Source organism: Psychrobium sp. 1_MG-2023 (genome assembly GCF_030689115.1).
In the GTDB taxonomy this organism is placed as follows: Bacteria; Pseudomonadota; Gammaproteobacteria; order Enterobacterales; family Psychrobiaceae; genus Psychrobium.
Map to the genome: position 1 here is coordinate 173014 of NZ_JAUYVJ010000002.1, position 48301 is coordinate 221314.

The window sequence follows — 48301 nt, forward strand, 5'->3', positions numbered from 1 at the left end:
GATTATCATAATTTGTTGAACCGTCAGCATTAGTTTGTAATAGTCCTTGCCACTTTTCACCCCATGCATCAGCATAGTTACGGTTATCGTGGTTTCCTGCACCTGATACGGCGACCTTGAAGAAATCAGGGTAATTTAAGATAGCATTAGTTGATGCAAAACCACCACCTGAGTGCCCCCAAATACCAACACGGTCGATATCAATCCACGAATGCTTAGCAGCCAATTGTTTAATTGCAGCGATTTGATCTGGCACACCGCTATCGCCCATATTACCAAAATAAAACTCATGGAATGGTTTTGAACGCATTGGTGTCCCTAATGCATCAATCTCAATAAGGATAAAGCCTAATTCTGCCATGGCTTGCTTATCACCACGTGATGCAGAAAATGAGCGGCTACCAATACTGCCCGTTTGTGGGCCCGGATACAGGTAATTCACCACAGGGTAAGACTTACTTGGGTCAAAGTTAGACGGCTTATACATTAAACCATGGATATCGTAGTTACCGTTACGATCTTTAACCACAAAGGCTTCAGGTGCAACCCAATCGTTGGCAACTAGCTTACTGATATCTGCCTGCTCGAGTTTAACTAAAGTATTGCCTTGAACGTCACGGATCACCGATTGTTCTGGTTGACTCGGTGTTGAAAACAAATCAACAAACTGAGTCCCTTCAGCGTTAAACGTAATTTTATGGTTGGCGATCTCTGGGGTTAATAGCTTTAAGTTATCACCGTCAAAGTCAACACGGTATAAATACTGGAAGTAAGGATCATCACCATCACGCCCGGCACCAGTGAAATAAATCACGCGATTTTTTGTATCAACGTTTAATACTTGCAGCACATTCCAATCACCAGAAGTGATGCCATGCTTTAAACGACCAGTGGTTAAATCATATAGGTAAAGGTGGCCCCAGTCAGAGCGTTGAGAGAACCAAATCACTTCATTAGACTCAGGCAGATATTGCCAGTTGGCTTTATTCATCCCTGATTCAAAGAAGCTAGCAGCGCGCTCATCTAATACTGTTTTCACTTGACCCGTTGTTGGGTTAGCAAAGCGGAACGTGGCTTCTTTATGGTCACGGCTAACAGAAACAAACGCTAACGAATCACTGGTTTGATTCCATTGCACGTCTAACATCTTGCCACGGCTATAAACATGATCGGTCACCGTTGAACGCTGAGCGTCCGCTGGCATTTTTAAGCGTGTCGTTTTCTTTGTTGCAACATCAATAACGACACGTTCAAGCATAAAGATATGCTCATCACCTGGTAAAGGATACTTCCAGCTATCTAGAGTTGGGTGGCCAACATTAGTAGTCACTAAATGCATTTCTTTAACATTACGTCCGTCATGTTGAAAAGTTGCAATTTTAGTTGAATCTGGCGACCACAACATCACGGGTGTTTTCGAGCGAATCCAGCCAGCGTTGTTAGTGGCATAACCAAAGTCTTTTACCCCATCAGTGGTCAGTTGCGTTTCGGTGTTCGACGCAATATCACGCACCCATAGGTTATAATCACGGATGAATGCCGCTTGCTTGCCGTCAGGGGAGATCACTTCGCCGCGCTGCTTCGCCGCTTTGTCAACCTCTTGACATTGCGATGTAGTAATCACACATTGATAGCCTTGCTTTTTAACTTTAAAGCTAAAGCTCGACTGCTCAGGATTAAATTTAATCGACTTAAACGGCAGCGCAACAGCGTTGGCTTCCAATGACAATGCAGATAGCGATTGAGCAATCGCCTGATGATCAAACGCGGCCTGTTTAGTGCCCGTTTTTGTATCAGCTAACACAAAGCGGTGCCCGCCAGCGATCGGAGTACGATAAACTAACTTATTTTCACCTAACCACTGTGAACCTTCTACCGTACCAAACACCAGAGTACTTGTAGTTGCACGAAGTTGCTTTTCAGCACGTTGATAATCAGCAACAGTAAGTTGCTCAGATGATGATCCGCTAGTTGTCGCACAACCACCGAGGGCTATCGCACAGCTAGCGACAACTGAACTAATAGCAAATTTATTTAATTTCATATAATTACACTTAATTTTTAATTATTTTTATACGAGAAGGCATGATTATACCTTAATTACTTCTGCAACTTTAGTCATAAATAAAATGAGAGGGCTATCTAGTCCTCTGTGCATTACTTAAAATTTAAACTTATCTAAACTTTCTCGAAGCACGGATGCTTCGCTCGCCATCGCACGACTATCATTAGCTAAAGAGACAGATGACTCTGTTACTCCTTGCGAAACACTACTGATTTCTCGAATGTTTGCACTAGCTTGTTCCGATACCGAATTTTGTTGCTCAGCAGAAGTAGCAATCCCCGCAACCATCTCATTTGTTTGCTCGAGTTTTTCGACAATTTTGGTCAACTCTTGACTGGTATTATCTGACGAACTAACACACTGTTCCATCTGAGTTTGTGACTCTTGCATCGCATCAGCAGCATTAACGGCATTCAGCTGAAGGTTATCGATAGTACTTTTAATTTCTTGAGTTGACTGCTGTGTCCGAGCAGCCAACGTTCGTACTTCATCTGCCACAACAGCAAAACCACGGCCTTGCTCTCCGGCACGAGCAGCCTCAATAGCAGCATTGAGCGCTAATAAGTTGGTTTGTTCTGATATTCCTCGAATCACTTCAGCAATATCACCAATTTGTAGTACCCCATCTTTGAGCTCTTGAACAATAACATCAGCACGTGAGATTTCACTAGCCGCTTGCTGAATATTATCCATCGTTAACGCCATTTGTTGCTGACCTGCGGCGGCTTCGAGTTGAGACTCTTGACTCATTTGAGCCATCAGTTCTGCATGCTGTGCAACCTCTTTGCTACTAAGCGCCATTTCATTCATTGACGCCGCTAAATCTTCAAGTTGAACTTGTTGGTGACTGATAACTTCACTACCGTCGATAGCTCGATCTGTCATAACAAGTGCTTGAGAACTTGTGTTTAGTACATTCTCTTGTACCGTTCGAAGTGTCTCACTAAAACTATTGAGCATGGCATTAAAGCTAATGGCAATATTAGAAATCTCATCTTGACCAGAGGTGTCAGCACTCGCCGAAAGGTTCGAGCTATCAGCAACGTATTTAAACTTTTTTTCTAAGTTATTTAACGGCTCAATGACACTACGCACAATTAAAAATAATGCTGTCACAATTAATAGCAACGCAAATATAGTAATAAACGTTAATGTGCTCTTTTGACTATCTACCGTTTGGAGAGCAATTTTTTCTTCCGCGTCACTAAGTTTCGAAATAATATCTGTCACTTTTTGCGCAGCACTCAGCATTGTCTGAGTATTCGCATTACTTGGTAAATGGCTATCACGAAATGCTAATTCAACGGCCTTATTATAAGCCTCAATACTACTAATCGCCCTTTTCATCTGGGTGATTGAGCTCTCAACGGCCATTTGTTGCTTGAGCTCTGAAGCTGTTTTAAGCGCTAGAGCAGCCTTCTCTCGATTAATCGTTAAAAAGCGCTTCTCTCCAGTAATAATATAATCAGCTTGACCAAGCCTAGCTTGATACATCAACTTGTTAACATCGACTAGTCGGTTATCAATCTCAATTTGCGTTAAGATAGCATTAATGGCTGATACTGCTAATGTTCCTAATAAAACCAGCACTAGCGTTACACTTAACCCAAGGCTAAACATTCTATTTTTTATTTTTATTTGTCTAAACATCTATTTTCCTAAGCGATACAACTAAATACGACGGTGTTGTATGTACTATCTAAAGTTTGTAATTAAAGAATTTATAGAACCTGTTTATCCTTAACAGCTCTTTTAATCTAACGATCCACTTACTTGGTGTGCTCGTTGGCATGAGCGTTCACGTGTCACACTACACGTGTTATTGAGTACAGCCTCCTCTAATTTGGATAAAATCTCGTTATTTTATTCGGCCCACTCAACTTCATCTAGGGCAGCTCGGGCTTGCGCTAAAGTACAGTCGGTTAAACCAATTAATTGATTGGTGGAAATGGCAGGGTTTCGTTTAACTAAGTTCACTAACTCATTGTGAGTTAATTGCATTCGCTGCTCTTTTAGTAGCTTTACTAGCCATTGCCAGCTCGGCTGCTGCGCTTGTTCAATTTGACTAACAATCGACTGCATTTGCTGTGCATCTGCAATTAAAATCCAATCTCTCGAACGTCCTTTGCGAGACAAGTGGGCACCGCTATCACGAATGATGGCTTTTAGTAGATAGGAATCAAAACACTTTCGTAAAAAAGCGCGCAGCAGTAACTGTTTTTTATCGGCCAAGATAAACTCGATAATAATTAAACTATTAGCCAATTTTAACAAAACTGGCTAATAATTCGAGAATTAAAATTAAGATATAGCTTAACTATTAAACCCTTAACAGTGGTGACTAATCGCTTGGTGTAATATCTCAGTTACCTGTTCTTGCTCAAAATCATTAATATCAACCCACAATTTTGATTCATCTCGCCCTAAGAGTTCTGAGAAAAAGCCGCCTAAACCACGCGCTTTACGATCCACTTCCACTAAAATTTCTAACTGTTCAGGATGGCTAACCATCAACATTTCTACCTCATCGACACGACCTCTGAACTCACCACCTTGTGGCTCAAATTCAAACTCTTGAACAAAAGGCTGGCCTAACTGCGAGCTTTTCTCACACTCAACTTCAGCGAGTACAAAGCCTAATTGACTCATCGCCGTTAGCACACTTGATTGACGAGGGGACGGTACAACATCTAAGTAGTCTTTATCTGATTTATCGAAGGCAAAATCGATATCTAAATCAGTATCAACCCACACCTGACAGCGTCCTAGGGACAAAGGCGTATAAAAAGGTAACTCAACAGAAAAGTCGAAACGTAACTCTTGCTCTGCTTGGGTAGTAAAGCTATCACTGACTTTAAACGAAGTTAGTTTCGCCACATGTTCAACGATTCTAGTGTGCTCAGTTTCTTCACCGTCTTCATCTGTTTCAGTGTAAGTTTCTTCAGAAAAGTAGTTACAACAGATAGCGACAGCGATGTGATTAATAGCTTGCTCGGTACTTCCGCCTTTGACCGCGACATAACCCACTAAGCTTTCGCCTGGGGCTAACTGAGGATTATCAATTATCGTATCAACAGTCGCACTGCCAATTCCAACAGACGATAATACTTTTTTAAAAAATGACATGAGAGTTCCTTGTTCGCTTAGCTTGAGTGTTTATTGGCACACGCTAACATAATCAACTAGATAAAAAAATGCCGCTGTTGTATTTCAGCGGCATTTTATGTCAAACGGTTAAATAGTGTAACTATGCGGTAGCTAACACATCTGCAATTTGCGCTAGCACTGTTTCATCCTCAATAGTTGCAGGCACTTTATAAGTGTCGCCGTTGGCTATTTTTTTCATCGTAGCCCGTAAAATTTTCCCCGAGCGGGTCTTGGGTAGTTTATCAACAACAACTACGTGTTTAAACGCAGCGACTGCACCAATGTGTTCTCGCACCAATGCGATCAATTCCTTGCTGACTTCATCCTGCGACAGCTCATTATCGCTACTTAATACGACTAGGCCCAATGGCAGCTCCCCTTTAAGCTCATCGTTAACCCCAATCACAGCGGCTTCAGCGATTGATGCATGCTCGCTGAGCACCTCTTCAATGCGACCCGTCGATAAACGATGTCCTGCAACATTAATCACATCATCAATACGGTTCATCACCCACAAATAATCATCGCTATCGATATAACCAGCATCACCAGTTAAATAGTAACCCTCAACTTGGCTTAAGTAAGCATCATAATAGCGCTGGTTATTTTGCCATAACGTTGGCAAAGTGCCCGGTGGGAGGGGGAGCTTAACAACAATCATTCCCGACTCACCTTTGACCACTGGCTCACCCGCGCTATCAACAATTTCAATATTAAATCCAGGAACTGCTCTCGCTGGTGAGCCTGCTTTTATCGGCACTGGACACGCGCCAATTAAGTTTGCCGCCATCGGCCAGCCTGTCTCTGTTTGCCACCAATGGTCTACCACCGGAATTTGTAACTGTTCTTGCGCCCAAGTAAGTGTTGCTGGGTCACAACGTTCCCCAGCCAAATATAATGCACTTAAACAGCTGATATCGTATTGTTTAATAAAATCACCATCAGGGTCACAACCACGAATAGCACGAAAAGCGGTAGGAGCGGTGAAGAAACTTTTCACCTGATATTCACTGATAATTCGCCAGAATGTCCCAGCATCGGGTGTACCTATTGGCTTACCTTCAAACACGATTGTGGTACAGCGATTAATCAGTGGACCGTAACAGATATAAGAGTGGCCAACGACCCAGCCGACATCAGAGGCAGCCCAAAACACATCACCGGGGTTAACGTTATATATATGCTTCATCGACCACGCAAGAGCCACGGCGTGCCCACCATTATCACGCACCACACCTTTAGGTTGCCCGGTCGTTCCAGAGGTATATAAAATGTAAAGTGGATCGGTAGCCTTTACGCTGACACAATCATGAGGCTGCGCTTGCTCACAAGCGGTTAACCAATCGAGGTCTCTTTCAACTTGTAGCTCAGCTTCCAGCTGCTGACGCTGATAGATAATAGTGTGATCGGGTTTATGTGTTGATAACTCAATAGCTTCATCAAGCAATGGTTTGTAGGGGATCAATCGATTAGGCTCAATACCACAAGAAGCCGATAATACTAGCTTGGGTTTGGCGTCATCAATTCGCGTTGCTAATTCAGGCGCAGCAAAGCCACCAAATACGACAGAGTGAATTGCACCGAGTCTGGCACAAGCTAACATGGCGACTAGTGTTTGTGGGATCATTGGCATATAAATCACCACGCGATCACCTTTTGTAACCCCCGCACTTGCCATTGCTCCAGCAAGTGACGCCACCTGCTGTTGCAGTTGTAAATAGGTGATTTTCTGTTTTGTTCCTGTGACGGGGGAGTCATAAATGATGGCATCTTGCTCGCCATAGCCATCAATAACATGGCGATCTACAGCATTAAAACACGTGTTGAGCTCTGCACCCGCAAACCAACGATAAAACGGCTTATCAGCATCATCAAGAATGGTATCAGCCTGACGATCCCAGCTAATAGCCTCAGCGGCATTCCTCCAATAATGTTCCGGTTCTTCAGTAGCTTGCGTTACCCACTGTTGGTAATTTGCCAATTCACTCATCTTTGCACCCCATTAGATTGTTATTATTAGTGCGTTTTTCATACTTCACCTGTACAAAAAACAGCTAATATATAACTAACACGTTAAAGTAACGTTGAAACATTAGACTTAGCGCTAAGAGCACTAGAAATTACGGTAAGACCACTTATAATGGGGGAAATTAACTTATTGAAAGCCTTATTTTTAGTGAGTAAAGTTGAGATGGAAAAATAAAATCTTTACCTTTACGTAAACTTCAAGTACGGTATAACAAACTTCAGGACTGTGTCTTATGTTAGAAACACAAAAAACATTTTCAATTAGCGATCTTTCAAAAGAGTTTGATGTAACCACTCGGAGCATCAGGTTTTATGAAGATCAAGGTTTAATTAAGCCGTTACGTCGAGGACAAACTCGCGTGTATAGCCCACAAGACCGTGTACGCCTGAAACTAATTTTACGCGGTAAACGCCTTGGTTTTTCCTTAGCAGAAACAAGACGTTTATTTGATTTATATGACGCTGACCGTTCAAGTGTCCAACAACTACATACCATGTTGACGTTGATAGATGAGAAAAAACAACACCTTCAACAGCAAATGGAAGATATCACTGTAGTTTTGATGGAGCTTAGTTCGGTAGAAACTCGCTGTCGCAGCGAATTAAAAGACCTAACTTAACCGCTAAGCGGTTTTTGGAGACCCCATGCAATCAACATTCAGTTCATTAAACTTTGGCCTTGGCGAAACAATTGACATGTTACGCGACACTGTTAACGCATTTGCCAGAGATGAAATTGCACCGCGTGCTGAGCAAATCGATTTAGATAACCAATTTCCAGCAGACTTATGGCGTAAATTTGGTGACATGGGATTATTAGGCATAACCGTTTCCGAAGAGTTTGGCGGCGTCGATATGGGCTACTTAGCGCATATGGTTGCAATGCAAGAGATCAGCCGCGCCAGCGCGTCAGTAGGGTTAAGCTACGGTGCACATTCAAACCTGTGTGTGAACCAAATTCACCGTAACGGTAATCAAGCACAAAAAGAAAAATATCTACCAAAGCTTGTTAGCGGAGAACACATCGGTGCCCTTGCGATGAGTGAACCCAATGCGGGGTCAGATGTCGTTTCAATGAAGCTGAACGCGCGTAAAGAAGGCGATCGCTTTATCTTAAACGGCAACAAAATGTGGATCACTAATGGTCCTGATGCACATACTTATGTTGTTTATGCAAAAACAGATACAGAGAAAGGCCCTCACGGCATTACCGCTTTCATCATCGAGCGTGGCTTTAAAGGCTTTAGTCAAGCACAGAAACTAGACAAATTAGGAATGCGCGGTTCAAATACTTGTGAGCTTGTCTTCCAAGACTGTGAAGTACCAGAAGAAAACATCTTAGGTAAGCTTAACGAAGGTGTTAAGGTCTTAATGAGCGGTCTTGATTATGAACGTGTTGTGTTAACAGGTGGCCCATTAGGTATCATGGATGCGTGTATGGATCTAGTGGTACCGTATATTCATGATCGTGTTCAGTTCGGTAAATCTATTGGTGAATTCCAGCTAGTTCAAGGCAAGATTGCCGATATGTATACACAAATGAACGCAGCAAAAAGCTATGCCTACAATGTTGCTCAATCATGTGGCCGCGGTGAAACAACGCGTAAAGACAGCGCAGGAGTCATCTTATACAGTGCTGAATTAGCAACTAAAATGGCACTGGATACAATCCAACTACTTGGCGGTAACGGTTACATTAATGAATTTGCCGCAGGTCGCCTACTACGTGATGCCAAGCTCTATGAAATTGGTGCCGGCACCTCTGAAATTCGCCGTATGTTAATTGGCCGTGAATTATTCTCAGAATCGAAATAACCCTATTGTGCGTCAAACGTTTCACTAGGGGTCAGTACTAATCAACATTACGAACGCAGCGTTAATGCGTTCGTAATATTCATATCAATAAACTCCCCTAGCCCAATGAAGCGTTCCCCTAATAATAACGAGGAGCTATCTAGTGGCTACAATCTCCAGTAAGATCAATACCCGCAGTCAAGAATTCATTGATAAAAGTACGGCTATGCAAGACTTAGTTGATGAACTAAACGCCAATATTGAAAAATTAAAGCAAGGTGGTGGCGAAGTCGCACAACAGCGTCATCAATCCCGTGGCAAAATGCTTGCTCGCGACCGGATTAATACCTTAATTGATCAAGGCTCACCTTTTTTAGAGATTAGTCAATTTGCGGCATGGCAATGCTACGAAGACTATGTCCCTTGTGCGGGTGTTGTCGCTGGTATTGGACGTGTTTCCGGTGTCGAATGTATGATTGTCGCCAATGACGCGACGGTAAAAGGGGGGACTTATTACCCACTGACCGTTAAGAAGCACCTACGCGCGCAAGATATCGCCGAGCGTTGTCACCTGCCGTGTATTTATTTAGTCGATTCAGGTGGTGCTTTCCTACCGCGTCAGGATGAAGTATTTCCAGATCGTGACCATTTTGGTCGTATCTTCTTTAACCAAGCCAATATGTCAGCGCAAGGCATTCCACAAATTGCTTCTGTAATGGGCTTATGTACCGCTGGTGGTGCTTATGTTCCAGCAATGGCAGATGAGTCAATCATCGTTAAAGAGCAAGGGACTATTTTCCTTGCCGGCCCACCCTTAGTAAAAGCAGCCACAGGTGAAGAAGTGAGCGCAGAAGACCTTGGCGGTGCAGACGTTCACTGTAAAGTCTCTGGGGTAAGTGATCATTACGCGCAAAATGATGAGCATGCATTACAGCTAGTGCGCCAAGCAATTAGCCGTATTAATCATGTCAAAAAGCCAAACTTAAGTCTGTTGCCAAGTGTTGAGCCATTATACGATGCCAAAGAGCTCTACGGGATCGTCGGTACCGACTTGAAAAAGCCGTTTGATGTTAAAGAAGTGATTGCTCGTGTCGTTGATGGGTCTGAGTTTGATGAATTCAAGCAATACTATGGTTCGACTTTAGTGTGTGGCTTTGCTCGTATTCACGGTTATCCGGTGGGTATTGTCGCTAATAACGGGATCTTATTTTCTGAATCTGCACAAAAAGGCGCACACTTTATTGAGCTGTGTTGTCAGCGCAAAATTCCATTAGTATTTTTACAAAACATCACCGGTTTTATGGTGGGTCAAAAATACGAAGCCGAAGGTATCGCTAAACATGGCGCGAAGATGGTAACAGCCGTGTCTTGTGCTAAAGTCCCTAAATTTACCGTATTAATCGGTGGCAGTTATGGTGCAGGTAACTATGGCATGTGTGGCCGTGCTTACGATCCAACCATGATGTGGATGTGGCCAAACTCACGTATCTCAGTAATGGGCGGCGAGCAAGCGGCTGGCGTGTTAACCCAAGTTCGTCAAGACGGTTTGGCACGTAAAGGCGAAAGCATGACCGAGCAACAACAAGATGAATTTAAAGCACCCATCATCGAACAATACGAAGCGCAAGGTAACCCTTATTATGCTAGTGCACGCTTATGGGACGATGGCATTATCGATCCCGCACAAACACGACAAGTCCTAGGCTTAGCGATTAGCGCCGCTTTAAATAAAGAAATCGAAGATACCAAATTCGGTATCTTTAGAATGTAGGAGTAACAGCACATGACTCAACCTCACCAGTATGTTGCAACTAATATTGATGACCGTGGTATCGCTACCATCACTATGTTACGCCAAGCAGTGCATAACGCCTTTGATGATGAAATGATTGCCCAGTTAATCAATGCATTCGAAACCTTAAGCGCAGAACCTAAAGCTCGCGTGCTGATTTTACGCTCGTTAGGTAAAAACTTTTCAGCAGGCGCAGACCTTAACTGGATGCGATCAATGGCCAAGAAAAATTATCAAGAAAACCTTGATGATGCAGGGGTGCTAGCCAGATTGATGCAAGTAATCGCTCAGTCGCCAAAGCCAACAATAGCTCTCGTTCAAGGGGCGGCGTTTGGCGGTGCCGTTGGCTTAGTGGCTTGTTGTGACATTGCTGTCGCGACTAACCGTGCCAGCTTCTGTTTAAGTGAAGTTAAAATAGGCTTAATTCCTGCTGTAATCAGCCCATACGTTGTTGCTGCGATAGGTCGACGTCAAGCTCAACGCTACTTCTTAACCGCGGAGCGATTTAGAGCAGAACAAGCCTTACAGTTTGGCTTAGTCCACCACATTTGTGACGAAGAAGGTGACGATGCGTTACTCAATAGTGCAATGCCTATCGTCGACGCCCTCTTAGCCAATAGTCCAGCAGCCATGACCCAAGCCAAAGAGCTGATTCACTTTGTTGCTGATAAAGAAATCAATGAAGCAACTATTCACGGTACCTCTGAGCGTATCGCCGCGATTAGAGTCTCAGAAGAAGGTCAAGAAGGCCTTAGTTCATTCTTAGAAAAACGTAGCCCTCGTTGGCTTAATAAGCAAGATTAAGGAATTAGCTCATGTTCGATAAAATTTTAATTGCCAATCGTGGTGAGATAGCCTGTCGTATTATTAAGACCTGTCACGAGTTAGGCATTCGCTGTGTTGCACTCTATTCTGACGCAGATAAAGATGCGTTACACGTTAAAATGGCCGATGAAGCGTTTCATATTGGCCCAGCGCCAGCCAAAGACTCGTATCTAAAAATGGATAATATCTTAGCCGCAGCCAAAGAATCAGGCGCACAAGCCATTCACCCGGGTTATGGCTTCATGTCTGAAAATGTCGAGTTTGCCCAAGCCTGCCTAGATAATGATATTACTTTTATCGGACCACCTGTTGCAGCAATCGATGCGATGGGCTCTAAAAGTGCCGCTAAAGAAATCATGACTAATGCGGGCGTACCATTAGTGCCAGGTTATCATGGTGAAGAACAAGATCCTGCTTTTTTAAAACAACAATCCGCTGAGATTGGCTACCCACAGCTCCTAAAAGCCGCTTATGGCGGTGGTGGTAAAGGTATGCGCGTTGTATGGAGCGAGGATGAATTTGACGCTGCACTCGCGTCAACCAAACGTGAAGCCATTGCTGGTTTTGGTAATGATAAGATGTTGATTGAACGTTACTTAACTAAGCCTCGTCACGTTGAGATTCAAGTTTTTGCCGACAGTCATGGTAACTGCATTTATCTATCTGAGCGTGACTGTTCAATTCAACGTCGTCATCAAAAAGTCATTGAGGAAGCTCCTGCCCCTAATTTAAGTCAAGAAACCCGTGTTGCTATGGGTGAAGCGGCTGTAGCCGCTGCCAAAGCGATTAATTATCAAGGCGCAGGTACGGTTGAATTCTTATTTGATGAAGACGGCTCTTTTTATTTCATGGAGATGAATACTCGCCTACAAGTTGAACACCCAGTAACAGAAATGATTACGGGGCTTGATTTAGTGAGTTGGCAGCTAAAAGCCGCTTATGGTGAACCCTTGCCACTTAACCAAGAACAAGTCACTATTGATGGCCACTCTATTGAAGTGCGTATTTACGCCGAAGACCCTGATAACGAGTTTCTACCGGCAACAGGTAGCTTAGATTATTTACGTCAGCCACCAGCGAGTAATCATGTTCGTGTTGATACTGGTGTGATACAAAACGATCAGGTCAGTAGTTTTTACGACCCAATGATTGCCAAGCTTATTGTTTGGGATGATACGCGTGAGCGCGCTATTGCCCGAATGTCACGAGCCTTAGAGGACTACCGCATTGGCGGCTTAAAAACCAATCTCGGTTTTCTAGCTAACTTAGTCGATGCCCAGCCTTTTAAAGACGCTGAACTTGATACGGGCTTTATTGAGAAGCATCAGGACTTATTATTTACGCCAAAAAACGAGACTTGCTACAGGGCTTTAATGCTTGCTTCACTCGCTATCTTAGAGCAGCAAAAGCATCAAGCAAGCCCAGCCGTACACTTACAAGATAACGACCCATTTTCACCATGGGGCGCGACCAATGCATGGCGCTTAAACGAGTCAGCTCTTCATACTATAGAGTTAACCGACAGTCATGAAAACTCGCATTTAATTAGTGTAGAGCAACTGAACGACAGCTATCGTTTCACCTTCGATGGTCAGGCATTTATTGCAACAGCGATACTCGATAATGATCACCTTGTTGCGACGATTAATGGCCACAAGACGAGCTTACTCACTGATATCTCTACTCAACAAGTTAGTTTATTCATAAAACAAGAAGTTCACCACTTTAGCCGTAAATACCATGATGGCAACAGCTTTGAGGTGGATGAAAGTGATGACAAATTAACCGCGCCAATGAATGGTACTATTGTTGATGTGCCAGTGAATGCAAATCAATTAGTCAAAGCAGGTGACGTGCTAGTGATTATGGAAGCGATGAAAATGGAATACAGCATCACTGCACCGCACGACGGCACGGTCAATGAGGTCTATTTTCACACTGGGGATATGGTTAAAGACGGTGAACTGTTAATCGATCTAACCGCGACGGAGGGTTAAGCTATGTCACTTCCTGAATTTGTAAAAATTGTTGAAGTCGGCCCGCGAGACGGCCTGCAAAATGAAAAGCCTGTTAGCCTAGATGATAAAGTTAATCTGATAAATTCGCTAAGCCAGGCCGGATTAAAATACATTGAAACAGGCAGCTTTGTTTCCCCCAAGTGGGTACCGCAGATGGCAGATAGTAGTGAGGTGTTTGCCAAAATTGAGCGTACCGACGGTATTACTTTTGCTGCGCTAACTCCTAACTTACAAGGCTTTAACGCTGCGATTGCAGCAGATGCCGATGAAGTCGCTATTTTTGGCGCGGCTTCTGAAAGCTTTAGTCAAAAGAATATTAACTGTTCCATTGATGAGTCAATTGAGCGTTTTACCCCAGTTATCGAACAAGCCAAAGCCCGTGGTATCAAAGTACGTGGTTATGTCTCTTGTGTTCTAGGTTGCCCGTATGAGGGAAAAATAGCCCCAACACAAGTTGCTAAAGTCGCTAAAAAGTTAATTGATATGGGCTGTTATGAAGTTAGCCTAGGTGATACTGTTGGTGTCGGTACCCCATTGGCAGTTAAGGCATTGATTGCAGAAGTCACTAAATTAGTACCAATTAATCAACTAGCAGTGCACTTCCACGACACTTATGGCCAAGCCCTAGCCAATATCTATAGTGCACTAGAGTGTGGTATTAGTGTTGTTGATAGTGCCGTAGCCGGATTAGGCGGCTGCCCATATGCAAAAGGTGCATCGGGAAATGTTGCCACTGAAGAATTAGTCTACATGCTAAATGGCTTAGGCATTGTTCATGGGGTTAATTTAGAAACTTTAGCTCAAGCTGGCTGGCAAATCAGTGAAGCCTTAGGCAGGCAACCAAATTCTAAAGTGTCTTTAGCCATAAAAGTATAACGATAGTGCCCTATAGTAGCATTTACACTACAGGCGATAATAAGCAAAATTAATTGATACAGCATCACAATCTATATCGTCCTTTAGCCGTATATTAGCTAATTTGTATAGACTATATCGAATAGAGTTTGTACAACAGGTTAATAATACTCAAGCAAAGGGTTTAATAAGGAGAGAGAAGTGGCAGGTTTTAATAAAGTAGTCACCAGTTATGACGAAGCATTAGCAGGTCTAACCGATGATATGACACTGATGGTCGGCGGTTTCGGCCTTTGTGGCATCCCAGAGAATTTAATTATTAAAATGCGTGATTTAGGCGTTAAAGGCCTAACATGTATTTCAAACAATGCCGGTGTTGATGACTTTGGCCTTGGTTTATTATTACAAAAGAAACAAATCAGTCGAATTTATGCTTCATACGTTGGTGAAAACGCCTTGTTTGAACAACAAATGCTAAGTGGTGAGTTGGATGTTATTTTAACGCCGCAAGGGACACTTGCTGAAAAAATTCGTGCCGGTGGTGCGGGTATTCCAGCATTTTTCACCGCAACAGGTTACGGTACGCCTGTGGCTGATGGTAAAGAAACACGTGAGATCGACGGTCGTCACTATGTTTTAGAGCCATCATTGACTGCTGACTTTGCGCTAATCAAAGCATGGAAAGCTGATACTATGGGCAATCTAATATTTCGCAACACTGCAATGAACTTTAACCCAATGATGGCTACAGCCGGAAAAATTACGGTTGTTGAAGTTGAAGAAATCGTTCCAGCGGGTGAACTAGATCCTAACTTTATCCATACACCAGGGATTTACGTCGATCGTGTTATCAAAGGTACCTTTGAAAAACGTATTGAACAACGCACAGTAAGGGAGGGTTAATTATGTCGTTAACTCGTGAACAAATCGCTGCTCGTATCGCACAAGAATTACAAGATGGCTTTTATGTCAACTTAGGTATTGGTATCCCAACCCTAGTGGCAAACTATGTCCCTGAGGGCATGGAAGTAATGCTGCAATCAGAAAATGGTTTATTGGGTATGGGACAATTCCCAACTGAAGAGGAAGTCGATGCCGACCTTATTAATGCGGGTAAACAAACGGTGACCATGGCAACCGGAGCCTCATTATTCTCTTCCGCTGAAAGCTTTGCCATGATCCGTGGTGGTCATGTAGATTTAACCGTACTAGGTGCTTTTGAAGTTGATGTTAGCGGTAACATCGCTTCTTGGATGATCCCAGGAAAGTTAATTAAAGGCATGGGCGGCGCAATGGATCTAGTCGCTGGCGCTGATAATATCATCGTGACCATGATGCATGCGGATAAAAAAGGCAATTCTAAACTGCTTGATAGCTGTACTCTGCCATTAACGGGCGCACAATGTATCAAGAAAGTGGTCACTGACCTCGCGGTACTAGAAATAAAAGATGGTGCATTTCACTTACTTGAACGAGCACCTGGTGTGAGTGTTGGTGAAATCATCGAGAAAACGGCAGGCAAACTTGTCGTGCCAGATGATGTACCTGAGATGAAGTGCTAGATTTAATGGGCCCTTCACATCATAAAAAGCTGTGTTAGAGATAACACAGCTTTTTCATTTCCGAGCTCATTAATTTAGCACTTGGTACAAACTTAAATTCATCAGTTTAATCACATGTGAAAAAGTATCAAACTCATGACTTACAAATCCTTTATTAGACTGTCGCCGATCAACAAATACGAAACCAATACACTTATTATTAGTGAGAAGCGGAGCAATAAAGAAGCCTTTATCGCTGGTCACAGCTTGGAGCTCTTTACTTAACAACCGCTTGTACTTTTCCCCTACTTGTTCTCTTACCCAAACAGGATCACACTCTTGGCCAATAGTAATGAAGAGATCATTTTGAGCGCGACATGAGAATTTAAACTGTTGTTGGGACGCTAAATCGCACGAAGGGTTTGCGAACCTTGATACGACTCTAGCCCCATCTCGCTCAAACATCAGCACTAAAGCGCGGTCCACATTTAATACAGACTCTAAGCCTTGTACAACTGTTTCTAAATACTGATTAAGCCCAATACCTTCACTGGCTAGGTGAGTTAACTGTTGCAAGAAGTTTAATTGCTGTTTTAATTGCTCACAAGAGTTATGATGGACACTTACACCCCCCCTCTCTGAAGGCTCATTCAAAGGAATGTAAATCACTGGCTGTGTTGGTAAAAACTGTTTAAGCACATCGATTCCCAATGCCTCTAACATTGAAATTGTCTGCTCATTACAACGATTCACTCGACGTACCACAGAAGGAACATCTAATTGCATATACTGACTGACTTTTTGTAAAAGTTTGTTTTTCACACTTGGTAATGATTGGCTTTCAAGTAAGCAATCACTTAAACGGTCAGCGATTTTTATGACCTGTAATTCAGGTGTTCTGCTATTTGGATTATCATGCGCTTTAACTAATACCTCACTTAAATTCCAAGCTTTCACTAGCCCTCTATTAATTGCTTCAAAGCTTGCACCTAAGTATTGTTCAGCTACTTTTTCTCTAGCTTCGGTATCTGTTGTGTGCCGTAATCGATGCTCTAACTGCTCAGTCACTTTTCCGCCAATACTCCAAAATGCACTTTCACCTAAGTGATACAATAAAGTCGCAATAAAGATTTCTTCTTGAGTGTCTTCGTCATAGGCTGACATCATCATTTTTGAAATCATCGCCGCATAAAACGATTTTGACATCAACTTAATTAATTGGAAGTAGACGGGCTTGGATAACTTTTTGCTTTTTAGCAAACCGCTTAATAACGTTGAGGTTAAGCAGACATTTCTTAAGCGCTTAAAACCTAAAACAACACAAGCTCGACTGACAGTCGTCACTTGAACATGACTCCGCCCCGGACGGTTGGCAACCCTTAAAATACAAGAAGTTAATGCGGAATCATGGGTAACTGAGCGACCTATATCAGACAAAGAGGTTAGGTCGTCTTCAGAAAGTAAGGCGAGATTCTTTACCGTAGAGGCCAATGCTGGTAACTCTTGTTGGCTTAGTTTGTTGACCCAAAAATCCGTATCGATAGACACACCTTATTGAAATTAAGATTTAAAAGCAGTGTCCTAATGTCGTTAACTTAGCATTAGGACAGCGCATGCTTTCACCGCTACTGCGTATGGTTTTCTCTTTATTATCCTCGGAAGGTTCGTCAATACCTTCACCTTCAGTCTCACCCACTTTTTTTTCCAAGGCATTAACAATTTTCACCACATTCGATTCTAGCGCAAGTAAACGCTGAATTTCTTTATCGCGTTGTTGCGTCTTCATTTGTTGCGCACGTTCATCACTAGAAACAATAGAACAGCCACTGGCAAAAAACAAACAAATAAACATACCCATAAATAATTTCATAAAAAGCTCTACTTTTAATTAATCACTAAAGTGACTCGACCACGTACTTTGGAATGATGGTAGTCGCAGACGATACAATGACTTGTGTTGTGGAGTCTAGAATTCTCGCATTCACTTCATAGCCTCGCTCATTTTCTACTAGCACACCATATAATATATATTTTGCTTTGTCTGTTAATTCATCTTTACTATTGGTATACCCAACTACAACAGGGATTTGATACTTTTGAATTTGACCAACAAGACTTTCACTCACTAATAACCCTAATTGCACGTCACTGTATGACTCACCTTGTAACGCATTGAACTTAGTAATAACGAGTGGTGAGTCCCACTCTGCGCCACGATAATCTGAAACTAAGTCATGAGCGAGCCGATCGGTATAATCACTAACCAGTTGGTGGGTGTGGAAGGTAAAAACCTTAACTAAAGGTTTACCATGACTATTTAATACTTCAACTTCATCTTCTGTATAGCTAGTACTGCAACCTGCAGCCCCGACCAGCAGTGTTGCACTCGACAAAGTTGTAATCATACGTTTTATTAGGGTCATAGTCTTACTCTTGTGTATCAGCTTCAGTGATTGCAATACGATTAGGAGCAGGTAGAGGCGGTGCCTCAGGTTCGCCCTCTCCCGTTGTTGGGTTAACTGCTTGTGGCACATGCCCTTCTAATAGCACCGAATCGACAACGTCATGAGGAACAAAAATCTGAGCCGAACTAACCAATGCATTACTTTCAACATCTACCACCCGAGCATTTAAAATGTAGCCCCCTCTGTGTCTAGTCATAGTCCCATTTGCAATATAGGTTGCGGCGATGTCATCAGACAGCTCATCAGGAACTTCAGTCTGAAAGAATAAATCCCCTTGCTCATTAAGCTTAAGCGAACTGCTCGACTTGATATCGATAACCGAGTAACCAGCACGATTGATTTGGTGCATTATTGCCTCAGTTAATTGGCGACCAAAGTGATTGGTTGTTCGCAAACCTGAATCGAGTAACGCAAAATCAGCAACGGCAAAAACAGCTCTATTATCAGGCATGTCAAAGTCCGTTAATAAGTCTTGTACTACCCATTTAGAGTAATGATTAACGTTCTTAATTAATGGGGCATCATAGTAGCTCACTGAATGTTCAGCACGTTCAGCTTGCTTTTTTTCAATCATCTGCTGACTATCTTTTCCTGCCACTTCTTGAAACGGGCTATTGATTACGCTACAGCCGCCAAGAAAAAGGGTTAATAAGAGACTATATTTTTTCATCTTTTTACCTACCTGTTGCGTCCAATTTACCTAAAAATATAACCGTTCTTCATTTTAGTGGCTTGTCCCTGCTCTATTAGCTGCTCGATCGAGAAGTATTTATCTGTGGCACTAACAATTTGCTGGTTATCTAAGTCAATCACTTCAATATTAAACACAATTCCCTGCTCCATTTGACTCATAGTTCCAGAAATAACATATTGAGCCTGGATGTCACCATTCAGTTTTTTAACGTCTCGACTTAAAAAGTACGATGCATTTTTAGAAACTGCCACCGAAGTCCCCGCAAGGTGCTCAGCCACTATAGCACCACGTTCAACAAGTTTAGTTGTCAAGCCTTGTGCCACTTGATGGCCCAATAGCTCTAAACCATGGTACGGCATTTTTTTAAAGCGTAATGAGTCTAATCGGACAAAAGTCGTCACAATCGACGCCTTTTCACGATATTGATAAGTATCCATCGCAATCAAGTTATCGGCTATCTTCGTCACTTGGGCGTCAAAATATGCCGCCCGTTGATCTTGCTTAACTGCCTGATGTGTCTGTGGGTCAAAAGATTGACAACCAAATACAAAAAAACAGCCTAAGACTAAGATAAAATGGTTAACCCTCATTGAAATCTCACTTAAGTTATCATTAATGGAAAATATAAAGCATTATTTATGCCATAAAGGCTTTTACAGCTTATATGCTTAGTCCATCACCGCAATTAACTTTGGTCTAACTAACAACAAAAACTACTAACGTTTTAGCAATAGATAAGGTAGTCTCATCTTTCAACTGTATTAAAGTTAATAGGAAGATTGGAAACAATGAAAAAAGTAGGTCTTGTTGGTTGGCGTGGCATGGTAGGCTCAGTGCTTATGGAACGCATGCAAAATGAAAATGATTTTAACCACATTGAGCCAGTGTTTTTTAGCACCTCTCAAACAGGTCAAGCGGGTCCAGATATTGGTAAACCGGTAACCACTTTACAAGATGCTTTTGATATTACCACCCTTTCTAAACAAGACATTATTATTAGCTGTCAAGGTGGCGATTACACCAAAGACGTTTACCCTAAGTTACGTGAAGCGGGTTGGGCTGGTTACTGGATCGATGCTGCCTCATCATTACGTATGGAAGATGACAGTATTATCGTATTAGACCCAGTTAATCGTGACGTGATCGATCAAGGCATCAAAGATGGCGTTAAAACGTTTGTTGGTGGCAACTGTACTGTTTCATTGATGCTATTAGCATTAGGTGGTTTATTTGCTGAAGACTTAATTGAATGGGTTAGCCCAATGACTTACCAAGCAGCTTCTGGTGGCGGTGCACGCCATATGCGTGAACTATTAAACCAGATGGGTGCAATTAGAGATGAAGTGAGTGAAGAGTTAGACTCGCCTAGCTCAGCAATTCTTGATATTGATGCAAAGGTATCTGCGTTTATCCGTAGTGGTGAGCTTAATACCGATCAATTCGGCGTGCCACTAGCAGGTAGCTTAATCCCATGGATTGATACGCAGCTTCCTTCAGGTCAGAGTCGAGAAGAGTACAAAGCACAAGCTGAAGCAAATAAGATTTTAGGGACAGAAACTGCGCCGACCCCAATTGATGGGTTATGTGTACGCGTTGGTGCCATGCGTTGTCACAGCCAAGCATTAACGATTAAGTTAAAGCAAGACATCTCAGTAGAAGAGATTGAAGCTAAATTAGCCGCGCACAACGAGTGGGTAAAAGTCGTTCCTAACGATCGTGAATTGAGTATGCAAGAGCTAACGCCGGCTAAAGTTAATGGTACGCTTACCGTGCCTATTGGTCGCGTGCGTAAATTGACCATGGGGCCTGAATACATCAGCGCATTTACTGTGGGCGATCAGTTATTGTGGGGAGCAGCTGAGCCACTTCGACGCATGTTACGTATATTGATCGACTAATATATTGATCGAATAAATAGTTAACAAAAATAAAACATAATAATCACCTCTAAAAGTCAGCGATTCCTAGCTGACTTTTTTATTGCCTGCCAACGCCTACAAAACAGGCAACCAGTTCAACTTTTACGATAAAGACAACCACAACCACCAAATTAATTGATAAACTCAAACAACAAAACAGATACAACTGTAAAAATTAATAACATTTGATACTATTTTTTACTTTTAATCAGGTTTGTGGCTTTGTTTTTTCATTGGTTTTGCGTAAATTAATGACATCGTGATTTAAATCAACAATAAGAAGAAAAAATTATGAGTTCAACCAGAGGTAAGTTTAATTCCCGCATCGGCTTTATTTTAGCCGCCGCTGGCAGTGCTGTCGGCTTAGGTAATATTTGGGGATTCCCAACACAAGCAGCAGGCAATGGTGGTGCAGCATTTGTATTAATGTACTTAGTACTCGCATTCTGTCTGGCCTATCCAGCTTTTATGGCGGAATTAATTATTGGCCGTCACGGCCAAGCAAATGCCGTTGAGTCTTTACGAAAAATTTCGACCACCGCAATGCAAAAGCGTTTCGCCTTCATTGTTGGCTTTGGTGGTATCTTATGTGCTGCATTACTGATGAGTTTTTACTCCATTGTCGCCGGTTGGATGCTAGCCTTCACCGCAGAGCCTATAACAACGGCTGTCGGTGCAAATGCCGCATCGGATTGGCTTACGAGTCAAAGTACTTCTCGTAATATTATTTTTACTCTTGTTTTTACTGTACTGACCGTTTACATCATCAGCCGAGGTGTTGAAAATGGTATTGAGCGTTGGTCAAAGCGTTTAATGCCAGCATTAGTTGCCCTGTTAGTATCATTGACCGTATATGTCCTTACGTTAGACGGCGCAACTGACGGCCTAAAGGCTTACTTGATTCCAGATATTAGCCGTCTCTTTGAGCCTGATCTTATTGTTAGTGCGCTTGGACAAGCCTTTTTCTCTCTATCTCTAGGCACTAGTGTGATCATTATCTACGGCTCATATGTTGCTCGAAATGAGAATCTCGTATCCTTAAGTGCCTCGGTCACTTTAATTGATGTATTTATTGCTTTCCTCGCAGGCCTGTTAATTATTCCTGCAATGTACGTAGCTGCCGCACAAGGGGTTGAAATATTTTCCGCAGACGGCAGCTTAAAATCAGGTGATACGCTCGTGCTAACTGTTTTACCGGCTTTGTTTGATGGTATGGGTAGTATTGGCGTTTTTGTCGGCTTCGCTTTTTTCTCTTTAATGTCGATCGCCTCATTAACTTCATCGATTTCGATGCTTGAAGCCCCAGTGTCTTATACTGTTGAGCGCTTTAACATTGAGCGTAATAAAGCCACTATCGTTATCGGCAGTTTAATCTTTGCCACCAGTTGTTTAATCATCTTTAACTTCTCAACATTGTTTGGTTTTGTCATTGCCCTAACGACCCAATACGGTCAACCTATCATCGGTATGTTCTGCTGTATTTTTGTCGGTTGGGTTTGGCATCGTTCTTCATTATTAGAGGAACTAAAAGCGGGCAATGAACAAATTGAACATCAACTTTTTTGGAAGATCTGGCCTTGGTACACTAAATTAGTCTGTCCGACTGCCATTGCAATTGTCTTTATTCATTCATTATAAAAATGCCGACTAATGAACACAGTAGCAACACTTGCTGCTGTGTTCAAAAGTACATACACTCTCATTTATATCCCCCTCGGCAGCCTTGTCAAATCAACATAACAAATAAGTAATTAATCTATCATCAGCAGGTATCATACTTATGCCATCATTAAGTATAGGAATAAACGGCCTGTTGGTAGCATATAAAATATTCACCATTCTCATTATCATTATTCAGTTAAAAAATTGTTAACATTTAAAATTTAAACGGTAGTATGAAAAACAATCTATCCATTTAAATTTGTAACTTTTTATTTATTAAAGGAAGCACTATGTTTATCGGCGTACCAAAAGAAAACCTTCTGGGGGAAACGCGTGTTGCCGCAACACCTCAAACGGTATCTCAGCTAAAAAAACTGGGATTTGATGTCATAATAGAGTCTGGCGCAGGTAAAGCAGCAAGCTTTAACGACCAGGCCTTTATTGACGCAGGCGCAACGATTGGTGAGGATGCAGCACAGGTTTTTGCTAGTGATGTTGTATTGAAAGTCAACGCACCAACCACAGGCGAAGATAACACGACTGACGAAGTAGCGTTATTAAAAGACCAAGCTACCCTAATTAGCTTTATTTGGCCTGCACAAAATGACACTTTAATGGAGAAGCTAAGTAGCCGAAACATTAATGTAATGGCAATGGACTGCGTACCACGTATGTCTCGTTCGCAATCACTTGATGCATTAAGTTCAATGGCAAATATTGGTGGTTACCGAGCGGTTATTGAAGCAGCAAATCAATTCGGTCGCTTCTTTACTGGACAAATTACTGCCGCAGGTAAAGTACCACCAGCTAAAGTTCTAGTTATCGGTGCGGGTGTAGCGGGTCTTGCTGCTATCGGTGCAGCTGGTAGCTTAGGCGCAATTGTTCGTGCTTTCGATACTCGTCCTGAAGTTAAAGAGCAAATTAACTCAATGGGGGCAGAGTTCTTAGAGCTAGACTTTGAAGAAGAGTCAGGCTCTGGTGATGGCTACGCAAAAACCATGAGTAAAGAATTCATCGAAGCAGAAATGGCTTTATTTGCCGAGCAAGCTAAAGATGTTGATATTATTATCACTACCGCCCTTATTCCGGGTAAGCCAGCACCGAAACTGATCACCAAAGAAATGGTAGATTCAATGAAGCCTGGTAGTGTTATTGTTGATTTAGCCGCCGCAAACGGTGGTAACTGTGAATACTGTCAAACAGGTGAGCTTTTTGTCACTGAGAATGACGTAAAAGTACTTGGCTATACTGATTTACCTGGCCGCTTGCCTGTTCAAGCGTCACAACTTTACGGTACGAACTTAGTTAATCTTCTAAAGCTTTTAGCGCCAGAAAAAGACGGTGAAGTAACTATCGACTTTGAAGATGAAGTGGTACGTGGCGTAACGGTCGTTAAATCTGGAGAAATCACTTGGCCAGCTCCGCCAATTAAAGTTAGCGTAACTCCTGTTAAAGAAGCGGCAAACGATATTCCTGCTGAACCTGAAAAACAAGAAATGCCAAAAGAGGTAAAACTTGGTTTGTTTGCAGCAGGTTTAGCAGGTTTTGGTGCTATCGCTTCCTATGCGCCACCTGAATTTTTAGCTCACTTTACCGTCTTTGTTTTAGCTTGTGTGATCGGTTACTACGTTGTTTGGAATGTAAGTCACTCTCTACATACGCCATTAATGAGCGTAACAAACGCCATTTCAGGCATCATCGTTGTCGGTGCTCTACTCCAAGTCGGTACTGATAGTGTACTAGTTACCATACTAGCGTTAATTGCGACATTAATCGCTACCATTAATATTGTTGGTGGCTTCTATGTCACACAACGCATGTTAAAAATGTTTAGAAAATAAAGGGGAACTCTCATGTCGGAAGGATTAGTAAGTGCTGCATATATTGTAGCGGCCGTTCTCTTTATAATGAGTTTGGCAGGTTTATCAAAACAAGAAACAGCGCAAAATGGCTGTTATAGCGGTGTTGCAGGTATGGCAATTGCACTTATCGCAACTATCTTAAACCCAAGTGTTGGTGGAGTTATTTTCATTCTAATTGCGATGGCAATTGGTGCAACCATTGGTGTTAAGTTAGCAAAAAAAGTCGAAATGACTGAAATGCCTGAGCTTGTCGCTATTTTACATAGCTTCGTGGGTCTAGCTGCAGTATTGGTTGGTTATAATAGCTATATCGATCACCCTGCACTAACGGGTGCAATGAAAAACATTCACTTAGTTGAAGTGTTTTTAGGGGTATTTATCGGTGCTGTGACCTTTACGGGCTCCATTGTTGCTTTTGCTAAGTTACGCGGTTTAATTAACTCAGCTGCGCTAGCGCTACCTCATCGTCATAAGATGAACTTGGCGGCTTTATTAGTGTCAGGCTACCTGTTAGTAAGCTTTGTTAATGCAGGCGGCTCTACAGGTGCGTTAATTGTAATGACATTAATTGCCTTTATTTTTGGCTACCACTTAGTTGCTTCAATCGGTGGTGCTGATATGCCAGTGGTTGTATCAATGCTTAACTCTTATTCAGGTTGGGCAGCAGCAGCGGCAGGTTTCATGCTATCAAATGACTTATTAATTGTAACAGGTGCCTTAGTTGGCTCATCTGGCGCAATCTTAAGTTACATTATGTGTCGTGCAATGAACCGTTCATTTATCTCAGTAATTGCTGGTGGTTTTGGTAGCGATGTCGTAGCAACGGGTGATGAAGAGCAAGGTGAACACGTTGCCACTACGGCCGTTGAAGTGGCTGACTTATTAACATCATCTCAACGTGTCATCATTACTCCAGGTTACGGCATGGCCGTTGCTCAAGCACAATACCCAGTGTTTGAAATCACCCAGAAATTGCGAGCTAAAGGCATTGATGTTCGCTTTGGTATTCACCCTGTTGCAGGCCGTTTACCGGGTCACATGAACGTATTATTGGCTGAAGCAAAAGTGCCATATGACATCGTACTAGAAATGGATGAAATCAATGAAGATTTCAGTGATACAGACACCGTATTAGTTATTGGTGCTAACGATACAGTAAACCCTGCTGCTAAAGAGCCAGGTAGCCCAATTGCTGGTATGCCAATCTTAGAAGTTTGGAATGCTAAAAACGTTATTGTATTTAAGCGTGGTATGGCAACAGGTTATGCTGGTGTTCAAAACCCATTATTCTTTAAAGATAATACACAAATGCTATTTGGTGATGCCAAAGAGAGTGTTGAAGATATCTTAAAAGCTATCTAACCAATGATTAGATAACAAAAAAGGAGCTCAATTCGAGCTCCTTTTTTTATCTTAAGAATAATAAATATAAAATTATTTATCGTTCTTACGAACATAAAGCATACTTGCAATCGCACTACCAATAAGTACAAACGGGGTTGCTTGTAGCAGACCAGCCACTAGCACTGAGCTTTCACGGAACAACGATAGGGCAAAAGGCACACCTAACATTGCAACTACCACAATTAAAACTAACGCCAAGGTCAATTCACTCTTTTTATTTTCCGCTGTTCTTTCGCTCATTTTTGATCCAAATCAATAGATTAATTAAAAGCGTAATTATAAAGCACTATCGTTGGCAAAAGAAACTATTAAAAAGGATTATAAAGGGTTTTGATTTACTAAAACTAAGGGATGAGCTCGCTTCCCTTACAAAGTTCTAAAACAGCCCATAAAAAAAGTAGCGAACATTAAAAGTTAATATTTGTCTCTTAATATTCGCTCAGAAAATTTACCTATGTTTTGCTTTACCTTTCTTTGGTGTTGACGAACTAGCTATCCCCGACTCTTCAACTGAGCTTCGTCCAAGCGGACAACCTAACTCATTAAATTTTTCAAAAATATTTTTTTGAGCCTCGGTATCAGTGGCGGTATTAAAGCCACTAATCACTTGTGCGACATTAAGATCGTATGAAACAGAACTCGCAGCAGCATTAAGGAGCGCAGCAACACTATGTCTACCTAGTGCTTTAATGCCACCACCACCTTGTTTTAACACCTCAAGTAAGGTCATATCTCCAAAGACATTATTACTAAACGCGTCTTCAAAGGCCATCGTAGGCACATAAGGAGAGGCCCATGAACCAAAGTGGTGTCTCTGCTTCCAATAACCAGGGGTACAACCTTCGCCACCTCCTTCTTCAGTAAACATCGGTAAGCCCGGAATCGTAGTACCAACATCAAAGTATGAAAAAGCAGGCTCTGAATTAGCAGGGTCTTGTCCCCACGCTGCTGTTAGTTTAGTCCCATTAGTCGTAAACAGCCTTGCTCCTGTCATATCGTTATCTGATGGATCAAACACCTTAGCGCGTTCTAACGGCGTCAACACGATTGTGTGATCAACAATCGAGTCCCCATCGTAATCAATTGACACTGTCGTGTTATTAATAAGATCGTCAGCCATCACCCAAACAGGACTTCCACTAGGGCTAAAGCCACTACAATCAAATGGTGCACCAGGCTGACATAGATTAGGGTCAACCCCCGGAGCAAACCCAACAAGCAGCTCTGTAGATAATTGCTCTTTAGATGCTAGAGCTATCGCCCAGTCACTGGATTCATTGGTGAACTCATCATCAAGAGTTCCGTCAGGGTTTCGATCCCAATCGGAGTCTATTGTTGCTATCCCCCAGAACGTCTCGCCCGCTGTCGCTCCACAACTGATGAAGCGAGCACCGCTTCCGTCTGTAATCGCTTGTTGTCGGTAAAGTTCGTTAGGCTCAATTACGATGACCGTTTGTTCTCCCCCCATCGTCTGCCAACAAACAGAAAGGCTCGAATCCCCTGGGTTATAAAGGAACACATCCGTCGGATCATAATCGTTATTAAGTGAGTTTCTACTTGTACTCACTGGCATAAAATATTCATCACTCCAACGCTCTTTAGGCAGAATTGCCGCCCAACGAGACTCATACCTAGCCCCGATATCACCTGTAAAGCCATGCACTTGAACAACATGTTGAGTAGACTCTAAACTTGTTGCAGTCCCTGCATAAACTCGGCTCCCCAGTGGAAAAAATGCTTGAAGATCAGTTATTGGACCTGAAGGGATCAGTGGAGGCATAAAAGACTCACCTTCATCTAGCGTAACCACAAGCTCATACTTACCTATTTCAGTAACAAGATCTGCAGTGGGGTCTGCGTCACCATTTAAATCAAACCGAAGAACCGTTCCATCAGAGGTAGCCATAATAGAGTTTGAAACCAACTCAAACATACCATCATGGTCTGGCATTTCAGGAAATCCAGGGAAGGTCAGTGTACCATCACCTTTCATTGAATTTGGCTCACCTAGCGGCGCTTCAAAAGAGGTGCCCCATTCACTGGTAGGATAAACTTCCACAGCACCGGCCAATAAAGTACCAGGCTCAGGATTTGGTATGTCACCACCTTGCCAAGTCCCCACCCAACCAACGCGAGTAACAGCAACAGGTTTATCAGTAACAAACTTATCCTGTCCGTCATAACAAAATTCCTGTACACCATCGCCATCACCATCACAAACTAAGGGGTCATAAGGAACATTAGGTGGAATTGCTGCTGGATCATTGATGTAATAATCAACAGGCATTTCATTGTTTAAAATGATGACATCACCGCTATTTAATACATCAGATGCAAAGCCTGGTGGCTTACCATTAGCATCATTGCCATCACCCCATATTTGAGTCGTTGAACTAAGCGGGCTTAGCAAATTAGTTTCATACGAGTCTTCATGATGATCATAGTGAATGGTTGTTCCGTTATAACCGATTGAGATAGAAATAACTGCATGATTCTTTTTACCAATCGCTTCAGGATGTAATGTTGAGAGAACATCAGAGACTTGAGCTTCGGTAAAAGGCACATAATAAGTTTGAAGGGGTGTGATTGCCTGAATAGGTGCTGTATAAAACAGTCCTAAAGCCATCACAGTTATAGTTTTCTTACTAAGTCGTTCCCAACTAAGGCGACGATAACAGTCAGACCTTTTATTCTTATTCATTATAAGTTCCTCACTGATGATATTTAAGGGTTATCAATGTGAGTTCATAGGCAGCCTAACGTTTAACCACGTTCAAAAAGCATACAGGGAAACACCAATCAGCTTTAATTCGACTAAACAAGCTTAATTACCCCTTATTATAGGCTAGACAAGAACTGCACCTTTGTTATTAAAAGTTATTAAAAAAGACGCACCCACTGAAAGTTAGCAATAATTAGGCCTAGACTTTAATAGACTAATTTTCAACAAGTAACCTTTACTATCTAATAATTAAACAAGCTTTTTGTAAAAAAAACTGACACTAATCTATCTGTTGTTCGCTGTGCGGAAATAACTTTTTACACACAGCTCAAGGCAATATCTTCCACGAGATGGTACTTATTAATAGATTTTGCTAAATTACTACTCTAATTTAAAAAATATGATAACTCGTCACTATGAAAAAATGGCTCTTAAGCGCTGCCGCGCTCGCACTTACCGCTTGTTCTCAATCTCCAAACAACACTATTGCAGAGGTCTCAGGCTTAACCTTCGTCGAACAAGTAAAAGCTCAGACAGGAAAAACGACCATTCCGTACCAAAAGTACGTTCTTGATAATGGTTTAACGGTGATTTTACACCAAGACAATTCCGACCCTCTAGTCCATGTCAATGTGACTTATCATGTTGGCTCATCTCGAGAAGAGCTTGGAAAATCAGGTTTTGCTCATTTCTTCGAGCACATGATGTTTCAAGGTTCAGAACACGTTGCTGATGATGAGCACTTTAAAATTGTTACCGAAGCTGGTGGTAACATGAACGGTACAACTAATCGTGATCGTACTAACTATTACCAAACAGTACCTGCTAATCAATTAGAAAAGATGCTGTGGCTAGAATCAGACCGCATGGGCTTTTTATTAAAAGCGGTGACTCAAGAAAAGTTCGAAGTACAACGTGAAACGGTAAAAAATGAGCGCGGACAACGTGTCGATAACCGACCTTACGGTCGTTTAGGTGAGCGAGTAGCTCAAGCTCTTTACCCAAAAGGTCACCCATACTCATGGCCAACGATTGGCTACATGGACGACTTAAACCGAGTTAATGTTAACGACCTCAAAGCGTTTTTCCTAAATTGGTACGGACCAAACAATGCCACTATTACCATTGGTGGCGATATTGACACCAAAGAAACACTGACATTAGTGAAACAATATTTTGCCGAAATTCCAACGGGCCCAAGCGTTGAAAAATTGGCGAAAGAGCCCGTTACCTTAACCGAGAATCGTTATATTTCATTTGAAGATAACATTCACCTGCCTTTGGTTTACCTTTCATTTCCGACCGCTTATGCGCGCCATGAAGATGAGCCTGCACTGGACTTATTAGCGTCAATTATCGGTGGCGGGAAGACGTCATTGGTTTATAAAAACCTCGTTAAAAACCAAATGGCAGTCCAAGCATCGACTAACCATACTTGTGGTGAATTATCATGTTCATTTGATATTTTTGCTTTACCACACCCAGCAAGCGGTAAATCATTAACAGAGATAGAAGCCACTTTACGTCAAACTATTGCTGAATTTGAACAACGCGGTGTGACTGATGATGATTTAATTAAAGCAAAAGCGGCTATCGAGTCTAGTTTTATCTTTGGCTTGCAAAGTGTACAAGGGAAGGTTGCTCAACTAGCTGCCTACCAAACATTTACAGGTACCCCAAATTACATCGAGCAAGACATCAAACGATACAACAGTGTGACCAAAGCGGACGTGATGCGTGTATTCGAGCAGTATGTTAAAAATAAGCCAAGTGTTATTGCCAGCGTTGTACCAAAAGGACAAATAAACGCTGTTGCTGCAGCAGACAACTTTGCCGCAGATATTGTTAAACTTGAGGGTAAATCAACCACTCAAGCCGATGATCTCGATTTACGTACCACACCATTAACGTTTAACCGTAGTGTTAAGCCTGTTGCAGGTAAAAATAGAGCCGTTGATGTTCCTGCGTTTTGGAGAGAGGACTTTTCAAATGGCATGAGCATGCTAGGCACCGAAAATGATGAAACGCCTACGACGTCACTTTTAATTCGCATTCCAAATGGTCATTACGCAGAATCTTCAAACAAAGCCGGCTTAGCGTCTATAACCGCAAGTTTAATGAATGAGTCTACGTTAGACACGTCTTCAGAGGACATGGCTAAAGCGTTACAGAAACTGGGGAGCTCTATCTCTTTTAGTGCTGGTAATAGCTACACCAATGTCTTTGTGAATACATTGACTAAAAATGTTGATCCAACTATTGCTCTGCTTAATGAAAAGCTATTTAAGCCTGCGTTTACCGAGCAAGACTTTGCTCGTGTACGTGCAAATCAGTTAGAAAGTGTTTTATTTAGTCAAAAAGATGCCGGCGCTCTAGCACGAAACGCATTTAGAGCAATCATGTTTGACGGTTCGATCGCTGCCCTGCCATCTCAAGGAACAGCCGCGTCACTAAAGACCTTAACACTTGATGATGTTAGCGCTTTTTACCAACAACACTACAACCCTCAACGCGCTCAGATCATTGCTGTATCAGATCTTACACAAGCGGCGTTATCACAGAAGTTAACTAAGCTAAAGCAGTGGCAAGGCCAAAGCAAAATCAACAATGTGGTTTTAAACGCACCGAGCTATGCAAAGAACACTGTGTACTTAGTCAATAAAGACGATGCAACTCAATCCGCTATTCGTGTTGGACAGCGCAGTATCAAGCAAGACATTACTGGCGAGTTTTATCAATTAGGTCTGGTGAACTTTGCCCTGGGCGGTAACTTTAATTCGCGCTTAAACCTTAATCTTCGCGAAGATAAAGGTTATACCTATGGTGCGGGGTCTAGTTTCTACGGTGATAAGTTTGGCGGCGCGATGGTGGTCTCGACTGCAGTACGCGCAGATGCAACAATTGCGTCTTTAAAAGAGATTACCAAGGAATTAACGCAATATCAGCAGCAAGGTATTACTGCTGATGAGCTTACTTTCATGCGTAACGCAATTAACCAACAAGATGCCCTAGAGTATGAAACGCCTCAAGCTAAGCTTAACTTTTTAGCACAGATCCTTGAACATAACTTAAGTGCAGACTTTGTTAAAGAGCGCGCTAAAATTGTTTCAACAATTACTCAGTCACGAATCAATGAGCTAGCAAAGCAATACCTTGATGTGAATGATATGGCGATAGTGATTGTTGGCGATGCCAAAACATTAAAACCACAGCTAAAAGCCTTAGGGTATGATGTAATCGACTATACAGCACCTTAACCCCTTAGGGCAGTACCGTTAAGGTGCTGCCCTACTTTCTGCTTTAATCCACACCACTTTTTGCCTGTTATTCAAACTAAACCTCATTTTTATCTCTATTCTTACTCTTATTAGACTTTGGGCTAGAACAACATCGTCTATTTGTGATATGTTGCGTGCATTTTTAGCATAGTAGGTATTTAACATGAGTTCGAACGCCGTTCCATCCTCAGCGCCAGAGCAACAAAAGGGTTGGTTCAACCGTTTTCTTGCTACCGTTGAGTTTCTAGGTAACCTGTTGCCTCACCCAATCACGTTATTCGCGACTTTCTGTGTTGCGATTGTGTTATTCAGTGGCTTTGCTGACTGGATAGGGTTAAGCGCCATTGACCCGCGCCCAGAAGGTGCCAAAGGGCGTGATCCTGATGGTGTTATCGAAGTCGTTAGTTTAATGAGCGCCGAAGGCTTAACTAAAATTGTAACGGGACTCGTGACCAACTTCACCGGATTTGCACCGTTAGGTACAGTACTTGTTGCTCTTCTTGGTGTAAGCGTGGCAGAACATTCAGGTTTATTGTCTGCGGCTATGCGTGGCATGGTCATGGGCGCATCGAAACGCTTAGTTACTTTTATGGTTGTTTTTGCTGCTATTTTATCGAATACCGCATCAGAACTTGGCTATGTTGTTCTTATCCCGCTTGCGGCGATGATTTTTCATAGCTTAGGTCGTCACCCCCTTGCAGGCTTAGCAGCAGCATTCGCTGGTGTTTCTGGTGGTTATAGTGCCAACTTATTGTTAGGTACCATCGATCCATTGCTTGCAGGTATCACAACCCCAGCAGCGCAAATGATTGACCCAACCTACCAGGTGGGCCCTGAAGCTAACTGGTACTTTATGGTTATCTCGGTATTTTTGATTGCGACTCTTGGTACCATTGTTACCGAGAAGATTGTTGAGCCGCGTTTAGGTAAGTACAACCCTGATGAAGCCAGTGTCGATTTAAGTCAAGAAAAAGTGACCCAGCTAACCGACATTGAACGTTCAGGCCTCAAATGGGCTGGTGTCGCTCTTCTAGTTACCTGTGCGGTACTTGCGCTAACTATTGTCCCTGCTGACGGCATTTTACGTAATCCTGAAACGGGAGGGGTGTCAGGCTCACCATTCTTGAAAGGCATCGTTGTATTCATTTTTGTTACTTTTGGTATTCCAGGTTTCGTTTACGGTAAAGTCGTTGGCTCGATGAAGAATGATCGTGATGTCATTGATGCAATGTCTAAGAGCATGAGCTCGATGGGGATGTATATCGTATTAGTATTCTTCGCCGCTCAGTTCGTTGCATTCTTTAAGTGGACTAATCTTGGTACTATTTTAGCGATCAATGGTGCTGCATTATTGCAAGCCATTAACCTAACGGGTCCAGAAATCTTTGTAGCATTCATCTTTATGTGTGCGTTAGTTAACTTAACTCTTGGTTCTTCTTCAGCACAATGGGCGGTAACAGCGCCAATTTTCATCCCAATGTTAATGTTAATTGGTTACGCCCCAGAGACGATTCAAGCAGCCTATCGTATTGGTGATTCGGTAACAAACCTCATCACGCCAATGATGAGCTACTTCGGTTTAATCCTTGCTGTAGCGACTAAATACAAAAAAGATATGGGGATAGGTACCTTGGTTGCAACCATGTTGCCGTACTCAATGATCTTCTTCGTCGGTTGGGTTATTTTATTCTATATTTGGGTGTTTGCATTAGGTCTACCTGTAGGTCCTGGCTCCCCTATCTATTACACCCCGTAACCGATAGCACAATAATAATCTGTAGTCCCTGCAACTAGCGGGGATTTTTTTTGCCTAATAATCACTAACTATTTTGCGACTAATGGTGAAGTCTTCCTATACTGAAGGTATAAAAAAATAAAATAGAGATAGCACCACATTAATTAATCGAAGCAAAGGAAGTTAATATGAAAAAATTAATCTTCATTATCCTCGCGATGTTAATTACCACTGGAGCGAGTATTTATCACTTTGACGACGACCCTTATATTCAGGGACAAGTTCGGGGGCTTGCCATCGCTGACAAAGCTAGCTACCTCCTGCCCATCAAACAACATATTAGTCAGGCCAAGCGTCCGCAAGAATGGTATCAATTCCCAATCCCTTTAGGTCAAAGTGGCCCTAGCGAAACGCTCTACTCCGGCCCCAAACAATACCCTTTTTATTGCATGAGCGAGATCTCACAGTTAGGACAACCTCAAGTCGACAATCACGACGGTCAAGGCGTCGCCATCTTCGCTACCAATCGACAAGGAAAAAAGACTCGGCACATTATTGGTTACAGCAAAGACTGTGCGATATTGAGTCAGCTAAAGTACTTTTATCGTAACAACCAGCAACAGCTAAAACCTTATAACGTCGACAACCCACCAGCACAACAGCAAATCAATCAGCTTACTATTGATGATAAAAACGTTAATGAAATATACCGAGTTGAACAAGGGACCATTAATCGTTTTATTTACACTATCGCCATGCTTGCCACTGGCGACGGCTCAAGAATGGAACATCAACACTGGAATAAACGACTTATTTACCAATTTCAAGGCGGTTCAGGAATAGGCTTTCGCCAAGGGAAGCAAAGTGCTCCACACTTATTAAAGAAGCGTAAAGAACAACTACAACTCGGTTATGCCGTAATATCGTCAACCGCAAACAAAACCAGTTATACCTACAACATGCTAATCGCCGAAGATACTGCGATGCGAGTGAAACGCCACTTCATTTCCCTTTATGGTAAGCCAATGTATACGGTTGGCATCGGTGGGAGTGGTGGTGGGTTATCACAATACCTTCTTGCGCAAAATGGTACTGACCTACTTGACGCTGCCATCCCCCTTTACTCATACCCAGATATGGTTAGCCAAACAATTTATGCGTTAGATTGTGATTTGCTCAATAGCTATTACGACTTTAGATCATCCGAACCGGAATTATTTGAGGATTGGCGACTACGCCAAGCAATTGAGGGAATGAATGCTCGTAATAATTTTGAACAAAAAGCAGGCTTCCTCACGCCAATCAATCAAATAATCTCAGGTCGCTGGCCACGTTCGCCAACAGGGAGTAGTGAATGCATTAATGGTTGGTTTGGTCTTTCAACTTTTATCAACAACCCACGACAAGGCTTTCTGCGTTCGTACTTTTCATCAGAAGTAGTAGAACAAGTTAACAGGAATTATTGGGAAGACATGCATGAGGTCTATGGCCGAACTGCTGCAGGTTATGGCGCGTCTACTTGGGATAATGTTGGCGTTCAGTACGGTTTAAATGCACTAAAAGCCAACTTACTTAGCATCGATGAATTTATCGCACTTAACAAAAATATTGGTAGCTGGGTTCGCCAACCACAAATGCAACCAGAATGGATTAAAAAGATCCCCTTTACTAAAACTCACCTGTGGCTCAGTTTATGGGGCAACAAGAATGTCACGCAAGCTGATAACGGCCCCGCCCCTCGTCATCAAGGAGATATAAGCGCAATGAAGAATGCCTATCACACCGGTCAGGTATTCATTGGTAAGCTGAATATCCCAACCCTTGATATTCGGCACTACCTAGAAGAAGAGCTAGATATGCATCACATGTCTGCCTCCTTTAATGCTCGAACTAGAATCACTAACTATCAAGGCCACGCTGATAATCATATTATCTGGGTTAGCCATAAAGACTTTAACCCTGTAGTGAAAGGCTTTAAGGTCATTGATCAATGGCTGATGACTAAACTACATAACCCCAATTTAACCACAACCAAGGCAAAACCATCCAATCTAGAGGATAGTTGTTTTGCTGACAATGGCGAAATCATCGCTCAAGGGAAAGCTGTCTGGGATGGTGAGTGGAACAACAAAGCGTTAGGGCAATGTAGTCAGAACTTTAAGATGTATTCTAACGTCCGCATTGCCGCTGGTGCACCATGGGACGGCAGCACGTTTAAATGTTCGTTACAGCCTGTTGCCGACGCAATTAAACAAAGCGTCTATGGTGATATTGCTATCAATAAATACCAGAAACAATTGGAGGAAGCATTCCCTGACGGTGTTTGTGATTACAGCCAAGGTGATGTCGGGCGTCCAACAAATCTAACGATGCTAGCCCTAGGGGAATGAAATAAAAAAGCCGCTGGACTTAGCAGCGGCTTTGATGGCATGTTTAGCGTTTTTTATGGAACTTAACTAAACGGTCACGTTTACGTTGTTGAGTGACACTGAGTTTATTTTTACGCCCTTCAAATGGATTATCGCTATCTCTGAATTCGATTTTGATTGGCGTGCCCATAATTTTCAAGGTGCGACGGAAGTAGTTCATTAAATAGCGCTTATATGCGGCATTTAATTTCTTTACTTGGTTACCATGAATGACTATTACCGGCGGGTTATAGCCACCAGCATGAGCATAACGTAATTTAACACGGCGACCTTGGAACATCGGCGGGTTATGGTCATCAACGGCCATTTGCATAATTTTAGTCAGCATCGACGTTGAAGTACGCTTAGTTGCCGAGTTATATGCTTCTTGTACCGACTCAAACAGGTTACCAACACCACTGCCATGAAGCGCAGAAATAAAGTGAATACGTGCAAAATCAACAAAGCCTAAACGACGATCTAATTCTGACTTAATACGCTCTTTCGTATCAAGATCCAAACCATCCCATTTATTCACTGCAATAACCAATGAACGACCTGCATTTAATGAGTAGCCCAATAAGCTTAAGTCTTGATCAGAAATACCTTCGCGAGCATCAATCACCAATAACACCACGTTAGCATCTTCAATGGCTTTTAGCGTTTTAATGATAGAGAACTTTTCAATCGCTTCATTTACATTCTTACGACGACGAACACCAGCAGTGTCAATCAATACGTATTCACGCTCATCGCGTTCCATTGGGATATAAATACTATCGCGGGTTGTGCCAGGCATATCGTAAACAACAACACGTTCTTCACCTAAGATACGGTTAGTTAATGTCGATTTACCCACATTTGGTCGACCAATGATTGCTAGTTTAATCGGCAAGTCTTGCAACGCTTTAGCTTGAGCTTCTGCGGTTTCTTCTGTTAATTCTTCTTCAAACTCATCATCTTCAATATCATCAATGCTATTAATGCCCATTTCTTCGGCATAAGGGCGTAACGATGTTTCAATTAACACTTGAACACCACGGCCATGTGCAGCAGCAATTGGGTGGATATCGCCTAATGATAATGAATAAAAATCAGCCGTTACCGAGTCAATATCGACACCGTCTGTTTTGTTAGCAACAAGATAAACTGTTTTATCAAGCTGACGTAAATGATTAGCAATGGCTTCATCAGCAATCATCACACCATCGCGAGCATCAACTAAGAATAAAACGACATCAGCCTCTTCAATTGCTTGAAGAGATTGTTCTGCCATTAAAGCATCAATACCTTCTTCATCACCTTGAATACCGCCAGTATCAATCAATAAGAATTCATAGCCACCTAGCTTTGCTTGGCCATATTTACGATCACGTGTTAAGCCAGGAAAATCAGCAACAAGCGCATCTCGGGTGCGTGTTAGGCGGTTGAATAACGTCGATTTACCAACATTAGGGCGACCAACTAAGGCAACTACAGGAAGCATTTTTTTCTCCAAACGACAAAAGCGGCCCGATAGATGTTATCCCGGACCGCTTTTGGTATTAATTTCTCTATTGCGGCTATTTTATAGAAATAGCAGACAATAAGCCATCTTTAGATTGTAAGTAGAGGCGGTTATCATTAACAATAGGTGTCGCGATGTGACCACTATCATCAATTTCTTCTTGTGCAACAAACTCACCTGTTTCTTCTGACAATAAATGTAAGTAGCCTTCAAAATCGACAACGGCAATGTAGCTATCAAATACTGCTGGTGCGGTAATCTCACGGTTTTCTAAACCCATTTGGCTCCACAACTCTAAGCCTGAACGACGATCAACAGCAAATACATGCCCTTTAGCCGTTGTAAGATAAAGATTAAAACCGCTAATAGTCATTGCTTGGAACGACGAGTAAGCACGTTTCCAATTCACTTTACCGCTACGAACGTCAATAGCAGCAAGATTACCATTATAGCCAACGGCATACATTGTTGCGCCAAGAATCATGGGAGTAGAGTCAATATCTATAATACTAGATAGCTCATTGCCACCCTCTTTTGTAGTAACAACAGACTCCCATACAGCACGGCCATCTTCGATTAAGACACCACTGACTTTACCATTAGGTAAACCAAAGAAAGCTGCTCCTTGATTCTCGATAATGCCCGATGTTCCACGTAGAGTAAGTGCTGGAACATCTTGATGATAGGTCCATACCGCCGTGCCGCTTTCGATATCATAAGCAACGACTTTACCGTTTGCCATGACCGTAATCACTTTATTATCAGCAAGTAATGGCTTAGAAAGAATTTCACCATCGGTTTGAATTTTCCAGACTAATTTACCCGTTTCTTGTTCTAACAGATAAAGCATTCCACTTTCAGCACCGATAGCAATCTTATCGTAACCTGTGACAATGCCGCCAGAAAGTTGAGCGGTAACACCCGAGCTAATTAAACCAGAACCCTCATGCAGTTCAGCTTGCCATAACTCCTTACCTGACTCGATATCAAAAGCAGAAACATAGCCAAATCGATCAGCAGAGAACACCTTACCATAAGCAACAGCAGGCTCTAGATTTGAAAAGTAATCACCAGTACCATCACCAACACTTCTTTCCCAATCAATAGCTAGTTCAACTTGGCTATTAATAATAGGCAATGGGGCTATTTTTATCTCATCGTCGTTTGAAGAACAACCCGATAAAATACCTGAAGCTAAAACACCAGCACCTAGTAACTTAGACCATTTAGTCATCATCACTCCTTAAACAGCTGGGGTTAAGTCGTTAAGTTTCATTTGAAGCTCAGCAGCCGCTTGGGCACCAGCAGCATCAACAGCAGCTTGATAAGCGGCTCTAGCCTTGCCTAAATCACCTTTAGCGACAAGAGCATCACCGATCAATTCATTTTTCTGAACATCAAAAGCACTGTCTTTAATCGTATTGAGGGTTGTTACCGCCTGATCATATTGTTGTAGTTCAAGTTCGATGCGTGCTAAACGCGTTACAGCAATGTTCTTAACAGCAGGTTCAACACTACTATCGATAATCTCTTTTAAGACCGCAGAAGCTTTATCAAACTCTTTCTTTTCAACTAATGATTTAACCATTAACAATTGTGTCAGTTGGCTATATTGAGTTCCAGAATGCTCTGCAACAAACTTTTCGCCTTCAGCTACAATCTCTGTCGAGTCAGAGACTTTAGAAAAACTTAATGAGTTCTCTGCAATAGTATCTAATTTAGCCTGCTGGTAGTAATTCCACCCGTATATACCACCTAAACCTACTAACGCACCAATAACTAATGCTGGGCCATTTTCTTTTAAAAATCGTTTAATTGCTTCTTCTTGTTGTTCTTCGCTGCTGTAAATTTCCACAGTCTACTCCTTATAATTGTTCTAATAATGTCGATAAATCAGACATTGACATCGTCAGCTGTGGTTTATCTTCACGTAAAAATTTAACACTAACTTGCTGATTCTCTAGCTCGTCATCACCGAAAATTAGCACGATCTTAGCACCGCTTTGATCGGCTTTTTTCATTTGTTTTTTAAAGTTACCGCCAGCGTTGTGCTTCATGACACGTAAACCGCTATGCTGCTGACGTAACTGTTCACTAATAAGCATTGATTGACTCTGTGCATTGTCACCCATAGCACAAACATAAACATCAACAGCAGAGGGTACGTTATCAACTAGTTCAAGAGCTTCTAGCATGAGCACTAAACGCTCAATTCCCATCGCAAAACCAACAGCAGGTGTCGCTTTACCACCTAACTGCTGTACTAAACCATCATAACGGCCACCTGCTAGCACTGTACCTTGCGCTCCTAGACTATCTGTAACCCACTCAAAAACAGTACGGTTGTAATAATCTAGACCTCGTACTAAACGTTCATTAACTTGGTATTCGATACCAGCTAGGCTTAACAGTTCACATAATTTTGAAAAATGTGCTTTAGTTTCTTCGCCCAAGTGTTCAGAAAGCTTCGGTGCATCAACTAAAATCGCCTGCACTTGAGGGTTTTTAGAGTCTAAAACGCGCAATGGGTTAGAGTACATACGACGCAATGAGTCTTCATCAAGCGCTTCTTTGTGCTGTTCTAGGTAAGCAATCAGGGCATCGCGATAACTGGCACGTTCATCATTATCCCCTAAAGTATTTAACTCTAAGCGAACATGCTGTGCCATACCTAACTTTTTCCAAAGATGTGCAGACATTAATAAAACTTCAGCATCCGCCTGCGCATCAGCGATACCATAAACTTCGACACCGAATTGATGAAATTGACGGTAGCGCCCTTTTTGAGGACGTTCATGACGAAACATCGGGCCCATATACCATAAACGTTGCTCTTGGTTATACAATAACCCATGCTGGTTACCAGCACGGACACAACATGCAGTACCCTCAGGGCGCAAGGTTAAACTATCACCATTACGATCATCAAACGTATACATTTCTTTTTCAACAATATCAGTAACTTCACCAATCGAGCGTTTAAATAAGTCGGTACTTTCAACGATTGGAGTTCTGATTTCACTATAACCATAAGCAGCAACAGTATCCCTGATCGCTTGCTCGGCTAGTTGCCATAATGGAGTTTGCTGCGGAAGACAGTCGTTCATACCACGGATGGCTTGGATAAATTTTGCCACGATTTTACCTATTAACTTGTATGGGTCTCGGCGCTGAACATTAATTAATATTCAACGCCCAATGAGAATTTGTAAGCATTATGCTAAATTACGCCGCCTGATGCTACCGTAATTACAATCTATTGAGTTATAGTTCTTTTACATCTAATTTATTTTGTTCAGCTGCTAGCTTTGCACGAATTTTAGCTTCAAGTGAATCAACAAGATCAGTGTTTTTTAAACGCTCTTTCTGACGAACACCGTCTTGATAGAAACCACTCATTTTATTACCGCCTGCTAAACCGATATCTGATACTAATGCTTCACCAGGGCCATTAACCACACAGCCGATAATTGACACATCCATTGGCTTCACAACATCTTCTAACCTGTTTTCAAGTTCATTCACGGTAGCAATCACATCAAACTCTTGACGAGAACAACTTGGGCAAGCAATAAAGTTGATACCTCGGCTGCGGATACGTAGTGATTTTAAAATATCAAAGCCAACTTTAATTTCTTCCACTGGATCAGCGGCTAACGAAACACGAAGGGTATCACCAATCCCGTCATTTAAAAGCATGCCTAAACCAACAGCAGATTTTACTGCACCCGCTCTGAACGCTCCTGCTTCAGTTATACCCAGATGTAATGGCTGAACAATCTGCTTTGCAAGCAAGCGGTATGATTCAACGGCAAGATGCACATCAGACGCTTTAACAGACACTTTAAACTGGTCGAAGTTCAAACGGTCAAGGATATCAACGTGACGCATCGCAGATTCAAGTAAGGCCTCGGCCGTTGGCTCACCATACTTTTCTTGAATATCGCGTTCCAAAGAGCCGCCATTGACGCCAATTCGAATCGGAATGTTTTTGTCTCTAGCACAATCAACAACGGAACGAATTCGCTCTTCACGGCCAATATTACCAGGATTAATTCGCAAACAATCAGCGCCGTACTCGGCCACTTTGAGTGCAATACGGTAATCAAAGTGAATATCCGCAACAAGAGGAATCGAGGTTTGCTCTTTAATGACTTTAAATGCTTCAGCATCATTCATTGTAGGAACAGAGACTCGAACAATATCAGCACCGGCGGCTTCAATACGTTTAATTTGAGCAACAGTTGCTTCCACGTCACTGGTCAACGTATTAGTCATTGACTGAACTGCGATAGGTGCGCCATCACCAACGGGTACATTACCAACCATAATACGGGTAGATTGTCGTCTTACTATTGGGGATTGAGAATGCATATTAGTCTTCCAATGGCACGCTAAATCGTGCAGTTTTATCTTTAATAAAAGGGGTTATATCAAGTTGTTTACCTTGATAAGTGATAGTAACCGCATGAGGTGCGCCCAATTCAACAGCAAAGGGTGGGACGCCAGTTAAGATAACTGAACTACCGCGACGTTTCATACCTTGCGCCAGCACCGCATTGCTTGCATCGACGATCTTAACCCAACAGTCTTCTGAAAATTCAAATCGTGTATCAATGGTATTCGACTGTTGACCCAAGTTTGAGTCTATTGCAAGAGGTTCAAACGATTGATTATTGTTTTGTGGTAATAATACATTACCATCGTTCTCTAATGCTAGTTGAACTGGAGCTTCTGGCGGAATATCTAAAGTCGCGGTGTCTTGCTGCCACCATAACCAAATTACAACACAGCTCAACACAAGAATGATAAAAAAAGTTAACAAATTCAGGTAACTGTTATGCGCTAGAGCCTGCTGTCGTTGAGAGAATGATTGCATCTTCTTTACCGAAGGCTTCCCTTGGTATTGCTCAGCATATAACTCTAAGATCTCATTAACATTAAGGTTAACAAACCGAGCGTAGTTCTTTACATAGCCTTTAGTAAACAACGTGCCAATACTAGGATCGATAGTATCGCTTTCTATTGAAGCAACCATCGTTTCTGATACACATAATTGTTCAGAGAGATCCTTAGTAGAATACCCCATTGATTCGCGTGCTAAACGAAGCTGTTGACCAAGAGGAATGCTTTCTTCGTCAGTGCTGTGTTCAACGTCTTCATCTGGAAACGAACTCATAGTAACCCTTTATTTAAATAGGTCTTTGCTTCCTTAGACTCTGGATAGTTTCTAATTAATATACTACCCAATTTCTTCGCCATCGCTGAATTATTCTTCTTGTGCTCTAATTGAACTGAAAGCCATAAGCTTTGCGGGGTTTGCGCGTAAATACCACGATAACTTCTTAGCTGCTGCTGTGCTTGGTTAAAGTTACCCAGTTCAATCTCAGCCTTGGCTAAACCTAATAAAGAACGCACTCGCAATGATTCGTACTTTAATACTGCGGAAAGGTGCTTTTGAGCTCGAGCCCAGTTCTGGTCTCTAAGGGCACATAATCCGGCATTTTCATAACTATTAGCCATCTGTGCGGTTGCATTAGACTCAATCGCAATCACAAACTGCTTCTCAGCTTGCTCATAGCGGGCCAAATCACATAGAAATGCACCGTAGTTATTACGAGTATTAGAATTATCAGGAAAGGCATCTAGCGCTTCACGGTAGGCTTGGTCTGCTTTATCGACCTCACCAACCGTTTGAAAATAGTAAGCATAGCTAGATTGAACACCATCAATATTAGGGTTGATAGCAGCAGCACGATCCAAATTTAATTTTGCTTGGGCCGTTTTATTGTTTCTTAAATATTCTAACGCTAGCTTTAAGCGAGCCATAGCTGCCTCGCGAGTATTGATAACACGCTCAGTAACTTCATTGTCACCTGTTGTTACATACTGCTGGGTAACACAACCGGACACTAAAAACAGCGTACAAATTAGACCGACTATCTTTGAGGAAGCATTACCACTTTTTATTTTCATCATATCCATTGCATTTTTTTAAAAAACTGACTTAACGAACCATTGTGACTGAAATTCCTTCACCTTGCATCTGCTTTTTAGCGGTTCGTTTAGTTCTATCAACAACATCACCAACTAATTGGCCACAAGCGGCATCGATATCATCGCCACGAGTTTTACGGACAGTCACAGTGAAGCCGTACTCCATTAATACTTTGTTAAAGCGGTCGATGCGTGAATTACTTGAGCGACCATAAGGCGAACCAGGGTAAGGATTAAATGGGATCAAATTAATTTTTGCAGGGGTATCTTTTAATACTTGCGCTAACTCGTGAGCTTGATCCGTTGAGTCATTCACATGATCCAGCATCACGTATTCAATTGTCACCTTGCCACGGTTTGCATTTGACTTATCGATGTAACGCTTAACACCGGCTAAAAAGTCTTTAATTGGGTATTTGCGATTCACAGGAACAATTTCATCACGCAGCTCATCATTAGGTGCGTGCAATGAGATTGCCAAAGCAACATCGATTTGGTCACCTAACATATCAAGCGCAGGAACAACACCTGATGTCGATAATGTCACACGGCGCTTTGATAAACCGTAACCATTGTCGTCAAGCATTAAACGCATGGCTGGTACGACATTTTTTAGATTTAACAACGGCTCACCCATGCCCATCATTACCACATTAGTAATCGGACGCTCGCCAGTGTCACCTTTGACCCCAACAACCTCTGCTGCTCGCCAAACTTGACCGATAATCTCGCCAACCGATAAGTTACGGTTGAAGCCTTGTTGCGCTGTTGAGCAGAACGTACATTCGAGTGCACAACCAACTTGCGACGATACACATAAAGTCGCTCGGTCGCCATCAGGAATATAAACCGTTTCAACTTCTTGCCCACCTTCAAGGAGCATTGACCATTTAATGGTACCATCCGATGAACGCTGTTCCGTGTTGACCACCGGAGCTTTAATTTCACATAAACGGTTTAGTTTTTCACGCAACTTTTTATTAAGGTTGTTCATCTGATCAAAGTCAGTTACACCAAAGTGATAAATCCACTTCATTAATTGATCAGCGCGAAACGGCTTTTCACCAATTTCACTAAAATATTCTCTTAGGGCTTTGCGATCAAGGTTTAATAAGTTTGTTTTTTGATTAGACATGCTAACTCTCACTTTGTTGCTAAACGGTCGTTGAGTGACTGTTTTTACGTTTAATGACGACTCGGCTTTGCCATTTTATATAATCATTAAACGTAAAAACGGGGGTAAAAACCCCCGATTTTTTTATAAACTAAGTTAATCAATTATTTATTGTTAACTTAGTTTACTAACACAATTCGAATTAACGAGTGCGTGGGCAAATTTCTTCGTCAGAGAAGAAGTATGCGATTTCACGAGCAGCTGACTCAAGAGCGTCAGAACCGTGAACTGCATTCTCATCGATGCTGTCAGCGTAATCAGCACGTAAAGTACCAGCTAATGCTTCAGCTGGGTTAGTAGCACCCATGATTTCACGGTTTTTAAGAACAGCGTTTTCGCCTTCTAAAACTTGAACCATAACAGGACCAGAAGTCATGAACGCAACTAAAGCGCCAAAGAATGGACGCTCGCTATGTTCAGCATAGAAGCCTTCAGCTTTCTCTTGAGAAAGGTGAACCATTTTAGAAGCAACAATCTTAAGACCAGCTGATTCAAAACGATTGTAGATTGCACCAATGTGGTTTTTAGCAACTGCATCAGGTTTTACGATAGAAAAAGTACGTTCGATAGCCATTATAAGCTCTCCATAAAGAAATCATTGAAAAATTTCGCGCATTATACGAGATATTTCACTTAAGTACCAACAAAGCTTTACGACAAAAGCATAATTGTGACAGACCTTAAACTACTGCGCAAAAAAACAACCACTTAAAATTCAGCGAAAATTCAGGAATAAAAGGTTCAAATAAAGAAAAAGGAGCGCCACATGAAATACATCTTTATCCTAGTTTGTTACCTAATTAGCCTTTCAACTCTTGCTGCAACCGAGCTTAAGCAAAGCTCTCCAATGGCAAAAGCAAATGCTAGTTTAAAAAGAAGCCATAACGATCATCAAGATTTCTGGCTATATGCACTCAAAAGTACAACAGCAATTGATGAAGACTCTGATAGGTATATGCAGCAGCTTTCATTAACAATGGATTTTGATAGTCACTTCATTTCTGTCGGCGTTTACGCGAAAATTTGGGCTACGGACTCATACAACGATGAAGTGCTTCTCGCTACGTCCGATGTTTTTACATTACGTGAAGACTCTAACCTCGATACTCAACAGCTCGTTATGACCGTTGATAACCATTTAGCTTCGGATGATTACCAAGTAACCATTGTCTTGCATGATGCAATTACTCATCGCTCATTAATCACGGCTAGTTACGATGACTATTTTCAATTAGCGGACCTTCCATTAGAGGGTCACCACTACGATCACTATCAAAGCTTTTATATCTATGATCAATCCATCAATTTAACAAATGATGATGATAGCGATTCATTTTATACTGATTTTGAAGTCGCACTTGATGTCGATACAACTCAACCTCAACTATGGTTAACAGCACAGGTAATGGTAGATGGTGTTGAGCACTTTCAAACACGCCCATTTTTAATCAAAGGCGAGTCAACCGCAGACACTCAATATATCTCAATGAGCCTAGAGGATCATAGTCATGAACGTTATCGCACTGTTGAAGTTCGAGTTAGCGAGGCAAACTCTTCTAGCCACAAACACAGAGTTAGTGCGATCTTTACTGACGTCAACCTAGAGTCAACACAATCAGATCAATATCACTCTCATACTTCAACGTCGCATCATGGAGGTGCAACGATTTTATTTCCCCTAATCGTATTTTTTAGCATATTATTAAAAGTACTATTGAAGTTAAATCAACGAAAACGAATGCTCAATCAGTAAACATATTTACAATGTATAAATATATGCTAACTTGATGAATAATTGAAAAATAATAATTCTATCGAACAAGGGAATAAACAATGGATGACATCTTAACAGTTGAACAAACAGCAGAGTTTTTAGGCATTACAGACGTACGGGTAAAACGACTTGTTCGTGAAAGTTTATTAAATAACGTAAGCGATGATGCTGAAAACCCTCAATTTAAAGCCGATGAAGTGAAACGATATAAAGAATTAGCAGATCGCATTGGTGGGATATAACCTGAATAAACCGCCCTCCTCCCTACCATAGATAATAGTAGTTAAAGCTATTACTATGGTCGGTTTTACCTCTTTACTACGTTGAATTTCCCCTACAATACATTTAGAGCTAATTCCAAAGCGCAATCCCCTAAGCATATAATTTAATAGTACTAGTCAGCCAAAATAGAACATTGGTTGCCAAATCACTTAAGCTAAGTAGGGGTAGTGTTAACTACTAGGTATCGAACTATTTATCTCAAGGTTTATCAGGCCTTGAAGATAAACCTCGTCTTGGAAGGAAAGCCCAACTACCACCTCAACAAACTAAACAGCTCGCCAGCTATATTGAGCATCAAGCAAAATCAGACGTTGGTGGTCGATTAACTGGCCACGACATTAAAGACTATATATCAACTCATTTTGGCGTCGATTACCACCTCAATCACGTATACAAGCGACTTTAAAAGATAGGCTTCAGTTGGATCACAAGTCGTTCAAAACACCCAAAACAATCACAAAAGCGCAAGACGAGTTTAAAAAAATTGAACATACAATGATCCAAACGATCCCTGGTACAGTGTCTTTGTCACAAGTGGATATTTGGTTTCAAGATGAGGGTCGTTTTGGTCAACAAAACACAACATCAAGAATTTGGGTAAAAACGGGGACTCGCCCAAGAGCTGTCCAACAACAGCAGTTTGAGTATGCCTATATGTATGGAGCTGTCTGCCCAGCGACAGGCGAAACAGAAGCGATCATTACACCGTTAGTTTCTAAAGAAATGATGATCCAACACTTATCGCAGATATCAGAAAAAACAGAAGCTGGCCGATATGCCGTCCTCATTATGGATGGTGCAGGCTGGCACACTGATGATATTGCTTTTGAGTTTGATAACCTCTCAATCATCAAACTCCCTCCCTATTCCCCCGAGTTAAATCCGATAGAACAAGTCTGGCAGTGGCTACGCCAACATCATTTAGCGAATCGTTGCTTTAAGAATTATGAAGACATCGTAGAGCAATGCACTCAAGCTTGGTTCAGTTTTATAAAATACAAAGAGACAGTTAAACCTTATGCTCTAGAGACTGAGCAACTTTTAATGCGGATTGGTATAAGTTGGGGAAAACCCACGCGGTCACGTTAATGACAACGCACACCTTTAACAGGATTGCACTGTGCAGTCCCTTGGACTAGGTTCAAGGAAACAAGCTGTGCCTATGTTGATCCGCGAGCGATGATCGTTGCCTCGGCGCTAAATCGTTTCACTACACAGTGATGAGGCTTATCGTCACGCGAAAATAACTAAACATCAGAAAACAAAAAAGCCGCTGCATTTCTGCAGCGGCTTTCTCTAAATAGGTGTCTAGCAATGTCCTACTCTCACATGGGGAAACCCCACACTACCATC

39 protein-coding genes and 1 pseudogene (1 of these 40 cut by a window edge) are annotated in these 48301 nt (G+C 42.0%); 19 read left to right on the forward strand and 21 right to left on the reverse strand.

What is annotated here, in order from left to right; all coding sequences use genetic code 11:
• The 5 genes from Q8W26_RS01850 to Q8W26_RS01870 form a co-directional block, all read right to left on the reverse strand.
• On the reverse strand, nucleotides 1-2044 hold the 5' portion of the coding sequence (locus tag Q8W26_RS01850; RefSeq protein WP_101212999.1) for a DPP IV N-terminal domain-containing protein. It extends 263 nt beyond the left edge of the window; only the first 2044 of its 2307 coding nucleotides appear in the window; it begins with the start codon at nucleotides 2042-2044; the stop codon falls past the left edge of the window.
• 117 nt (nucleotides 2045-2161) lie between these two features.
• Nucleotides 2162-3715: a methyl-accepting chemotaxis protein gene (locus Q8W26_RS01855; RefSeq protein ID WP_101212998.1), complete on the reverse strand. Its 1554-nt coding sequence runs from the start codon at nucleotides 3713-3715 to the stop codon at nucleotides 2162-2164.
• A gap of 213 nt (nucleotides 3716-3928) precedes the next feature.
• Entirely contained in the window at nucleotides 3929-4297 is a 369-nt protein-coding gene (locus Q8W26_RS01860) for a ribosome recycling factor family protein (protein ID WP_305472040.1), read from the reverse strand.
• 96 nt (nucleotides 4298-4393) lie between these two features.
• Nucleotides 4394-5191, reverse strand: a complete 798-nt coding sequence (locus Q8W26_RS01865) for a sporulation protein (RefSeq protein WP_101212996.1) — start codon at nucleotides 5189-5191, stop codon at nucleotides 4394-4396.
• A gap of 121 nt (nucleotides 5192-5312) precedes the next feature.
• A complete protein-coding gene (locus Q8W26_RS01870; protein WP_101212995.1) occupies nucleotides 5313-7202 on the reverse strand; it encodes a propionyl-CoA synthetase in 1890 nt (629 codons plus the stop codon).
• 271 nt (nucleotides 7203-7473) lie between these two features.
• Here Q8W26_RS01870 and Q8W26_RS01875 point away from each other — a divergent pair, with 271 nt between their 5' ends.
• The 8 genes from Q8W26_RS01875 (at nucleotide 7474) to Q8W26_RS01910 (ending at nucleotide 16086) form a co-directional block, all read left to right on the forward strand.
• Complete coding sequence (locus Q8W26_RS01875; protein ID WP_101212994.1) at nucleotides 7474-7860, forward strand: MerR family DNA-binding transcriptional regulator; 387 nt, start codon at nucleotides 7474-7476, stop codon at nucleotides 7858-7860.
• A gap of 25 nt (nucleotides 7861-7885) precedes the next feature.
• Nucleotides 7886-9055 (forward strand): isovaleryl-CoA dehydrogenase, encoded by a 1170-nt coding sequence (locus tag Q8W26_RS01880; RefSeq protein WP_101212993.1) that lies wholly within the window; start codon nucleotides 7886-7888, stop codon nucleotides 9053-9055.
• A gap of 142 nt (nucleotides 9056-9197) precedes the next feature.
• Nucleotides 9198-10805 (forward strand): carboxyl transferase domain-containing protein, encoded by a 1608-nt coding sequence (locus tag Q8W26_RS01885; protein ID WP_101212992.1) that lies wholly within the window; start codon nucleotides 9198-9200, stop codon nucleotides 10803-10805.
• 12 nt (nucleotides 10806-10817) lie between these two features.
• Nucleotides 10818-11630 (forward strand): enoyl-CoA hydratase-related protein, encoded by an 813-nt coding sequence (locus Q8W26_RS01890; protein WP_101212991.1) that lies wholly within the window; start codon nucleotides 10818-10820, stop codon nucleotides 11628-11630.
• An 11-nt stretch (nucleotides 11631-11641) separates the two neighbouring features.
• Complete coding sequence (locus tag Q8W26_RS01895) at nucleotides 11642-13648, forward strand: acetyl/propionyl/methylcrotonyl-CoA carboxylase subunit alpha (protein ID WP_101212990.1); 2007 nt, start codon at nucleotides 11642-11644, stop codon at nucleotides 13646-13648.
• A 3-nt stretch (nucleotides 13649-13651) separates the two neighbouring features.
• Nucleotides 13652-14545, forward strand: a complete 894-nt coding sequence (locus Q8W26_RS01900; RefSeq protein WP_101212989.1) for a hydroxymethylglutaryl-CoA lyase — start codon at nucleotides 13652-13654, stop codon at nucleotides 14543-14545.
• A 180-nt stretch (nucleotides 14546-14725) separates the two neighbouring features.
• Complete coding sequence (locus tag Q8W26_RS01905; protein ID WP_101212988.1) at nucleotides 14726-15427, forward strand: CoA transferase subunit A; 702 nt, start codon at nucleotides 14726-14728, stop codon at nucleotides 15425-15427.
• 2 nt (nucleotides 15428-15429) lie between these two features.
• Nucleotides 15430-16086, forward strand: a complete 657-nt coding sequence (locus tag Q8W26_RS01910; RefSeq protein WP_101212987.1) for a 3-oxoacid CoA-transferase subunit B — start codon at nucleotides 15430-15432, stop codon at nucleotides 16084-16086.
• 69 nt (nucleotides 16087-16155) lie between these two features.
• Here Q8W26_RS01910 and Q8W26_RS01915 read toward each other — a convergent pair whose 3' ends face one another.
• From Q8W26_RS01915 to Q8W26_RS01935, 5 genes are read right to left on the reverse strand one after another with little or no spacing between them, the layout of a single operon-like run.
• A complete protein-coding gene (locus tag Q8W26_RS01915) occupies nucleotides 16156-17613 on the reverse strand; it encodes an HDOD domain-containing protein (protein WP_101212986.1) in 1458 nt (485 codons plus the stop codon).
• 19 nt (nucleotides 17614-17632) lie between these two features.
• Nucleotides 17633-17935, reverse strand: a complete 303-nt coding sequence (locus Q8W26_RS01920; protein WP_101212985.1) for a hypothetical protein — start codon at nucleotides 17933-17935, stop codon at nucleotides 17633-17635.
• 25 nt (nucleotides 17936-17960) lie between these two features.
• Entirely contained in the window at nucleotides 17961-18488 is a 528-nt protein-coding gene (locus Q8W26_RS01925) for a FlgO family outer membrane protein (RefSeq protein WP_101212984.1), read from the reverse strand.
• Nucleotides 18489-18492: 4 nt separating this feature from the next.
• Nucleotides 18493-19200, reverse strand: coding sequence for a FlgO family outer membrane protein (locus tag Q8W26_RS01930; RefSeq protein ID WP_101212983.1), 708 nt, complete (start codon nucleotides 19198-19200; stop codon nucleotides 18493-18495).
• A gap of 26 nt (nucleotides 19201-19226) precedes the next feature.
• Nucleotides 19227-19814, reverse strand: coding sequence for a FlgO family outer membrane protein (locus Q8W26_RS01935; RefSeq protein WP_101212982.1), 588 nt, complete (start codon nucleotides 19812-19814; stop codon nucleotides 19227-19229).
• A 198-nt stretch (nucleotides 19815-20012) separates the two neighbouring features.
• Here Q8W26_RS01935 and asd point away from each other — a divergent pair, with 198 nt between their 5' ends.
• From asd to pntB, 4 genes are all read left to right on the forward strand, one after another.
• Complete coding sequence (gene asd, locus Q8W26_RS01940) at nucleotides 20013-21122, forward strand: aspartate-semialdehyde dehydrogenase (protein WP_101212981.1); 1110 nt, start codon at nucleotides 20013-20015, stop codon at nucleotides 21120-21122.
• A gap of 312 nt (nucleotides 21123-21434) precedes the next feature.
• On the forward strand, nucleotides 21435-22781 hold the full coding sequence (locus Q8W26_RS01945) for a sodium-dependent transporter (protein ID WP_101212980.1): 1347 nt from the start codon (nucleotides 21435-21437) through the stop codon (nucleotides 22779-22781).
• A 314-nt stretch (nucleotides 22782-23095) separates the two neighbouring features.
• Nucleotides 23096-24646 carry a Re/Si-specific NAD(P)(+) transhydrogenase subunit alpha gene (locus tag Q8W26_RS01950; protein WP_101212979.1) on the forward strand — a complete coding sequence of 517 codons (1551 nt, stop codon included), beginning with the start codon at nucleotides 23096-23098 and terminating at the stop codon, nucleotides 24644-24646.
• A 12-nt stretch (nucleotides 24647-24658) separates the two neighbouring features.
• Nucleotides 24659-26029, forward strand: a complete 1371-nt coding sequence (gene pntB, locus Q8W26_RS01955) for a Re/Si-specific NAD(P)(+) transhydrogenase subunit beta (protein ID WP_101212978.1) — start codon at nucleotides 24659-24661, stop codon at nucleotides 26027-26029.
• A 72-nt stretch (nucleotides 26030-26101) separates the two neighbouring features.
• Here pntB and Q8W26_RS01960 read toward each other — a convergent pair whose 3' ends face one another.
• Both Q8W26_RS01960 and Q8W26_RS01965 read right to left on the reverse strand, forming a co-directional pair.
• A complete protein-coding gene (locus tag Q8W26_RS01960) occupies nucleotides 26102-26311 on the reverse strand; it encodes a hypothetical protein (RefSeq protein WP_101212977.1) in 210 nt (69 codons plus the stop codon).
• Between the two features lie 208 nt (nucleotides 26312-26519).
• On the reverse strand, nucleotides 26520-28772 hold the full coding sequence (locus Q8W26_RS01965; RefSeq protein WP_101212976.1) for a hypothetical protein: 2253 nt from the start codon (nucleotides 28770-28772) through the stop codon (nucleotides 26520-26522).
• A 437-nt stretch (nucleotides 28773-29209) separates the two neighbouring features.
• On the opposite strand from Q8W26_RS01965, the gene Q8W26_RS01970 reads away from it, so the two are divergent.
• From Q8W26_RS01970 to Q8W26_RS01980, 3 genes are all read left to right on the forward strand, one after another.
• Nucleotides 29210-32050, forward strand: a complete 2841-nt coding sequence (locus tag Q8W26_RS01970) for a pitrilysin family protein (protein WP_101212975.1) — start codon at nucleotides 29210-29212, stop codon at nucleotides 32048-32050.
• Nucleotides 32051-32234: 184 nt separating this feature from the next.
• A complete protein-coding gene (locus tag Q8W26_RS01975) occupies nucleotides 32235-33827 on the forward strand; it encodes an AbgT family transporter (protein WP_101212974.1) in 1593 nt (530 codons plus the stop codon).
• 167 nt (nucleotides 33828-33994) lie between these two features.
• Entirely contained in the window at nucleotides 33995-36196 is a 2202-nt protein-coding gene (locus Q8W26_RS01980) for a DUF6351 family protein (RefSeq protein ID WP_101212973.1), read from the forward strand.
• 43 nt (nucleotides 36197-36239) lie between these two features.
• Here the strand turns inward: Q8W26_RS01980 and der are convergent, their stop codons facing one another.
• From der to ndk, 9 genes are all read right to left on the reverse strand, one after another.
• On the reverse strand, nucleotides 36240-37700 hold the full coding sequence (gene der, locus Q8W26_RS01985) for a ribosome biogenesis GTPase Der (RefSeq protein ID WP_101212972.1): 1461 nt from the start codon (nucleotides 37698-37700) through the stop codon (nucleotides 36240-36242).
• 76 nt (nucleotides 37701-37776) lie between these two features.
• Complete coding sequence (gene bamB / locus Q8W26_RS01990; RefSeq protein ID WP_305472049.1) at nucleotides 37777-38955, reverse strand: outer membrane protein assembly factor BamB; 1179 nt, start codon at nucleotides 38953-38955, stop codon at nucleotides 37777-37779.
• A 9-nt stretch (nucleotides 38956-38964) separates the two neighbouring features.
• Complete coding sequence (locus tag Q8W26_RS01995) at nucleotides 38965-39576, reverse strand: tetratricopeptide repeat protein (RefSeq protein ID WP_101212970.1); 612 nt, start codon at nucleotides 39574-39576, stop codon at nucleotides 38965-38967.
• Between the two features lie 10 nt (nucleotides 39577-39586).
• Entirely contained in the window at nucleotides 39587-40858 is a 1272-nt protein-coding gene (gene hisS / locus Q8W26_RS02000; RefSeq protein WP_101212969.1) for a histidine--tRNA ligase, read from the reverse strand.
• Between the two features lie 127 nt (nucleotides 40859-40985).
• Nucleotides 40986-42095 carry a flavodoxin-dependent (E)-4-hydroxy-3-methylbut-2-enyl-diphosphate synthase gene (gene ispG, locus Q8W26_RS02005; RefSeq protein ID WP_101212968.1) on the reverse strand — a complete coding sequence of 370 codons (1110 nt, stop codon included), beginning with the start codon at nucleotides 42093-42095 and terminating at the stop codon, nucleotides 40986-40988.
• 1 nt (nucleotide 42096) lies between these two features.
• Complete coding sequence (locus Q8W26_RS02010) at nucleotides 42097-42900, reverse strand: RodZ domain-containing protein (RefSeq protein WP_101212967.1); 804 nt, start codon at nucleotides 42898-42900, stop codon at nucleotides 42097-42099.
• Nucleotides 42897-43700, reverse strand: coding sequence for a type IV pilus biogenesis/stability protein PilW (gene pilW / locus Q8W26_RS02015; protein WP_305472053.1), 804 nt, complete (start codon nucleotides 43698-43700; stop codon nucleotides 42897-42899). Before pilW ends, Q8W26_RS02010 begins: the two co-directional genes overlap by 4 nt.
• A gap of 28 nt (nucleotides 43701-43728) precedes the next feature.
• Nucleotides 43729-44853, reverse strand: coding sequence for a bifunctional tRNA (adenosine(37)-C2)-methyltransferase TrmG/ribosomal RNA large subunit methyltransferase RlmN (locus tag Q8W26_RS02020; protein WP_101212965.1), 1125 nt, complete (start codon nucleotides 44851-44853; stop codon nucleotides 43729-43731).
• Between the two features lie 181 nt (nucleotides 44854-45034).
• Nucleotides 45035-45466, reverse strand: coding sequence for a nucleoside-diphosphate kinase (gene ndk, locus Q8W26_RS02025; protein WP_101212964.1), 432 nt, complete (start codon nucleotides 45464-45466; stop codon nucleotides 45035-45037).
• Between the two features lie 192 nt (nucleotides 45467-45658).
• On the opposite strand from ndk, the gene Q8W26_RS02030 reads away from it, so the two are divergent.
• From Q8W26_RS02030 to Q8W26_RS02040, 4 genes and pseudogenes are all read left to right on the forward strand, one after another.
• Complete coding sequence (locus Q8W26_RS02030; RefSeq protein ID WP_101212963.1) at nucleotides 45659-46645, forward strand: choice-of-anchor H family protein; 987 nt, start codon at nucleotides 45659-45661, stop codon at nucleotides 46643-46645.
• Between the two features lie 80 nt (nucleotides 46646-46725).
• Nucleotides 46726-46908 (forward strand): helix-turn-helix domain-containing protein, encoded by a 183-nt coding sequence (locus Q8W26_RS02035; protein ID WP_101212962.1) that lies wholly within the window; start codon nucleotides 46726-46728, stop codon nucleotides 46906-46908.
• A gap of 239 nt (nucleotides 46909-47147) precedes the next feature.
• Nucleotides 47148-47354 (forward strand): annotated as a pseudogene (locus Q8W26_RS17880) (helix-turn-helix domain-containing protein); the annotation flags it as partial.
• Nucleotides 47355-47368: 14 nt separating this feature from the next.
• Nucleotides 47369-48037 (forward strand): IS630 family transposase, encoded by a 669-nt coding sequence (locus Q8W26_RS02040; RefSeq protein WP_305472058.1) that lies wholly within the window; start codon nucleotides 47369-47371, stop codon nucleotides 48035-48037.
• Nucleotides 48038-48301 lie beyond the last annotated feature (264 nt).

Bases quoted from the DNA above. Each gene is read 5' to 3' on its own strand.
- Q8W26_RS01855 (WP_101212998.1), bottom strand. From the start codon at position 3,715: ATGTTTAGACAAATAAAAATAAAAAATAGAATGTTTAGCCTTGGGTTA.
- Q8W26_RS01865 (WP_101212996.1), bottom strand. From the start codon at position 5,191: ATGTCATTTTTTAAAAAAGTATTATCGTCTGTTGGAATTGGCAGTGCG.
- Q8W26_RS01870 (WP_101212995.1), bottom strand. From the start codon at position 7,202: ATGAGTGAATTGGCAAATTACCAACAGTGGGTAACGCAAGCTACTGAA.
- Q8W26_RS01875 (WP_101212994.1), top strand. From the start codon at position 7,474: ATGTTAGAAACACAAAAAACATTTTCAATTAGCGATCTTTCAAAAGAG.
- Q8W26_RS01880 (WP_101212993.1), top strand. From the start codon at position 7,886: ATGCAATCAACATTCAGTTCATTAAACTTTGGCCTTGGCGAAACAATT.
- Q8W26_RS01890 (WP_101212991.1), top strand. From the start codon at position 10,818: ATGACTCAACCTCACCAGTATGTTGCAACTAATATTGATGACCGTGGT.
- Q8W26_RS01895 (WP_101212990.1), top strand. From the start codon at position 11,642: ATGTTCGATAAAATTTTAATTGCCAATCGTGGTGAGATAGCCTGTCGT.
- Q8W26_RS01900 (WP_101212989.1), top strand. From the start codon at position 13,652: ATGTCACTTCCTGAATTTGTAAAAATTGTTGAAGTCGGCCCGCGAGAC.
- Q8W26_RS01910 (WP_101212987.1), top strand. From the start codon at position 15,430: ATGTCGTTAACTCGTGAACAAATCGCTGCTCGTATCGCACAAGAATTA.
- Q8W26_RS01920 (WP_101212985.1), bottom strand. From the start codon at position 17,935: ATGAAATTATTTATGGGTATGTTTATTTGTTTGTTTTTTGCCAGTGGC.
- Q8W26_RS01925 (WP_101212984.1), bottom strand. From the start codon at position 18,488: ATGACCCTAATAAAACGTATGATTACAACTTTGTCGAGTGCAACACTG.
- Q8W26_RS01930 (WP_101212983.1), bottom strand. From the start codon at position 19,200: ATGAAAAAATATAGTCTCTTATTAACCCTTTTTCTTGGCGGCTGTAGC.
- Q8W26_RS01935 (WP_101212982.1), bottom strand. From the start codon at position 19,814: ATGAGGGTTAACCATTTTATCTTAGTCTTAGGCTGTTTTTTTGTATTT.
- asd (WP_101212981.1), top strand. From the start codon at position 20,013: ATGAAAAAAGTAGGTCTTGTTGGTTGGCGTGGCATGGTAGGCTCAGTG.
- Q8W26_RS01945 (WP_101212980.1), top strand. From the start codon at position 21,435: ATGAGTTCAACCAGAGGTAAGTTTAATTCCCGCATCGGCTTTATTTTA.
- Q8W26_RS01950 (WP_101212979.1), top strand. From the start codon at position 23,096: ATGTTTATCGGCGTACCAAAAGAAAACCTTCTGGGGGAAACGCGTGTT.
- pntB (WP_101212978.1), top strand. From the start codon at position 24,659: ATGTCGGAAGGATTAGTAAGTGCTGCATATATTGTAGCGGCCGTTCTC.
- Q8W26_RS01960 (WP_101212977.1), bottom strand. From the start codon at position 26,311: ATGAGCGAAAGAACAGCGGAAAATAAAAAGAGTGAATTGACCTTGGCG.
- Q8W26_RS01965 (WP_101212976.1), bottom strand. From the start codon at position 28,772: ATGAATAAGAATAAAAGGTCTGACTGTTATCGTCGCCTTAGTTGGGAA.
- Q8W26_RS01970 (WP_101212975.1), top strand. From the start codon at position 29,210: ATGAAAAAATGGCTCTTAAGCGCTGCCGCGCTCGCACTTACCGCTTGT.
- Q8W26_RS01975 (WP_101212974.1), top strand. From the start codon at position 32,235: ATGAGTTCGAACGCCGTTCCATCCTCAGCGCCAGAGCAACAAAAGGGT.
- Q8W26_RS01980 (WP_101212973.1), top strand. From the start codon at position 33,995: ATGAAAAAATTAATCTTCATTATCCTCGCGATGTTAATTACCACTGGA.
- der (WP_101212972.1), bottom strand. From the start codon at position 37,700: ATGCTTCCTGTAGTTGCCTTAGTTGGTCGCCCTAATGTTGGTAAATCG.
- bamB (WP_305472049.1), bottom strand. From the start codon at position 38,955: ATGACTAAATGGTCTAAGTTACTAGGTGCTGGTGTTTTAGCTTCAGGT.
- ispG (WP_101212968.1), bottom strand. From the start codon at position 42,095: ATGCATTCTCAATCCCCAATAGTAAGACGACAATCTACCCGTATTATG.
- Q8W26_RS02010 (WP_101212967.1), bottom strand. From the start codon at position 42,900: ATGAGTTCGTTTCCAGATGAAGACGTTGAACACAGCACTGACGAAGAA.
- pilW (WP_305472053.1), bottom strand. From the start codon at position 43,700: ATGATGAAAATAAAAAGTGGTAATGCTTCCTCAAAGATAGTCGGTCTA.
- Q8W26_RS02020 (WP_101212965.1), bottom strand. From the start codon at position 44,853: ATGTCTAATCAAAAAACAAACTTATTAAACCTTGATCGCAAAGCCCTA.
- ndk (WP_101212964.1), bottom strand. From the start codon at position 45,466: ATGGCTATCGAACGTACTTTTTCTATCGTAAAACCTGATGCAGTTGCT.
- Q8W26_RS02030 (WP_101212963.1), top strand. From the start codon at position 45,659: ATGAAATACATCTTTATCCTAGTTTGTTACCTAATTAGCCTTTCAACT.
- Q8W26_RS02035 (WP_101212962.1), top strand. From the start codon at position 46,726: ATGGATGACATCTTAACAGTTGAACAAACAGCAGAGTTTTTAGGCATT.